The following is a 56,914-nucleotide window of genomic DNA, read 5'->3' as shown; positions in this document are numbered from 1 at the left end:
CCAATCCTGTTTTTTGAATATATTCAACAAGTATAACTGTAATAATACCTGTTAAAGCGGCTAAAAGAATAAGTAGTGGTGAGTTTAAGTCTTGAGTAATAAAAAAACCAATTACAATTCCTGGTAGTATAGCGTGGCTAATGGCATCACTAATCATAGCCATTTTTCTGAGCACTAAAAATGTTCCAGGAATAGCGCAAGCAACAGCAACTAAACTTGCAATAAGTTGTATTTCTATCTGTGCGTTACTCATCGTCTTCGTTTTGTTGACTGTATAGGTTTTCGGCTGTTTTAAAGCCTTTTGGTGTTAAACTCCACATAGTGCCTTCAATAGAAACATAACCCTTGTCTTCTAATTTTGAAAGCGTGCTTTTGGTATAACCTTGAAAGTTATTCAATATTTTTATAGTGTGTGGATGCGAAATATTTTCATGAGTTTCGGCAATATGGTACATAAAAGCTAGTGTTTTATGCAATTCTAAATCGCGTCTGTTTTTAATAAATCGAATTTTTTTAAATAGCAAGCCTCGACTTGGTGAAAACACAAATGAAACTACCACAAAAACACTAGCAACAAGGACTATAACAGGTCCTGTAGATAAGTTATTCTGACTGGCACTAATTGCTGTCCCAAATGCTCCTGAAAACGCTCCGAAAAGTGCAGCTAAAAATACCATCATAGATAAGCTGTTGGTCCATTGTCTTGCAGCAGCGGCAGGCGCTAATAGCATAGCACTCATTAACACAACTCCAACAGTTTGAAGTCCTAAAACAATAGCAAGAACAATAAAACTTGTAATTAAAATATCTATAGTTTTAGTATTAAATCCGAGTGTTTTGGTATAATCGGCATCAAATAATAGGATTTTGAATTCTTTCCAAAAAGTAAGCATTACCAACAAACAAATTCCTGTAACTATTGCCATCATCCACACATCACTTTCAACTAAAGTTGCAGCTTGACCAAAAAGATATTTATCCAATCCAGCTTGGTTGGCATTGGGTTGTTTTTGAATGAATGTGAGTAGTAACATACCAAATCCGAAAAACAAAGACAAAATGAGACCGAGAGCTGTATCTGATTTTAAATGGGTTTTGGTAACGATGCCTCGAATCCAAAATGTACCAATTAGTCCACTTACCAAAGCACCCAACAATAATGTATTGCTATCTTTTGCTCCAGTAATTAAAAACGCAATGGCAATGCCTGGAAGCGCTGCATGCGAAATAGCATCACCAAGTAAACTCTGTTTTCTGAGTACTGCAAAACTACCAAGCATACCACAAATTGCTCCTAAAATAGCAGTGCCTAAAGTGATAGTTCTTAGTGTATAGTCTGTAAAGACGAGTTCTATGTATTCTATTATATCCACAATTCCTGCGAAGGCAGGAATCTCATCCTGCTTTGCAATATTTAATATTTTTAGTTTTAGTTCAAAAGATTCCTGCTTTCGCAGGAATGACAGTTACTCCTGTATACTCACCTTATAATTTATACCATAAGTCTTCGTCAAATTATCATCATTAAAAATATCTTTGACAGGACCTGTGGCAATTTTTTTCACGTTTAAGAAGGTAACCCAATCAAAATATTCTGGTACGGTTTGTAAATCGTGATGCACAACTATAACTGTTTTACCAGCTTTTCTGAGTTCCTTTAATATATTAATGATGGCAATTTCAGTGGTGGCATCTACACCTTGAAACGGTTCGTCCATAAAATAGATGGATGCATTCTGAACCAACGCTCTTGCTAAAAAAATACGCTGTTGCTGGCCACCTGAAAGCTGACTGATTTGTCGGCTTTTAAAAGCTAACATGCCTACTTTTTCTAAGGCTTCTAATGCTGCTTTTTTTTCTTTTTGTCCTGGTCGTTTTATCCAACCGAGACTACCATAAGTTCCCATCATAACAACATCTAATGCCGTAGTAGGAAAATCCCAATCCACACTTCCTTTTTGAGGTACGTAAGCCACTAATTGGCGTTGCTTTTCGTAAGGTTTGTCATAGATAGTTACGCTTCCAGCAATAGGTTTTAAAATACCTAAAATAGCCTTTATAAGTGTTGATTTCCCTGCTCCGTTAGGTCCAACAATAGCCATTAGGACTCCTTCTGGAATTTCTAAATCAATATCCCAAAGTACTGGTTTGTAATTGTAAGCTACGGTTAAATCGTCAACCTTTACTGCTATCACTCCTGCGGAAGCAGGAGTCTCGCGAGGAGGAATACTATTCTCTATATTTTCCTTAGATACTTTTTCCATTTGTTTTGTCATCCAGAACTGTTTCAGAATCTTTTTGATTCTATTTCATTCATTTTGTCTATTCCTGTTCTTTTGGTTTTCGTTGTTTAATTTTTACTAATCACTTCAACGCATTAACTATCGTATTCACATTATATTCAAACATTCCAATATATGTGCCTTCAACAGTTCCTGCATTTCCAAGTGCGTCAGAATATAAAGTACCTCCAATTTCTACATTATGTCCTTTAGATTTTACGGCTGCCTGTAGTGCTTCTATCGTTCGTTTTGGAACGGAGCTTTCTACAAAAATAGCTTTGATTTCTTTTTCAATAATAAATGCCGCTAATTTCTGCACATCTTGTACACCTGCTTCGGTTGCTGTTGATAGACCTTGTAAACCAACCACTTCAAAATTATAGGCTTTTCCAAAATAATTAAAGGCATCGTGTGCTGTTACTAATATGCGTTTTTCTTTTGGAAGTGTTTCTATTACTGATTTTATAGTATTTTGAAGTTCATTTAACTGATTGATATATTTCGTTTTATTGGCTTGAAATATGTCAGCATTTTCTGGATTTTTTTCGGATAAAACTTGAGTTACTTTTTCTGCAAACTGCTTAAAATAATCAATATTAAACCAAACATGCGGATCATAGTTAGAAGCAAAATAATCTGAACCAATAAGAGTTGTTTTATCTAATTCATCGGCTAAAGCAATAGGTGTTTTGGTTTTGCTTCCCATTTTTTCAAAAACTTCAACAAGCTTACCCTCTAAGTGCAAGCCGTTATAAAATATCACATCTGCATTAACTAATTTAGACACATCGCCTTCGCTAGCTTTGTATAAGTGCGGATCAACTCCACTACCCATTAAACCTTGGACATTTATAGAATCTCCACCAATGTTTTTCACCAAATCGGTAATCATTGTTGTAGTTGTTACAACATTTAGTTTACCATTAGCTTTTGTATCGTTTTTGCAACCGTAAATAGATATTGCAATTAAAAATAGTAGTATTTTTTTCATTATTAGTTCTTTCTAATTCTATAACTCAATCCCATTCCTAGCAGTAAATCCTGCCCTTTTGTAATGCTTGTACCTCCATAAATATCAAACTGTAAATCGTTAGAAGCTAAATAAGTAAAGCCAGCATCCCAATAATGGTTAGCCGAATTGTCTTCTGGGAAATCGCCATATAATTCGGCATAGAACCCAAACTTATCGCAAATACTGTAACCATAAGCCATGGTGTATATCGCTGAAGCTTCTGGCGAATCATTTCCCCATTCAGCACCCAAGTTATAGCCTAAACTCGATTTTTCGCTTAAAGTATGGGAAAGAGACAATCTAAAATCTACTCCTGTATATTCTGGTTTATAATCGGTTGAAGCGCTAAACACAGGAAATACATGACCAATAAGCGCAATTTCTGGCATGCAACCGTTCTCTTCTGCGATGTCTATTTTCATTCCTAATAATAAAGGTGACAATCCACTGGTAACATTATCTAGTTTGTTGCCATTAACCTTGGTGACACCTTCTACAAAATCCCAGCCAAGTCGTAGTTCGAGATTGTCTAATACTCCATAACGAATAAGCATAGTGTTGTAGGTGTAATTTTCTGATTGAATGTTGTTTTCCTCAAAGGATTCATATAAACCACCTGTTTCAAATTGAAGAACACCTTTTCCAGCGGTCGAAGATGCTTCTGTAGCGTCTGGTCTGTCGGTTACTAAAGGCTCTGAAGTATCAGTTTCTTGCGAAAATGAAAACATTGATGAAGAGCATATTGCTATTAAAAGAGCGAATTGTTTATTGATTAATTTCATTGACATATATTAGGGTTGTAAAATCTTCGTTTAATAAAATAGTATGGTTGTCTACTGACAGTTCAGTCATTTTATTGTTTTTGAACTGTTTTGAAACTTTTACCTCATGACCAAATTTTAATTTGTGATGTGCACAAAACTCAAAAAATTCTTTGTCATCGCTCATTAATCGAGAAATGAAATAGGTTTTGCCTTCTATTGTATTAGAAAGTGGAATAGAAGTATCTATAGTTGTAATTTCTCCATCTGCATTTGGAATAGGATCTCCATGAGGATCGAATTTTGGATTACCAAGATATTCACTGATTTTGTTAGCCAATAAATCTGATGTTTGATGCTCTAAAAGCTCTGCTTCTCTGTGTATATCGTGCAAAGACATATCAAACATCTTAAATAGGAAAGCTTCCCAAAGACGATGTTTTCTAACAACATTCAAAGCCATTTTTTTACCCTTGTCGGTAAGCTGCAATTCTTGATACTTTTCGTAATGCAATAAATCTTTTACGGCTAACTTTTTAGCCATATCTGTAGCTGCTGCATTAGAGATACCTAATTTTTTTGCGATGTTGCCAGGTTTAGTGTCTTTAGCATCGTGAGAATTATTGTTGTAAATAGCTTTTACAAAGTTTTCAATTGCAATTGACATTTATTGTTACTTTAATTAAAATTTAAGTATGCTTAAAAATATTTTCAAATGTAATTAAAAAAATTAAAATGCCCTTAAGTAAACCATGATTTTGTAACATTGTTTAATATTTAGTGTCTTTAGATTAAAAAAATAAATAGCACAATGAAATCTTATCTCGTCGCAGCAATTTTCTGTTTAACATCAATTTATTGTACGTTAAATGCACAAAGTCAGGTAGTAAAAGATTCATTAAGTGTAGCTAAAATAATTGGGCTAAATCAAAAAGTGAGTTATGGAGATTACGATGTAAAATTTAAAAAGGTAATTACAGATTCTAGATGTCCTAAGAGTGTAATGTGTGTAAGAGCAGGAGAAGCTGACGTTTTGGTTTCAATTTATAAACGTGGCAAATTTATTGAAGACAGAAAAATTAGAATTGACGCTAGTGGTTTTGTTATGGAAACTACCAATTTAGCATTTAACGCAGAAGATTTTAAGATCTATGGGTTTGGTTTAACGCCTTATCCTGAAGGTGTGAATGAGATTATAATTGAAGATTATCGGTTAGAAGTAGTTTTTAAATTGAAAAGGTCAGAATAATTAGAATGAGATTCCTTTTTTCAAAGGAATCAATTAGTGGCATCCACAGCCATCATCACTTCCACAGGCTTTAGCTGATTTCTTCTTGGGAGACCATATAAATTTTCGTACTAAAAATAGTAGTGCTAAAGCTAATGCCGAAAAAACTAATATGTTTTGAATAACAGTATTCATATTATTTTAGGACTTGAAAAGCGATTAATGCTACAATATAAGCAAAACCACTCATTATAACTAGTTGGTATATTGGCCACTTCCAAGAATTGGTTTCACGTTTTACAATAGCCAGCGTACTCATACATTGCATAGCAAAAGCATAGAAAAGCAATAATGATATTCCTGATGCGAAATTAAATAATGGACCACCAAGAATTGGGTTAACTTCACCTGCCATTCGATTTTTAATGGTCTCTTCTTCATCGTTACCTACACTATAAATGGTTGCAAGCGTACCCACAAAAACTTCGCGAGCAGCGAAAGAACTCACTATGGCAATTCCAATTTTCCAATCATAGCCTAACGGTCTTATGGCAGGTTCAATAGCGTGGCCAGCAATACCAATAAAGGAATGCTCTAACTTGTGCGATGCTATTTTTTGTTGTAATTCTTCTTTAGATAAATTTTCTGAAGCATAGTGTTCTGTTACAATAGTTTCAGCATTATTAAAGTTATCGCCAGGACCATAAGATGCCAAAAACCAGAGTACAATTGATATTGCCAGAATTATTTTTCCTGCACCAAAAACAAAAGCTTTAGTTTTTTCTAAAACCGTTAATGCAACATTTTTAAGCAATGGTAGTTTGTAGTTGGGCATTTCAACCACAAAAAAAGTTTTGCTTCTTATTTTAAGCACTTTATTTAAAATCCAAGCCGATCCAACTGCGGCTCCAAACCCAATAAGATAGAGTAGCATTAAAGTTAATGCCTGATAACTTAACCCGAAAAACCGACCTTCTGGAATAACCAACGCAATTATAATAAGGTAAACAGGTAATCTTGCAGAACAAGTTGTAAAAGGAGTTACCAAAATGGTGATGAGACGCTCTTTCCAACTTTCAATATTACGTGTTGCCATTATTGCTGGTATAGCGCATGCTGTACCAGAAATTAAAGGCACAACGCTTTTACCGCTAAGTCCAAACCGACGCATAATCCTGTCCATTAAAAACACCACACGACTCATATAGCCACTTTCTTCCAATACCGAAATAAATAGAAACAAAAAGGCAATTTGAGGAATAAAAATAACAATACCACCAAGACCAGGAATAATCCCTTCCGATAATAAACTTGTAAATGCTCCCTCTGGTAACACACTTTTAGTCCATTCGCTTAATGAAGCAAATGTGCTATCTATAAAATCCATCGGAACGCTAGACCAGTCATAGATAGCTTGAAAGATTGTGAGCAGAATGATGCCAAATATTAAATAACCCCAAACTTTATGAGTTAATATTCTATCTAATTTTATTCTAAGATCTTTTGCAGATTTTAAATCAATGGTTTGACCAACTTTAAGCGTATCGTTAATAAACTGATAGCGTTTTATAGTTTCTTTTTGCTGAAGTCGTTTTAAATCTGCTTTTGATTTGGTTTTAAAATCCGAAACCGCATCAATAGTTTTTCTGTCCGTTTTTCCAAAGTTAACATCTTGTGTAATTACCAACCAGAGCTTGTATAACAATTGATTAGGAAATGCTTTTCTGAGATTGTTAAAGTAATCTTGGTCTATAGTTGAAGCATTTAAACAGGGTTTTGTTGAAAGCTCTTTGTAATTAGTGATGAGTTCTTTTAATTCGGCAATACCTTGGTTTTTCCTTGTGCTTATTAAAGCGATTTTAGTTTCAAGTTGCTGTTCTAAATATTCAATATCTAAAGAAATTCCTTTATAAGTCATTCTATCAGACATGTTAATGACCAAGACCGTAGGGATTTCTAAATCTTTTATTTGGGTAAAGAGTAGTAGATTACGTTTAAGATTTTCTACATCACTAACCACAACAGCTACATCTGGAAAATCCTTGTCATTTTTATTCAGTAATAATTCTATCACCACATTTTCATCAAGCGAAGATGCATTAAGGCTATACGTACCAGGAAGGTCAATAATATGCGCTTTTACACCACGTGGTAACTTACAGACTCCTTCTTTCTTTTCAACTGTGATACCAGGATAATTACCTACTTTTTGGTTAAGACCAGTTAAGGCATTAAAAACAGAAGTTTTTCCGGTGTTCGGGTTTCCTATTAAGGCTACATTAATCTGCTTACTCATTTGTAGTTTCAATTAAAATATGAATAGCAGTTTCTTTTCTAATAGCTAAATGAGATCCGTTAATATTAAGGTACATTGGATCTGCAAAAGGTGCTACTTGCACAAGTTCAACAGAATTACCAGGCAAACATCCCATTTCTAGGAGTTTTAAAGGAATATGAATAGAAGATACATCTTTAATGATGCCTCGTTGTCCTCGTTTTAATTCTGCTAATGTCAACCTTAAGCTTATTTAGATTAATTTTAAAGAAGCAAAAATAAGTGAAAAATTTTAGTGTAAAAAAGGAGAATCGATAAAACTATTGTTTGTATTCCTTTTTTAGAGTTTCTATATCTTTCAATAAAGAGTCTATTGCACTTTTTCTTATGCCACTATATACGCCTCTAATCTGTCTTTTCTTGTCAATTAAAGCAAAGTTTTCGGTGTGTACCATGCCATAATTTCCCATTCCATCATCCTCAACAACAAGGTAAGACTTCCTCGCCAAATCATATATTTCTTTACGATCTCCCGTAACCAAATTCCATTTACTATCAACAACTCCTTTTTTGTTCGCATATCTTTTTAACTGTGCAACACTATCAATTTCGGGTGTTACAGAATGAGATAAAAGCAATATGTCGTTGTCTTCTAATACATTATTCTGAATGTAAACCATGTGATCTGTCATAATCGGACAGATGGTTTTGCATGTAGTAAAAAAGAAATCAGCAATATAAATTTTGTCTTTGTAGGTGTCTTGCGTTATGGTATCACCATTTTGGTTGATTAAGCTAAAATCGGCAACAGTATGGTATTTCTCAATATGTTGAATGGTGCTGTCTACCAATTTTGGTTCAAAATTTACAGGTTGGTATATCGGTAAAGGTTTTTCAACATTTAGAATATTATAAATAATTGCTATGATTGCAACGCATAGCACCGAAAAGAAAATTCCAAATTTTTTATACCGTTTAAAAAACGAAAGAAAAGCCATACTTAAAGGTTCAAATTTTGAATTGCAAAGGTACAATACAAGCTAATTTTCAAATACCTTTTTAACAGAAATATGACGTTAAAATCTTAGTATTTATAAATCTGTGTTAAAAATAAATCGATAAAAAATACAATTATTTTCTAAGTTACTTGAAAACATTACTTTTGTCAATCGAAATTTGAAAATGACTACATGGAATTTGTAATTAAGATATCCCAATTTTTACTGAGTTTGTCCTTACTAATCGTGTTACACGAGTTAGGGCACTTTATACCTGCAAAACTGTTTAAAACCAAAGTAGAAAAGTTCTACCTCTTTTTTGATGTAAAGTATTCGCTTTTCAAAAAGAAAATAGGCGAAACCGTATATGGTATTGGTTGGTTGCCACTTGGTGGTTATGTAAAAATCGCGGGAATGATTGATGAGAGTATGGATAAGGAACAAATGGCACAGCCACCACAACCGTGGGAATTTCGTTCTAAACCAGCTTGGCAGCGTTTAATAATTATGCTTGGTGGTGTAACGGTGAATTTTATTCTGGCTTATGTCATTTTTGTATTTGTATCATTTATATATGGTGATACAGACATTAAAATAGATAGTCTTAAAGGTGGTTACCTTATTGAAAATCCTGTGCTTATAGATGCTGGATTTAAAACCGGAGATAAGGTCATAGCTATTAACGATCAACAAATTGAAAAGGATTCTGAAATAGGTCAATATATTATTGAAGCAGAACAAATGACTGTTGAAAGAGAAGGGGAGAAGAAAGTAGTTAACCTTCCTGAGAACTTTTTAGGTCAGCTGTCTGATGAAGGAAGTAGAAACTTATTCAAATACCGTTATCCTTTTATTGTGGAGTCAGTACCAGATTCTTCTGCCAATAATTCTGTTGATTTAAAGCAAGGTGATGTATTATTAGGTATTAATGGTAAAAAGCTACCTTATTTTGATCAGTATGAAGAAGAACTGAAAAATTATAAAGGACAAACAGTTACTGTTGAAATCCTAAGGGATGATAAAACCATTACAAGAGACCTTAAAGTTAATAATGATGCAAAGCTTAATATTTTTAGGTTAATTGATGCAAAGCGTTTTATAGACTTAGGCTATTACGATGTTACCAGACGAGAATATACTTTTGGTCAGAGTTTTGCGGCTGGTGCCACAAAGTTTAAATCTACAATAGTTAACTATTTTTCTCAGCTTAAAGCTATTTTTAACCCTAAAACAGAAGCATACAAAGGTCTAGGTGGTTTTAAGGCTATCTTTGATATTTTTCCAGACTTTTGGAGTTGGGAAGCCTTTTGGAAGCTAACTGCATTTCTTTCTATAATGTTAGCCGTATTAAATTTATTACCAATACCAGCTTTAGACGGTGGGCACGTTATGTTTTTATTATATGAAATGATTTCTGGACGCAAACCAAGCGAGAAATTTTTAGAACGTGCACAAATAGTTGGATTCTTTATTTTAATAGCGTTAGTGTTATTTGCCAATGGAAATGATATTTTCAAAGCCATAACCAGATAAATAAATTTTGTATTAGTGCTTAAAAAATTGAAGTTTGGCATTGTAGAGATTAAAAATAATTTTATATTTGCGCTCGCTAAAGCGAAAAAAATCTTCCTCTTTAGCTCAGTTGGTTAGAGCATCTGACTGTTAATCAGAGGGTCCTTGGTTCGAGCCCAAGAAGAGGAGCAAAAAAAGTCTAGTAGAAATACTAGACTTTTTTGTTTTTGTGTAGTCCTAAAATCAATGGAATTTCAGGACGAATCACTTTATATTCTTTTTAAGGGTTATATTTCTTTTTCAATTCTTTAAGCATTACGGTTGTCATAGCTTCTAAATTAAAGCTTTCTTTCCAATTCCAATCCTTTCGCGCAACACTGTCATCAATAGACGATGGCCAGCTGTCTGCAATGGCTTGTCTAAAATCAGGATTGTAGGTGATTTCAAAATCTGGAAGATGATTTTTTATACTTTCAAAAATATCTTTTGGCGTAAAACTAATTGCAGATAAGTTATAGGCCGATCTAATGGTCAGTTGCTCAGAAGGTGCTTCCATAAGATTTATAGTTGCCTTAATGGCATCTTCCATAAACATCATAGGTAAGCTTGTGTTTTCTGATAAAAAACACTCATAACTACCATTTTTTATAGCTTCATGGTAAATTTCTACAGCATAATCTGTAGTACCACCACCTGGCATAGCTTTGTGACTAATAATACCTGGATAACGAATACTGCGTACATCTACACCATATTTATTGTTGTAATATTCGCACCAACGTTCACCAACTTGTTTTGTAATACCATAAACCGTTGTTGGCTCACAGATAGTATGCTGAGGTGTATTTTCGCGTGGTGTTGTTGGCCCAAAAACAGCAATACTACTTGGCCAAAATATTTTTTTAATATTACCGCCTTTAGCTAAGTTAAGCACGTGAAAAAGCGAATTCATATTCAAATCCCATGCTTCCATTGGATACTTTTCGCCAGTAGCACTCAATAATGCAGCCATAAGATAAACCGTATCTATATTATGATTTTTACAACAATCTTTAATGGCATTAAAGTTTTTGGCATCAATAATTTCAAACGGACCAGAGTTGACTAAATCAAGTTTTCTAGTATTAATATCACTAGCTATAACATTATCTACGCCATGGATTTCCCTTAACTTTGCCGTAAGCTCAGTACCAATTTGCCCACAGGCACCAATAATCAATATTTTAGAAGACATGTATTTGTTTTAAAGAATTGTCAAAAGTACTAAGAATTTAGCCGTCCAAAAATTAAAATTTTTATAAAAAACGAGGTTTAATTAAGAACTTTATACTTTAAACACTAATTAATAGTTTAAGTATATTTACAATCAAAAATCAATTAAGTTTATGAAGATAGGATTAGCCCTTCTCAATATATGTTTTTTAGTGCTTATTAGTTGTGATAATAACAAAGCTAATGGTGAGGTTGTTGATAATGAAAATACCAATAAGAAAACATTAATTACGGCTAAGGCCATAGAGAATTTTAATTACTCAGATTATGTGCTTAGCACAGATGGTGAAACTGCTGTAGCTGATTGGGAAAAATATCAAGAGTTCGCCATTCAAATAAGTTACCTGAAAAAAGCAGATTTGTCCTTTTTTAATGGAGATAAGGAACTCCTTAAAAAGTTTATAGAAGAATTAAAAGCTGGGCTGCCTAAAAACTTAGAAACAAATCCTATTGTTTCTAGAGTAGCAATTATAGAGACTACCACTTTGCGTCTTAATGAAAATTTGCGCTTAGATAATATCTCAGACCAGGATAAACTAAAGAGCGTAAAGGAGGTTGTCGTTGCGTTCTCAAATCTTAATTATCAAATTAACAAGAAATTAGAACGCGATAAGTACGATAAGATTCAATCGGAGTATTGATGTCTTAAAGTTTTGTTAAGTTGTAACAAATGTATTTTTCGTAGGTCTTATTAGTAATAACAATTAATTCGAATTAATCAATCTAAACTATGAAAACCAATCTTAGCCGCGTACTAGCGCTATCAGGTTTGGCGTTCTTTACTATTGTAGGATGTAAAGAAGAAGCCAAGAAAGACTCTGCAATGGCAGAAGAAAAAATCCCAGGAATTATTTTGGAAAACATGGACAAAACCGTTAGTCCAAAAGAAGACTTTTACAATTTTGTTAATGGTAATTGGATGAAAACTAATGCTATTCCAGATGATGAGTCGCGTTGGGGCGGATTTGGTGTATTACGCAAATCTACAAGACAAGATGTATTAAATATTTTAAATACATCGAAAGAGTTAGGAACTTACACAGAAGGTTCTGACCAGCAAAAAGCCTTATTGATTTTTGAATCGGAATTAGATACTGTTGCTCGTAATGAAGCAGGTATAAAGCCCTTGCAACCCTTATTAGATAAGATTTCTGGCATTAATAATATTAAAGACATGCAAACGGTTTTTGCTTCTACACTTGGTGTATCGGCACCTTTTGCTGGTATTGGCTCAAATCCAGATTTGAATGATAGTAGTATGAATACAGCTTGGGTATTTCCTGCTGGATTAGGATTACAGCGTGATTATTACTTAGACCAAGACGATAAGACCAAAGAAATTAGAGCTAAGTATATTGACCACGTAACAAGAATGCTTCAGTATATTAATTACACTCAGGCAGATGCTCGTAAAGCAGCTGAAAAAATCCTAGCCATGGAGACGCAATTGGCAGAACCTCGTTTAGATAAAGTGGCAAGTAGAGATATTAGAAATTTTAACAACCCAACTTCTTTAGAGGATTTACAAACTATGGTCCCAGTTATAGATTGGAAGAAATTCTTAAATGATATGGGTGTTGAAAAACAAGTAGATACACTTTTAGTAATGCAGCCAAAATATATGAAAGCTATGAATGCATTCTTAAAAAGTACGTCTATAGAAGATATAAAAACCCTTATGGATTGGAGTACACTAAACAATGCTGCAGGATTTTTAACCACAGAAATAGAAAAAGCGAATTGGGAATTTTATGGCAAAACATTAAATGGATCCAAAAAAATGCGTCCAGCTGATGAGCGTGCTCTTGGTACTGTAGATGGAAGCGTAGGTGAAGCTGTAGGTCAATTGTATGTACAGGCTAAGTTTCCTCCAGAGGCTAAAGAAAAAGCTGAAAAAATGATTGCTAACGTTATTACGGCTTTTCAAAACCGTATTACAAAGTTAGACTGGATGAGTGATGAAACTAAAAAGAAAGCTATTGAAAAGCTAGATAAATTTACGGTTAAGATAGCCTATCCAGATGAATGGGAAGATTACTCAGATTTACAAGTTAAAGAAGGCAATTCTTATGCAGAAAATATGTTGGCTGTAGGTGCTTGGGCACAAAAGCAAAACATTGAAGATATCAATGAGCCAGTCGACAAATCTAGATGGGGAATGCCACCACAAATGGTAAATGCATACCATAATCCGTTAAACAATGAGATTGTTTTTCCTGCGGCTATTTTACAGCCACCATTCTATAATTACACAGCAGACGAAGCTGTAAATTATGGAGGTATAGGAGCTGTTATTGGTCATGAAATATCTCATGCTTTTGACGATTCTGGAGCGCGTTTTGATGGTGATGGTAATGTAAATAACTGGTGGACTCCAGAGGATTTAGCTGAATTTGAGAAGAGAGGTAAAGCCTTGGCAGACCAATACTCTGCAATAGAAGTTTTAGATAGCGTATATGTAAATGGACCTTTTACTTTAGGTGAAAATATTGGTGACCTTGGTGGAGTACTTGGTGCTTATGATGGACTTCAGTTACACTTTAAAGAAAATGGAAGACCAGGTAAAATAGATGGTTTTACACCAGAGCAACGTTTCTTTATGTCTTGGGCAACGGTTTGGAGAACATTAATCAGAGAGGAAGCCTTAAGAACACAAATTAATACAGATCCTCACTCACCTGGAAATATTAGAGCAACACAACCTTTAAAAAATATTGATGCATTTTATGAAGCATTTGATATAAAAGAAGGCGATGCCATGTATTTAGAACCAGAAAAGCGTGTAAGGATTTGGTAATAAACCAAAAAATAAAAACAAAAAATGCGGCTCATAAGCCGCATTTTTTGTTTTTATAAAGTCTTTTCTTTAGTTTTTATTTGTAGCAGCAGCTTGTTGTGCTTTTTGGTTTTCTAAAGCTTGACGAGTTACTTTTGCCATGTTAAAATTAGGATCAATGGCTAGTGCATCGTTCATTAATTTTATAGCTGTATCAACATTAGCCGTTTTATTTTCAGAAAAAAGCATTAAGCCTTTAAGATAGGTTAAAGCCGCTTTCATCGGAGTTTCATAAGGCTGTTGTTTTTCGTAAAAGGCACGTTTCATATCGTCTTTTACATTTGCCAAACCATATTCAATATTACTTTTTGCACCGGCAATATCATTAATCTGAAGTTTCATATCTGCCATTTCATAAGCTAAATACACATTAGGATCGCGCTTAAATAAAATCTCATAATGTTCTAAAGCCATTTTTGGCTGGTTTAGATTTTTTAGTGCTAAAGCTTTTACCTCTACATTCATATCAGAATCTGTAGCGTTTTTTTCAACACCAATAGTGTTTAAGGCTTCCATATATTTTCCTTCAGAAAGGTATAAATAAGCCAATGTATCTTGTCTAGCTGCTGAAGGTTCTAAAACATTAAGATGCGTTAAGGCGTTTATTATACCTTGCACATCTCCTTGCTTCTTCATTTGTTCATAATATGCCTTGTAGTGTTCTTTTAAACCTGCTTTGTCTTGAGCAAAAGCATTTGTTGAGCATAACACAACTCCAAGAATAATTGAAAAAAGTTTAATCTGTTTCATTTTGTTCTATTATTTGAGGGCTAAAACTATAAAAATTAAAGAGAATAGGTCTTAAAAAACTATTAATTTCTTTGTTTTTGTGTTGTATGCCTGCATTCTTCAAAAAAAATGTAGAATATAAAAGCGTTGCCTTTCTATTTTGCAATACAAGTAATTTTCACTAACTTTAAAATTAACTCTAAAATTTTAACGTTATGGGAATAAAAAGTTTTCAAGGTGCACGCAAACAGCAACAAAACGTTAGCCAACCTGTTGCTTTAAAGGTAAAAGATTATATGTCTACCAATCTTATAACGTTTAAACCAGACCAATCTGTACAAGAAGTTGTAGAGGCTTTAATTAAATTTAAAATATCTGGTGGCCCTGTTGTAAATGATAGGCATGAATTGGTTGGCATTATATCCGAAGGTGATTGTTTAAAACAGTTAAGCGAAAGTCGTTATTACAATATGCCTTTAGAGCATGATAAAGTAGAAAAACGTATGGTATCTGATGTTGAAACCATTGATGGAAATATGGATGTTTTTGATGCTGCCAATAAATTTTTACAGTCTAAAAGACGACGTTTTCCTATTGTAGAAAACGGAAAACTTGTTGGACAGATTAGTCAAAAAGACATTTTAAAAGCAGCATTACAGCTTAAAGGTGAAAACTGGAATAACACCACCAAAGGTTAATTAGTTAATCATCTCGTTTTACTAAAGCATAATACTCACCTTCTAGGGGTAAATAGCCTTGGTCGTACACAAAATAATAGGTCGTACCTGCTTTTGTGGTATAAATACTTGTGAAATAATTAAAATCGAAACCTTTTTCTATGAGCTTGGCTCTTGAGCATTTTGTCTTTTGATTTGGGTTTAAAGCTTCAAGAATGCGGTAGTTTTTACGCAATCTGTTATTTGTATTTCTAATTAGGTTTTTAGCGTCTTTGTTATTACGATTATTATGTGTGTTTCTACAACCATCACTACAGAATTTTTTGTCAATTCTGCCAATGATTCTATCTCCGCATTCGGGACACTCTCTTTTCATAATTAGTAATTTAAAATAGAAATAAATGCTACCCAAGCACCAAATTATAACTTATGTTGTTTTCGTATGATACTTTATAGTTAATACAAGGTACAAAATAATCGCTTACAAACGTTTACAATGATTTTAAAAGAACCAATGTGTTAGTCTTATTAACGTTATCAAAAACATCAACCTTATACACTTTTGTTTTTAAGAATGCAACGAGATTTTGAATGGTTTCATTTTTAGAATCACGTACTGACGCATTAAAAATCACATCTCCTTTTGATGATTTTGAGTTGAGGACATTCTCCCAAAATTTAGTTGAGAGAAATTTATGAGGTACTGTTAGGTCTATAAAAAGATCCACGATGATTAGGTCGAAAGTTTCTGTATTGTGCTTAACAAAATCTAAAGCATCTTCGCAATAAATAGTTAGGTTTTTGCCTTCTGAAATTCCAAACTCTGTAGCTGCCACATTAATAATAACTGGGTCAATCTCTACAGCAGTAATAGGTTTTGTGTAATTAAAATGCTCTCTAAGTGTTGCAATTACACTTCCACCTCCCATACCTAAAACCAGTACAGAATTAACTTTTGAAAGCGCTATTTTTTCTAATCCATATTTTAGGATTTGCTGTAACGAACCATAACTGTAATTGGCATTTTGAGAATTAAGATACTTTTTACCATTGTGCCAGGTAATTTCTAGAGTCCCACTGAATTTAGATTCAACTGTTTTAGTAACAGGTAAAATATAGCTGAGAAGTTGTCTCATTATTCGGTTTTTAACCAAGTATCAAAATCGGCAAGTTTTTCTTCATTGTCGGTTAACCATTGCTGAGCATTTTCATTAACGTTTTGAGTTATGTATTTGCAATAAGTTTCTAAATGCTCACTTTTTGCCAAGTCATAGAAAAAAGCCGTGTAAAAGGTCCACCAGATTTCTTTATTCTTTTTCTCCTTTAACTCTCCAAGTACTTTAAAGAAAGATTCGGTGTTTTCAACAAACATTTCATCATCAGATTTACCTTCGTTTTTTTCTAAAGTCTTAGATGCTTCAAGCATTGAAACCATTAACTCTGCCGCACCGAATTGGCTATCGTCATTAGGAGAAAACATAATGTTTATTGTATTTGGTTTGTTTTCATCTTTAGAAACATTACCACCAAAATTTTCCTTTAACATGGCATAAGCACCTTCAGATCTAGGTGAATTGGGTTCTAAAAAAAGAAAGTAATGTGTTGCTAATAGCGTTTGGACCGTATTTCCTTTTTGATGGTGAATTGTAGCCAACATTAAGTGACTGCTAGGATGATTAGGATTGTTTTCTATACCCAAAATTACATTTTCTTCTGCATCATCTAGGGCGTTTAGTTTATAGTAATTTAAAGCCAAATTATAATAGAGTAGGTAATGACCTTCTGTTTTTTTAATGGCTTTTTTAAATAGTTTTATAGACTCTTTAGTTTTGCCTTGCATATCTAAGGCAGAACCTTTGGTCATATACGCTTGGAGCACATGTTCCTTATTTTGCTTAAGCACAATATCTGAATGTTTTATGGCTAGCTCATAGTCTTTATTATTAAAATAGCTGAGTGCAATTTCGTAGTTAACCAATGTAGATAAAGGATCTAGTTTTAATGCTTTTTTATAAGCCTTAATAGCTTTGTCATAGTCACCATTATCGTGATGCTCTATACCTTCTTGAACAAATTCTTCCACACCTGATTGTGCAAAATTTTGCAGTGAAAAAAAGAGTAATAAAGTAAATAACACAGTTGGTTTTAGTTTCATAGTAGAGGGTAAAAAGGTTAAGTTTCTAATTTAGCAAAAGAAACCGATATAGATAAAATTTTTAGAAGTTTTGTTTGCAGGGTAGAGTTGGAAATTTACGCATACAATTGTATTTAGCTTATGTTTAGTTTTTATTTAATTACGTTAATTCTCCATTGAGCAATAAATGGGAATTTTAATTCAACTTTACACCAATTTTCTACAATCATTTTTTCAATTTAGCTACTTCTATCGGAATAAATTTTGGAAGATAGCTTGGCACGCAATTTTTCGCCACCATTTCATCTTTGTAAAGACCTGTTTCCTCTCCAATAGAGATGCATCTATTGCGATATTTTTCTTGCCATTTTCCTATTTGACCAGCGGTATAATTCATAGCCCATTGAACCTCTGGTTCTTCTTTCATTAGGTTCTTTTCAATTAAATCTAGCAGCTCTTCTGTATTAGATTGGTTTGTGTTTCCCATCCATCTTAACCTTGCTTGATAATACCAAAATACTCGTCTTTGTAATTTAGAAGAACTATCTTTCCAAGATTCCATTAGCGAAATTATCTTTTTGTCTTTAGATAATTGATTGGCCATTAACCAGTCTATCAAAGTATTTCGCTCATCAAAATCGTGTTTCTGGATATCATTGTCTAATTGGTCAATAACTTCTTGATTTAAAAGTTTTTTATCCATTATTAGAATCGCTAGCTGACGAGGCAAAAACTCTCTAGTTGACCAAAGTTCCATAGCCAAAGCATGGTCTTTCTTTATTTCTTTTGCGATTTTTCTTAAATCGCCCAACTTTGTCGTTTCCTTGTCTATTTTACTATAGATTTTTTGAGCTTTTGACGATAATTTCATTTAGTTCTTGATTTTTTTAATTTTAAACCATGGCTTTATGCATGGCTAGTTTTTGCCAAAGTAATTAATTATATATTGTTTGGTACAGGTTTTATTTTTGTTTTTAGGAATTCAGCGATTTCATTAAATTCAGATTCTCCAACTTCAGATTTTCCAATAATATAGCTGTGATTAACATCTTTAGTTTTAATAAATATATTATTGTTAATTATTTCAAATCCACTGAATAGTGACCAATCTAATTTTAAATCACACTTACAGCATTTGTATCTAAAATATTCATCTTTAAATTCCCATATACTTACATCTTGGACTTCTTTCTGCTCTAATGAAAATATTTCAGATTCAGAGAAGTATCTTTTTTTATTCTTTTGATAATATTGATAGTATTCATAGTATTTATAAAAAAAGATTAGACTTAAAATTATGAATAAATAGCCAACATTTCCATTACCATATACAGCTAATATTCCTAGGATGAAAAATGGAACGCCTATGTATAATTTTGATCTATTCTTTTTAAAACCTTCAGACCAAACATTGTCAAATTGAAGTTTCATTTGTTCATTATAAATATTCTCGTCAAAAGGAATTTTAAATTTCATTACGATGCGGTTAGTCAACTTGGTTCCAACGGTTTGGTGTATGATTTCGTTGAGGAAAAGGAAGCAAGTCATTTTTCGACGTAACCGAAAGATAGCAAATTGCAATGAATTTTGATTAAGAAATTCAGGCGCAATGATTTATATGCATATTGTTAAGTGTTATTTTTTATTCAATTATTAAGACAACTTCTTATTTTATCAGCTCTTCCATTACCGTCTTTTTTTTATAATGTATGTGTCTTAATTCTATAATTAGGCCTCCATACATCTTACTTAATGGCTTCTGGTGCGTCTGAAAATTTTTTGAACTTGCCTGTCAACTTACCAATAAGCAGTAGAATTGGAAATACTATTTGTTTAACAGGTTTTGGTATTACAAGCATATCCATTTCCGATTTATATTTTGTCAGCAGGAATGCTACATCAAAAGGACTTGGTTTATCGTCATTGGCTTCGTTAGACGATTGGTAAATGTGCTTTATAAAATATTCGTAATTGTTTGATGGTTTTACGTGTCCTGTGTAATGCATAGTTTGGTCTCCTTCATTCCAAAACCGATGTGCTTCTCCGGCTGCAAAAGTATATTCCTGTCCTTCTGTTAGGGAAAACTCTTTTGCTAAGGTTTTAATACGCATTTTGCCTTTAACAACTTTCACTTTTTCTTCCTGTTTAAAGTGAACGTGCATAGGTGGACCTATTCCAGGTTCTTCCATACCTTCAAACTCGGTGATTTGTCCATTGGTCTCTGCTGCGGATTTTGTAATAATCAATGTTTCACCGTTTTTATTAATCTTTAGGATTTCTTTATGCATAACTCACTTTTTTATGAAAGTTATCTTTTATTACACCTGTTTTTAGTGCTGTCTTATTGTAGGTTTTGTGAGTCCCAAGTAAAGTATTATAGCCAATACAGTGATAATTACAGTTCGGATTAAGCTTAAATTAATCCACAGTCTGCCTCGTTTTACAAGCGCTTCATCCACAGTGTCAGATATTTCGGTTCCAATTAGTTCTAGTAATTCGGGAACGAAATAGAAATTAGTAATCACTAAAATAATGAAATAGGAAATGAAAACAATCAGAATATGTTTTCTGCGTGCTGACTTCCATAAGAGTATAAGATTGATGACAAATAGTAACAAGGTTACTGGGTGTATTTTGCCCCAAAAATTTCCAGCGTTTAGAGCATATTCACCTTGAAACATAGTTAAGGATTTTGGCATGGCTTCATAGGCTTGTGGCCATACGGAAAGATGTTCAAATACTGCAGCTCCTACTATAATGCTAAAAGAAAGGCAGACCAAGGCGTAAGTAAAGTCTTTGTACGTATTCATTATTCTAAGATTTTTAGGTTGCAGACATTAAGCAAAGCTACAAAGCCAGAATTACTGAAAATTGTAAAAAACAGACATTCAGAAATTTAGAGGATGGCCAAAAAAGGTATTTTTTGTATTCTTTTGGCAGGCTAAAGGCGTTGTTTGTGTAAAGTTTTTAAACTCACGGATAAAGTGTGACTGATCAAAATATCCAGCGTTTAATGCAATTTGGGTTAAGGAATCATACTCCGTTTTCATTCGTTTAATGGTGAAATAAAAACGCTCTAGCCTAGAATACAGTTTTGGTGAGATACCCATTGTTTCAATAAAATTTCTGTTGAATTGTTTTTCGCTCAAATCCACGCTCTTGGCAATGTCATAGATTTTTTCCATTCCAACCGAATTTTTAATAATGTTGCACGCGTATTGCATTCTTTGGTCTATTGGTACATTTTTGAGTATGGAAATTAGGAAGGATTCTATGGCAATAAGTCTTTCTGCATCATTGTTTGCGTAAAGTAGTTTGTCTTCCAATGGCTCTATTTTAGCAGAATATAGGTCCTTTAATAAAATGCGTTGACCAGCTTCTTCTTTGATATGCAAAGGAATAAAATTATGTATTCCCCAAGGCTTAAAGCATACCACAATGATTCCAAAATCATTATTACCAATAAATTTGCGTTTTTTTAAAACATAAGTGTCAAGTGCAAAGTCCGAACTTGGTTTTTGTTTTTGCCCTTTATCGAAACATTCCCAAATGTCCTTATTTCCGTAAGTAAAAACCATTGAGGGATTTGAAGATGGAAAAACGTCCACAACACCCAATGGGTTGTTGGTGCTATTTTCAAAAATAAAATAATAGTCTATATAACTTTTTAAAGGATCTGATGGTAGTGCAAAAACGTGTCTCATAACGTTATATGTGTTTCTTTATAATCCTTTGGTAATTAGTCTCTTTATTCTAAAAAAAAAGTATTACCTGTTTTAATTTGCCTATTTCTTTTATTTTATAGTATGATACTTCAAGTTTTGGATAACGGACTAGGCCATAATTTCGTTGTGGAACCACACGCAGGATTAATCCGCCTGACTGAAAGATAGTAAATTGCAATGAATTCCGATTAGGAATTTCAGCCGTAATGAACTATAGTCGTTGTGTAAAACGTTTTTTTTAATTCAAATATTCGACGTCAGAACGAACTTTTTTTCGCCATTTCATTCCGTATTTTTTGTCCATCAGTTCAAATATTCGCTCGTTATATTCTTTTATGCATTCAGAAATTGGTGGTTCGCAACCAAAATCTAAATATTTAATTCCAAATTTTTTCTCAAATCGATTGTCGGCTGGCGAGTTTGCTATTGGTGCAATTGAGCCAAATAAAAGTAAGTTCGCATTTCCGTTATTCCAATCAGTTTCTGCACGTTCAGCATTATATTCGCAATCAGCTTTTAATTCAAACGTCAAGTTATTTATTCCACTTTTTGTTTTTACATTAAACGTCTGTTTTCCATATCCGATTGCATTAATTTCTATAATATAATTTTTATTCGGTTCAAGATATTCAATTCGGAAGTTGCCCAAACTGTCCGCCATAGTTAGTGGTTGTTTAGTAACCAATTCTTGAACATAAATTTCTGAAATTGGCATTTTTCCAGAAATTTCGCTAATCACTTTTCCTTTGATTTCTGTTTGTCCAAATGAGATTCCGCAAACAAGAATTAAATTCAGTTTGATAATTGTTTTTAATATGTTCGGGATTTTTTTCAAAATGTATTACATCGTTTATGTATATGAAATGTTGCGTGGTTTAGCACTTAACTTTACAAGTACACGCCAAACTGAAAATCCGCGAGAATTTTAGAATTAGGCGAGAACAAGCAATTACTTATAGCCATTGTTGTATGCAGTTATTTTATCAGTCTGAACGAATTTAGATATTTATCAATTAATTCTTGTTCTTCTCCGAGATAAGTCAGTTGATAAGACCTATTTCCAACAAAGAAAATTTTGCCTTTAATTCCGCCTTTAACTCCTCTTGGAACATTTGCATCTGGATTTAAGGAGAATTCATAATAAATTCCTTTCAGATTATGTTGTTCAGTTGGCTCTTGTTTAGTCAATTTGAAAACTCCACCGTATTTTGCTTCAGTTGTTTTTAAAATTTGTTGATAGGCTTGGTCTTTATCCCAAGATTCCATTACATATTCAGGAAAGTCAATGTATTCAGCCATATATATCATTTGTTGTCCAGCAACTGCTTGATAATTAAAGATTTTGTATTTGTCTGTTCCGATTTGATTATCGATTACTTGTAATCTTGGTTTCATCGGAAAGTCAATTATGAAATTTCCGCTTTCAGAAGCGTATTGGCCACTTTCGGTCTTGTACATTTCAGTTTTGTCTTTCGACTGTGATTGACAAGAATTTAAAGTGAAAATTGTCAAAAGGATAATTAGCAAGTTTTTTTTCATATAGTCTGGTTTTAATTGCATACAACGTGTTTGTATATGGTTTGTTGCGTGGTTTAGCACGTAATTTAGCTAATAAAAACCGAATAGAAAATCCGCGAGGATTTTCGTAAGTAGGCTAGAACTAGCAATAAATTATATACGTTGTTAGCCATAGTTATTTATTCGATTCAAGAAATTTAGTCATTATTATGTCATTCATTTCTTTTGCCTTTTCAAGAGATTCAATTCCGTTTAGGTCTAAATAATATCCACCATAAACAAGGTGATTATTTATAAGAATCAAATTGTATACATAAACCACTATGATTTCGTGGTCGTCATAATAAGGCTTTATTAATTTTAAAGCAGATAATATGTTTTCATTCGGTTTATATTCTTCAATAACAATTGGCTTTTCGGAATGTAAAAAAGTTGTGTCAGAATACACTTTTTTTAAAGCTTCCAATCTGTCAACATTAATAGTTCCAGTTTTCTTTTTTTGAACTCGAAATATTCTTTCTAAATCGTTCCCAGTCAATTTCCATTTTTGCTCATTTTTGTTAATCATAAAAACAGCATAATCTTCAAAATCGAGAACATCTAGACTGTCTTTTTTTGAAAATGTATAATTGTTTAAATAAACTCCTAGAGTTTTAAACTTATCAGAAATTGATAATTCGTCAAAGTATAATTTTACTGATTTATCTGCGTAACATTCCGTCCATTTTCCAAAAGTCGGAAGATTAAAATCGATATGTTCAATTTCATTTTTTTCTTCAGAATAGTAGTCTTCTTTTTTTTCAGATTTACATCCGATTAATAGAAGTAAAAATATGATGTAAGTTCTGGTCATTCTTAATTATGGCTAACTAGCATATATCTACACTTTCATAAAATTAGCTTAAATTATTATAAAATCCAATAACAGTAAATGTTTAGTTGTTTACAAACGACAACAAACATTTACAAACGAATTTAAATAGGTAACTACCGACTAATATTTGCAAGCTGTACAATCTTTGCAGTGTCGAAACATAAGAACTCGATAGTATTAACTGTTTAACATTAAAAATTTAGAACACATGAACACATTAAGAAACAAAGTACAGTTGATTGGTAACTTAGGTAATGACCCAGAAATTATCAATTTAGAATCAGGTAAAACCTTGGCAAAATTTACATTGGCAACAAACGAAAGCTATAAAAATTCACAAGGCGAAAAAGTAACAGATACCCAATGGCACAATATTGTAGCTTGGGGAAAAACAGCACAAATTGTAGAAAAATATGTAGCTAAAGGCAAAGAAGTGGCTATAGAAGGTAAACTTACAACACGCTCTTGGGAAGATAAAGACGGCATGAAACGTTACATCACCGAAGTAGTTTGTAGCGAGCTATTAATGCTTGGCAAATAACATCAAATATTAATAATGCATTAAAAAAAGAGCAACCCACTGGGTTGCTCTTTTTTTATAATTAATTTTAAGCTACTTTTTTAAGAAGATCAAAGCAAGGACATTTTTTACAACGCTTGTTTTCTGCCTTTTTATACTTTTTACAACACTTGGATTTTACTTTGCCCAAAGCATCATAACCAGAAGTTTCAAGAACTTTAATTCGTTCCTTTTTAAGCTTTTTGTTTTTCTTTTTTTTGCCCATTTGCAGTTCCCTATGGATTGGGATCTTTAAATTCGGCAACAAAAATAGTTATTTTTATTAATTCTAAATAAACTTTAACACTTAAATTCCAGCTCCAGGTGTCTGAGCAGCAGAGCTTACCGTAAGTTGTTGTATATCTCTATCAAACAAATACAGTCCACCTTTGTCGTCTCCAATCATGTTTATTTTATCAAGGATGGTTCTTGCCATGGCTTCCTCTTCAATTTGCTCGGCAACATACCATTGCAAGAAGTTGTGAGTAGCATAGTCTCTTTCCTCAAGTGAAATATGAACAAGCTCGTTGATGCTTTCGGAAACAAAAACCTCGTGTTCTAATAGTTTTTCAAACATTTCTTTAAAAGACGTAAACGTAACATTTGGTGCATTAAGCTCGGATATTTGCGCATGGCCTCCACGCTCGTTAATAAACTTCACCAATTTTAGCATATGTTCGCGTTCTTCATCAGATTGGTCGTACATAAAGTTTGAAATACCTTCTAAGCCTTTAACTTCTGCCCAAACAGCCATGGCAAGATATACCTGAGACGATTCGGCTTCTATACGTATCTGCTTGTTTAATGCAGCTTCTATTGATTTTGATAACATAATTCCTTTTTTACCAAAGATACAGACAATCAGCTTTATTCTAAAACTATTCAAAGCGCGATGTTGCCTATAGATCGTAATTCAGATTTAATCTAATTTGAGTCAGAATTTTGATTTTACCCATATTTTATAGCATATTTGCAACACTAATGAGAAAAACAATAGTACATAGAGCACCAAAATCACTGATGTGTCAGTGGGATTATCGTGGAAATAGTTTTGAATTATTTCAACGACAAGGACGTTATGTATCTATTTTTAATCATTAATTGTATATGATTTAAACACAAAAACTATACATAGATACAAGCGTCCAAGAAATTGGACGCTTTTTTTGTGAAACTCGGTTTTGAAAAGTCTTTATAGACGACTTCAAAATGCAAGTTGAACAAATCCCGCTGAAAAGCGGGATCTAAACAACATAATTTGAAAGAAAACAAAAATGAATTAAAAAAATTTTCATAATAATTGAAACTAGACTTTAAAAACTAAAATAACACGTATTGAAGACTAAGCAATTGGGAGACAGACGCTTGCCAAAAACCTTCAAACATCTGCATAAAGCGGACAGGAATTTCCTTGCTTAAAAACAATGTAATTAATTGAAAATCAATAAATTAAATTGATTTTTTATTTGGAAGTTTCAAAAATTACATTTTATATTTGCACCGCAGAATTAAACAATTCGCAAAAACATTATTAATAAAAACAAGAAGCCATGCTAAAGCATATAGTAGCATTTCAAAATTTAAGTTATGACCTCGAGTCATTTACAAGGCTTCGGTATTTTCTGTAGATAATTTATTTCCCAGAGAAGAATCCGAAGCAAACAAACTGTTTCGGATTTTTTATTTCAAAAAATTTAAGAATACATCAATCTGAACAGTTTTAAGAGCATCACCAAATGGTGTTGCATTTTAAAACAGTAATAATCTATTGAATTAATATATCATGGAAAATAATTTACATAACATCCATTTGTTTAGAGCCATTGAAGCCTATCCATGGGAATTAGAAAGAGCAGTTGAGGCGTTGAATTATGCTTTATCCTACGACCCAGAAAATGTAAAAGCCTTGCATTTAATGGCAAAAGTGCACTACGAGCAATTAGGTGATAATGAAACGGCAAAAAAGTACTTTGAAACAGCTTTAGCGAGTCGATTGGACATACCAGATGTGTATCCGGATTACATACGGTTATTAATTAATAATCACGATTTTAAAGAAGCACAAAAACTAATTGATTTTGCCAAAACCGTAAAAGGAATTGATAGAGCAGGTATCGCTTTAACTCAAGGACAGTTATATGAAAGTATCGCTAAATACGAAGATGCTGAAAAAGTCCTTAAAGACGCAAAGCAACTAGCCCTAAATGATGATTTTATAAGTTTTGTTGATACTATTTTATCTCGAGTTAAAAAGAAGAGAAAGATTCAAACCAATGAAAATAGAATCATAGAAAATCAGGCTAAAAAAGAAGCCGAAACAGAAGCTAAAAACAGTTGGTTTCAGAATCGGTTAAATAATTTATTGTAATTAAAAAAGAAAGGAGAATTAACAAATCGGCAAGCTTCGGTTTGCCGATTTAATGGGAATTCGTCAGCGGTGGAGAGCTGAGACAGGCTGTAAATCTGTTACCTCTGGTTGAGTAAGTTCGAATCTTTCAATTCCCACAAATAGTATCGTAGCTCAATGGCTAGAGTGCTCGGTTGTCTCCCGAGAAACTTGTCCCGCAGTTGCGGGATCGGTACTGCGAAAACGGAGAGTAGGCAAATATTGGTTTGTTGCGCTTACCTGCTAAGTAAGTTTACCAATTTTGGTAATGAAGGTTCAATTCCTTTGCTCTCCGCTAATGCTCCGTTGGTCAAATGGTTTAAGACGCCTGACTTTCTATCAGGAATTAAGGGTTCAATTCCCTTACGGAGTACAAAATGAGGTATAGCTCAGTGGAAGAGCGTCACGCTTACATCGTGAAAGTCATCCCGCTGAATTGCGGGATTACCTTAACAATTTGCAGGAATGGTGGAATTGGCATACGCTCTTGTCTTAGAAACAAGGTTTTGAGAGTTCGAATCTCTCTTCCTGTACAATGCTCCACTAGCCCAATTGGGAGAGGTAACGGTCTTAAACGCCGAAAAGTCCAAGTTCGAATCTTGGGTGGAGTACAATAAACACAAAGTGTCTATAGTGTAATGGCTCGCACAAGAGGTATATCCTCTAAGATCAAGTTCGACTCTTGATAGACACTTAAACCGGAACAGTAGCAAAGTTGGTCAATGCACCAGATTGAAGATCTGGCGATATAGGTTCGAATCCTATCTGTTCCACAAATGAAATAGTTCGTTGAAAATATTCCTGCCTACGCAGGAAATGATATCAAGCTGGTCTTGTTGGGTGTTTCGGTATAGCACTATTGTATAATTCGTTGCAGAGATGCATTATGGTTTTATATACAACTAGACTTGAAGGATTGACTGTTATCCAAAAAATAGTCTCGACTCTATAGGTCGTGGGTTCGATTCCCACTCCCAGTGCATCTGGGATAGTTCAGTAGGTTAGAACAATAGATTGTTTTGTTGTCGGTTCGAGTCCGATCAAGATGTTCAGAATCTTGTAACTCAATTGGTAGAGTAGACACTGCACTTAAAATGCAGCTTTAGGGCAAAGGATGTCCACCAAAGCTTATCATCTTGTAAAACTGATAACCAAGCAGTCCGTCACACTGCTCAACAAAAATGACTAAAATAGTGGATTGTGAATTGGCTTTAGATTCCTGTTGAAGCCTGTCTTGAGCTAAGACGAAAGGCAGGAATGACAGTAAAGGAGCAATCTTAGATGTACCAGAACTACTGATTTGTAATTTCAAAAGTAGTTACTGCTTTGATAGAAAGTTTGAAAGACAAATCGATAAGATACCTTTTTCAGCAAAATGTCATTGCACTAATTGTGGATGGTTTTACTATGAGTATTTCCGTACGGAAGAGATGATTTGCAATCTGCTATTTTTTAAAAAGAAAATAGAATAAAAATATACTTTAAAAATTATTGAGCTCGTCAGTGATTTTTGAAGCTGGTAATCCGTCCGTTACAAGAATTACCAATCCGCCTTAATTGGCAAACACTAATGTTTAATTTTAAAAACAAAAACAATGTTACGAGTAAGAATTAATGCAGGAAAAGTAGGTTTAGTATTCAAAAGAGGAGATTACGTGAAGGTAATTACTCAAGGAGTACACTGGTTAGGACTCAATAAGCGTGTTTTAACGTATGATTTGAGTGCGATTTTCATAGCACCAGTAGCATTAGAAATCTTATTGAAAGATGAGGTTTTAGCTAATATGCTAGATGTTGTTGAGGTAAAGGACGGAGAAATCGTTTTTCTATACGAAAAGGGAAATTTTAAATCTGTTCTAACCGCTGGTCGTTATGTGTACTGGAAAGGACTAATTGAACGTGATTATGTACGTGTAGATTTAAGTAAAATTTACATTACAGAAAAATTAGACAAATCGCTATTTAGCAAATTAGAAGTGAATAAATACATCAGAACATTTGAAGTCGCAACTTACGAAAAAGCGGTGCTTTTAGTAGATGATGTATATACCAAAACTTTAGAAGGTGGTACATACCGTTTCTGGAGAAATGACACTACCATTAAAATTGCAAAAGCAGATTTACGTCAGTTGCAATTAGAAATTGCAGGACAAGAATTGTTAACTAAAGATAAGGCAGCAATCCGTATCAACTTTTACACACAGTACAAAGTTACAGACGTAGAAAAAGCGCTTTTAGATAACAAGGATTACGAAAAGCAATTATACATTACTATGCAATTGGTATTGCGTGCATATGTTGGTGCTTACACTTTAGATGAATTGTTAGAACGTAAAGAAAATATTGCTGAGGCTGTATTTGAAGACGTAAAAGCAAGTGCAACTAAATTAGGTGTAACCGTACTAAACTGCGGTATTAGAGATGTGATTTTAACTGGTGAAATGAAAGATATCATGAACCAGGTATTAGTCGCTCAAAAGAAAGCACAAGCTAATGTTATTATGAGACGTGAGGAAACAGCTTCTACACGTAGCTTGCTAAATACGGCAAAGTTGATGGAAGAGAATGACATGCTGTACAAGCTAAAGGAGATGGAATATGTTGAAAAAATCGCTGAGAAAATTGGCGAAATCACAGTCTCAGGTAATGGAAATATGGTAACACAATTAAAGGAGATTTTCTCTGGAAAATAAGTGGGTGAAAAAAAAGCGCAAGTCATTGACTTGCGCTTTTGATTTTAGACTAAAATTCTATTTTTTAACCAATTCAAAATTAAAACTTATTGAAACTTCGTTTGATAATTTATTGGCAACAATCTTGGGTATTTCAATATCAAAATCTGATACCAATACTTTAAAACTTCCAGTTATAATAATGTTGTTGTCTTCAACTTTAATAGTTAGCGGAATATCATCAATTTGTTTCGTAACTCCATGAAATGTTAATGAGCCATCAATAGAAGTAGAGCTATTACTTTCACCTAAAGCATCTAAACTAAAGCCTTCTATACTCCCTTTAAAAGTCGCTTTTGGGTACTTATGGGACTCAGCATAATTTTCATTAAAATGCTCTTCCATTAAAGCATTTTTAAACCTAAAGGCTTTCACTAAAGCCAATGCTGCAAAGTCTCCATTTTCAGTATTTAAGATTGCTGTAACCGATTCATTTTTTGCTGCAACTTCTTCAAATGAAGGCACTGAAGCTTCGAATGAAAGTGTTCCGGTTTTAGTTAGATATTTGGTTTGTCCTATGGCACTTATACTAAGTGATATAAGCAATAAAAATGTGATCTTTTTCATAATAGTTTAATTTTCTAATAAGCCTTCGGTTTCCCATTGAATTACGAGATCTATTAAATTTTGTGGTAATCTTGGTCCACCAAAAGGCATACCAAATCCAGGATCGGTTGATGATATTCTGTTAATTAAGCCTCTGTTTTCAACAGCGTTTTTTACATCTTCATAAGTTGTTAGAGACATTGGTGCTCCGTTTACAGGTGGATTGCTGTGGCAACCAATACAATTGTTGTCTATAATCGATTTTATGTTGTCATCATAAGTCACAAAATCTTCGATTATAGCGTCTTCAGTCAGGTCGTCTTCGCTATTATAAGAACAGCTAAATAGCAATGAGATGACCAAAATAGATATCAAATATTTATATTTCATAATCATAAACTTTTAAAATACACGACTTAAGTTAAACCCAAAATAGATGTTACCATCACTCCAATCTCCTGTGGCTTGTCCCAAAAATCCGTTGGTATTCATAGCCTGTGCATTAGAGAAGTGCATTTGGAATACGTGACCACCAGTCTCTAAATCAAAACCAATGGATAGCGGATTTTTAAATGGCGAGTTATCCGCTCTATTTAAATGCCAACCATAATCTAAGTTTATAGACCAACGTTTTCCTAGTTTTTGCCTGCCTCCAAGTCCAATGGCATATTGTGAGTTGTGCTGTTCATCGTAAGGCACAAAGTTGTCGTGAAAAAAAGTAGGAGCTATTTCTAACGACAAATTTGTATTCACTTTTTTAGATATCAGCAATTGAATTGTATAACCAAGCCGATCACTAAATTCTAATTTTGGTAAATTTTCTTTTTCTAAAGCTGTATTTATTAAAATAGAATTATAACCAACAATGGTAAATGGAAAGCCATTTTCTTGCTGTCTTGCTAGTCTGTATTTTGCAGAAGCTTCATATATTTTTTGAAACGAACTACGAGATACACCAATATTTATAGCATCTGTTAAACCGTAAACAAAGTTGAGTCGTGTTACGGCATCATCGAGTCCAAAAAAACTATCAAAACCATTTTCTATGCTTCCAAAACGGTGCGAAACGATAAGGGTTAATTCTTTTTTTGCAACGAGTTTTGTAGATTCAAAATTCACGATTTTCAAACCTTTAAAAGCTGCTGTAGCATAGTAGTCACCAACCGAATCCGTATCAATTTCGCTCAACAAATCATCTTCTTGAGCAGTTGAAATTAGGCATGACAGTAACAGTATGATTATATATGTATATCTCATTTCTTTAAAAATTTAAGATGTATTACGGTTTTTCTCGTATGGTTAGAGCAAGTGCTTATTGTTTTATAAACCGTTTGGTTTGATCTCCATATTCCGAAGATATTTTAACCAAATACAAACCACTATCCCAATTGGTAACATCTATTTGCGATAGATTATTAGACGCTATAGATTGAACAAAAACTTGTTTTCCTAATAAGTTGAATACTTCTAAAGTGCCATCTGTAATTACAGATTTAAATTCTATGTTTAAGGTTGCATTTGACGGATTAGGATACAATCTTAAATTACTGCCTTGTTCAAAATCATCAATGCCAAGTGTACTCCAAAATGCTACACCGTATTGTGTGCCGTCTCCAGTATATTCAAAAGGTGGAGCAACACTTACAAACGTACCAGCATCCCACACACCAGCTCCAACAGCTATAGATTCTCTTTGGTGGCCTGAATTTCCCCATTGTAAATAATCTATCATATCACTAGAAGCTCCAAAATTACTTGAGGTATAAAGCCCAAATTCTCCATCGGCTACACCAAAATTGATAGAACTTCCTATGTTTACTTCTTCTCCTGGTCCTAAATTAGCAACACCAGTCATTGAGCTCACCTGAGCATAAGCCGGAAAATTACAAAACCAATAACCAGAAATCGTTGCGTTTGCATCTCCAAAGTTTTTGAGTGTAACAGAATTCGTCGATGGATCTAATTTTAATATTCTAACATTTTCTTGAGCACCTATATTCGATGTGCAGAAAATGGCAAAGATGGCTATTAGCAACACCTTTAATGTGTATTGTTTTTTCATAGTAATTGGTTTTTAGTTAATTAATAATTGTGCATTGGTCCAGTTTTACTTGTTCTAGTAAATCATCGTAACCAATAACACGTCCTTTTATTTTTAATTTTGAATTATCCTTTATGGAAGGCTCTACAGCTTCAGAAAACTGACAAAACACTTTATCATCTAAAGTAATGTTGTTGGTGTTTATTTCTGAAATCAATCCGGAGACTTCAATCGTTTTATTTAAATAGGTTTGTTCTGAGGCTAATAGGTTTTCAGAAAACTGAACCGCTATTTCATTTGAGGTTAATACAAATTCTGCTTTTTCATTTTCAATAGATCTATGATCTTGATAGATATAGTTATAGCCAACAATAGCAGCGACTATGATAATACCGAAAATGACTATTCTTTTAAGCATTTTTAAAAATTTAAGTTAAAATGGCCTCAAGGCTTCGAGGCAAAGAAGCCATTTTTTGCTATTAACTAATGCGTATTCTGAGTGTGTGAAAACACATCTATTAAAGAGGGAAATTTTTCTTTTTCATTTAATTCTTAGTAAACACTAAGGTGTCGGTTCCTCCGTTTCCGCCACTTATGTCAATGAGATTTATTGTAGTATCACTATGGGTAACAATATCCCAGTCGTCATTTAAATCTTCAAAATCATCTGTATCTGGAACAGGGAAGAAGATATTGAAATCAATATCGCTATCACTACTGCTACCATCGTCGTCACTACTGTTACTATTACTGCCTGTTACAGACCAAGTGCCTGTGTAAGTGGTAGTACCATTTGTAGCTGTTAAAGTTCCGTCTGGTGAAAATGTAAAGTTATAACCGTTAAAGTCATTGGTTTCATCATCTCCAGAATCCACATAACTTGTAACGCGCCAAGTGCCGGATTCTACTGCGCTTTCAATTTGGGCAATTTCTTGTGCGTTGTTATTTGAACCACTTCCGTCATCGTCTGATGAACACATGGAAGAGAGTAGTGAAAAACTCAGTGTGAGTATTAAGCCATAAATCAATTTATTTTTCATAATTAAAGTGTTTTTTGAGTTTTATATTAATTACAGTCATTTTCGTATCGTAGTCTATCATCGTCTCCTACTCTTAAATCTATTTTGGTTTCGTCAGAACAGTTTTCGATTTCATGCAAAATCCAATTATTATTACATAGCGGTAGGGAAGGCACATCAATAATAACTTCTAAATTATTACCTGTACCACTAGTACTCCAAGTGCCATAAACTGTTGTAGTATTCCAATAGACGGATAAGGTGCCATTGGCAAAAAAGTTAAATTCATAGTCCTCGTAAACATCATCATAATTGTTGTCGTTTCGTCTTAACTTATCCACTTCCCAATTTGTACAACTGGTTAGTATAGCTTCTAATTGGGCAGGAGTGCAATTATCACAATCATCATCATTATAATCGTAATCATCATCTTCGTCACAGCTATCTATAGCATTTTCAATTGCAGTTTCCAGTTCGTTAAAATTATTAATGCTTATTTCGGAGCCATCATACAATATGATAGTGATGGGAAATTGAAAACTTGTAATATAATCCTCGTCGATATCATCAATAAACTGATAGAGTTGGCTATCGTTTTCTAATGTAATTGTATCTAATTGTTCGGTATTTGGGTTAAAAATTGAGACTTCAATTGGGTATTGAAAATCTATACATTCTATGTCGTCATCACTTACATTTTCACCATTGCAGTTATTACTGTAAGTATTAAATTCTGTAATATTATTTATGATAACTTCAGTGAAATCTGCCAAAATAATGGTAATAGGAAAGTTGATTTCAATGTTATATGTATCGGAATCAGATTGGTCCAAAATGCACTCAATTACGGCATAATCTTGTTGAGAATTCACAGTGATTTGTTCTCCATTTACAGTTATGGTATAAGGAAAAGCAATTCCAAAGCAGTTAGCGTTATCTACTATATTATCTAGAGAACCATCATTTGAGCTTGTTCTTTGCATTAAAATTGCAATGTTAGAATTTGCTTCAAGAACCTCTTCTTCTGGAGCTTGCTCAAATTCGGTTTCCTCCTTTCTACAAGATGTAAAAGCGAGTACAAAAATTAATAGTATTAAAGTGATGTTAGTCTTCATCATGGCTATGATTTGATTAGTGCCATTTAATATATAACAACTGAAGTTTAAAAACTACTGAACTTTTCTAAAAAAATATTTCAATACCTTTACATAAACTAGTAGAACTTTGCCAAAACATCTTACTGAAAATATCTGTGAAGAAGCAGCTTTTGAGCGTGTTTATAATAAATACTCGGAAGATGTACACAACTTTTTATATTATAAATATGGCTCTAAATATAATCCTAGAGACAAAGTGCAAGAAGCCTTTATAAAGTTATGGGACAATTGCAAACAGGTAACTTTTACTAAAGCAAAATCTTATTTATTCACTGTTGCCAATAATATGATGTTAAATGAGATTAAGCATGAAAAAGTGGTGCTTAAACACCAAAAGACAAAACCAAAACATTATACCAACGAAACACCAGAGTTTGTTTTAGAACAGGAAGAATATTTAGAAAAATACAATAAAGTACTTTCAAGTTTAAAAGAAGAACAACGTGTTGCATTTCTACTCAGTAAAGTTGAAGGAAAAAAGCACAGTGAAATAGCAGAGTTGTTAGGTGTTACTCAAAAAACAGTAGAGTATAGGATATATACTGCTTTTACAATTTTGAAAAATGAGTTGGAAGGATTTAAGATAAAGTAGCATACGAATAGAAATCGTTTGTCTTTAGCATCTTTTTAAATATTAATAAGGAGAAAAGAAATTTAAGTTGTTATATAATTAAGGTGAATAATTTATGACTGAGGACGATTTACTAAAAAAATGGCTTAACAATGACCTTACAGATGCTGAAAAAGAAGCATTTAGTAAGCGAAACGACTATGCTTTAAATCAAGATATCATTGATAAAGCACAATACTTTAAAGCTTCAAATTTTTCTAAAGCAGATGATTTTGAAACTTTTAAAGCCAAGTATAACGTAAGGTCATCCGTAAATCGCCTTAACTGGCTAAAACCTGTATTGCGCATTGCTGGTATTTTAGTGATAGGCTTAGCGGTTTACTTTACGATGTTTATAAACAACAGTCTAGTAGAAGAACGCACACTATTGGCTGAAAAGACAACCATTCATCTTCCAGATGTATCAAAAGTAACTTTAAATGCAGATTCTGAAATCACCTATGACAAGGACACTTGGTTTGATGCACGACAATTAAATCTTAAAGGAGAAGCCTATTTTAAAGTTGCCAAGGGTAAAACCTTTGATGTTATTACAAAAAACGGAACCGTCACTGTAGTTGGTACAGAATTTAATGTAAAGTCAAGAACCAATTATTTTGAAGTACAATGCTATGAAGGTATTGTAAAAGTGACTTCAGATACTATTGTAAGACAATTATTGGCAGGTGATACGTTTCGCGTTTTAAATAATAGTTTTACTGAAAATAAAACGGACGATACTGCTCCACAATGGACAAATAATAGAAGCAGTTTTAAATCTGTTCCACTGCGTATAGTTGTTGAGGAACTAGAGCGTCAATATAATGTAAAAGTAATATTAAAGGACGTTGATGACACAAGACAATTTTCGGGTGGATTTGCCCATAATAATCTAGAAAATGCCCTTTTTGCTATAACACAACCAATGAATTTAACGTTTGAAATTAGTTCATCCAAGCAAGTACTAATTCATGGCAATAAAAACTAAGCAGTATATAACAATACTACTTTTGTGCTTTATCTTTTCTCTTGATGCCTATGCGCAGGAGACAAAAAAAGAATTGCCTTTATCCAAAATTCTTTTAACACTCCAAGACCGTTTTAAGCTTCAGTTCAACTATGCAGAAGATGCTATTTCTGAAATAAAAATTATAGCTCCTACAACAGACCTTTCGCTTAATGAAACCTTAATTTATTTAGAAGCAAAAACCAATTTTTCATTTACATTGACCGATGATAATATCGTTTTGGTTATTTCAAAGGCACCAGATTATGCGCTTCAACACCTGGCAAAAGTTGTAGTCTCTGGTTATATTGTAAAAGGAATTAACAAGTTAAATAATGGTACGTTTGAAATCGATATTTCGGATTTTGATATTCTTCCAGGCTTAATTGATACGGATGTTTTACAAGCAGTTCAGGCTTTTCCTGGTATAAAAAGCATTAACGAAACGGTTTCTAATATAAATATACGAGGTGGTTCCCACGATCAGAATTTAATCCTTTGGGATAATATTAAAATGTACCAATCTGGTCACTTTTTTGGACTTATTTCTATGTTCAATCCGCAAATTACACAACGTGTGGCGCTAACAAAAAATGGTTCGGGTACTGAGTTTACAGATGGAGTTTCAGGGACAATTGCCATGGAAACCGATAACGCTATCAACTCAACATTTAAAGGAAATATTGGTGTCAATTTTATCGATGCTAATGGCTTTGCAGATATTCCTTTGAGTGAAAAATCATCATTGCAAATTGCAGCTAGGACATCTATTAGTGATTTCACGGAAACACCTACCTATAATAACTTTTTTGAACGTATTTCTCAAGATACTGAAGTAGAAAACAATACTATGGATATTGTAAATAGTGATAAGGAATTTAATTTTTATGATGCATCGCTACGTTGGATTTACCAAATCAATCCCAAGGAAAAGCTTCAGGTTAACTTCATTAATGTCGCCAACAAATTGGTTTTCAATGAAAATGTGATGAGCAATTTGGTTAATGATTCAAGGGAAAGTAGTCTTACACAGAATAGTATTGCAGGAGCTATTAAATACTCAAGAATTTGGAACAGCAAATGGCAAACAATTTTTGAAGGTTACGAAACGGATTATAAGCTAAAATCCGTTAATGCCAATATCCTCGAATCGCAACGTTTTCTACAGGAAAATATAGTATCAGAAACCAGTTTAAAGCTAAAAGCAAATTATAAGATAAATGATAGATTGCAGTTATTGAATGGCTACCATTTTGTGGAAACTGAAGTCACCAATTTAGACGATGTGGACAATCCATTGTTTCGATTATTGGTGTCTGAAGTTGTAAGAACACATGGTGTTTTTTCAGAATTAAATTATAAATCTAAAGATCGAAACACAAACCTAACAACTGGATTACGGTTTAACTACATTGGTAAATTTGATAAGCACATTTTAGAACCAAGATTGAGTTTTTCACATAAATTTCTCAACTACCTTACAGTTGAGGTTTTGGGAGAATTAAAACATCAAAACACCTCTCAGGTTATTAATTTTCAGAATGATTTTTTGGGCATTGAAAAGCGCAGATGGCAATTGTCTAACGCTAATGATATTCCTGTAATAAGAAGTCAGCAGGCTTCCGTTGGACTAACTTATAATAAAAGTGGTTGGTTGATTAGTGCAGAAGCATACTATAAAAAAGTAAAAGGAATTACGACACAAAGTCAAGGGTTTCAAAATCAATATGAATTTGAAAAAGCCAGCGGATCTAACGAGGTTAAAGGTGTCGATTTTATAATGAGAAAACAACTCAATAACTTTAATTCTTGGTTAAGCTACTCGTTTATGAATAGCAACTATAGTTTTAAGGACTTGCCGAATAAAACCTTTCCAAGTAATTTTGATATTAGACATGCTTTTACACTTGGTACTAATTATACTTCCAAAAGGTTAAAACTTTCAGCAGGTTTAAACTGGAATTCTGGCAGACCAACAACATCTCCAGTAACTGGCAATGAAATAGTTAATGATGAAATTAACTACGCAGCGACCAATTCTGACAACTTACAAGACTACTTTAGAGTAGATGTTTCTGCCTTGTACGATTTTAATTTAACAAACAAAACTAAAGCCAACTTGGGAGTTTCCGTTTGGAATCTTTTAGACAGAAATAACGTTGTTAATAGTTTCTATCGTATTAATAACGGAGAAGTTATTGAGGTAAAACAGTACTCTTTAGGGATTACTCCAAACGTGGTTTTTAGGGTTAGTTTTTAAAGTCTAGTTTAGTGAGACATTTTTCTCTTCAATTATAAAAGAGCCGTCATTTGCTATACCTTCAATATAAAGCTTAACTGCAGTTTTTGGTTTGGCTATTTTTAGAGTTACATTACCGTTAGTATTTGTAATAAGTTTAGGCTCCCATGCTATGGTACCATAGCTTTTATAAAAATTATCATGGTAATATTTGTATTTAGGCGTATAGAATTTTTTATCAGCACTAAAAGTTAATGGGAGTTTGTATGTTTGGGTTGTTTTGTTGTCGTAACGATTAACGTCTACTTCATCTTTAGTATAAATTTTCACCATTCCATTAGGGCTTCTAAACCCATCATCTACACCAAATCTATTAAACTCTATAGACTCAATGTCGGATAAATACATTCCTTGTAAAAGTCCAACATCAGTTAATAATACGTCATTCAAAAAATAATTAATGCTAAAACGTTCAATTTTAAGCGAGGAATCATTAGTACTTTTATATCTCACATTCTCGTTATATATTCTGTCGTTGATATACTCTAACAAATTAACGTATTGTTTGTTGTCTTGTTGATCTATAACCGTAATTTTTCCAAATTTGCCAACATTCAATTCGTTTTGTTTATACCTTTTCTCTAACATAGAGTTGGCTAAAACTGTTACCTCTTCCAGTTCTTCGGCATCGTCTGGGATATTAATTTTATTAGAGCTTCGTTTTGCTACTGCAATTTTTTGTTTTTCATAAGCTGGCATTTCTTTTTTTAAACTCTTAAATTGAGGAATGTCATTTGGAAAAAACTGGAGATATAATGACGCAGGTTTTATACCTTCATCTGTAGTTATTTTAGAGAGATAGATTGAAGGTGTTCCTTCGGGAAATAAATTTTCAATTACAAAACTATTTCCTCCTTTTTCAACTGTAAAAACTCTTGGGTCTTCGTTTTTTATAGCATGCATTATAAAATTTGTACTCAATTCTTCATCTATATCTTTAGAGGTTAAATTGGCTTTTATGGTAATACCTTGTTCAAAAGGGTATTTTATGTTTTGCGTATTTTGAAAAATATCCTCCCAACTATAACTACTCCATCCTTGCGTTATTAATAAATTATCGAGTTCATATTGTTTTTTGCTATCTACATCGGTAAAGTAATATTTAGCTTGTTCAATCATGCCGTTAACATATGGCTCTAAATAGGTATAAGAAATAATGTTATGATGACTGTTATACGACTTAGTATCTTCGGGTAAAACAGAAATGCTAATAGCATTATTAAAATTAGGATTTACAGCCTTAAAATTGAGGTTGATGACTGTGGAATCCTTTTGTTTTTCTGTAGTGATTGTGCTAGGTTCTAAGTGGTTAATTCCTTCGTAATTAAAAAATAGACGTTCTGCTATTGGCTTATCATTTTCATTAAACAAGGTGAGAATGTTAATACCAGTAGCCGTATTACCATTGTCAATTACCTTTGTTATTTCTGTATTGTCTGTGAAGTAAACATCCATAATTTCGTATTGGGATCCATTATGAATCATTAAAGTGTGTCTTTTGTTTTTAATAGACTCTAAAGTTTCCGCATTAGTTTTTATAGATATATAGACTTTTGATTTCAGTTTTGTTACTGATAGAACAATACCTTTGGTTTCAATATTTTGGTTGAGCTCAAAACTCAAATTTTCATCATTATGACTGATTTTTACAGTATAAGTGTTCTCTGTTTTTGGTAGTAACTGAAATTTCCCAATACCAAACTGATTGGTTTCAAAAGAAGAAATTGTGTTATTGTTATTATCTACCACTTCGCCTTTTGCATAAGGAATACCATAACCAAGATGATCTTTTATGGTTACACCAACGACATTAATAATACCGTTGAGTAGATGTCCACTTTCGGGAAGAAATTGCGCATCAATGTTAGTGTCATTGGGTTCGGTTTTAATTTTCTTCACGTCTTTTAAATCAATAATTCGTATAGATTCTGAAAAATAGTTTTTCTCATTAAAATTTCGCATCCAATTGGTATAGGCTTTTATGGTGTAAAATCCTGAATTAAAGGTGGTATCTATTTCAAAAGTGTTAGTAGCGACACCATCAAAGACTTTTATTAATTTTTGCTTTATTACCTTTTGGTTTTTATCCTCTATACTCACATAAAGGTTTGTTGTCAGTAGAGATGGTTTTTTGTCCTTTTTGTCTAAAACATAGGCAGTAAAACCAATGTCTTCTCCACCAATATAAGTAGACTTATTAAGATGCATATAAACGACTTCTCTAGCTGCATGCATATAGGTTTGGTATGCGTCTATAAGCTTGGAGTCTTCTTGTGCATTAGAGGGAATAACGCAGAATAAAAAAAGAATAATAAACTTTGAATATAGAGAGTGGAACATTTTCATAGGTGCCAGTTTTTGAAATATAAATTTATCAAAAATTGCGCTATAATACTGTTAATTTAGCTGTGGGTTTAGTAAAGAATACTAAAATTTAACTTGAAAATTCTGATTTAGCTATGAAAAGTATAAATAACTAATCCATTTTAATGTACTTGTAAAGTCCAGTTTCTTTTTCAAAATAACCTAAGATGTACTTTTCTTTTATTTTAAAAACTGACTTATGTTTAAATTTTATGTCTGTATTATTATCTACATAGGCTTTGATTTTATCAAAACCATTTTCTGGTATGGTACCGTCAATACTATTAAAATCTTCATCAAACAGACATTCTATTCTAGTAGATTTAGTGTGTGTATATGAATAGTAAGAGGGCGTTAAGATTGCAGTTGTAATTCCAAATGCCAAACCTCCAAAAAAGCCACTTACAAAAGCAAATTGGTTAGACATTTCTACGGTTTTGCTACAACCAATAGTTATTATATAACTGTCGTTTTGTTTGTAGGCAAATAAGCCAGCGTTAGAGTTAGATACTTTTCTGAGAAATTGCTTTGTCCTCTCTAACTCCCTGTAATTATCAAACTCACCACCTTCAAGAATTATTGGCGAATTTTTAAATGCTATAGAGTCGTTTTCAGTAATTGTAATAGATTTAATTAACGATTTAGAATGGATATCATATATCGAAAAATCTAATTTTTCTTTTGATGCATACAAATTGAAAAAATAATCATCCAACACAAAAGAATTGGACTTGCTACCTCTATCTTTTTTATCGAATGCGGCTTTAGAAAACTCAGTATAATCTGAAGTTTTATTGTCGAGATCTATAGACAATAAAATTGTAGAAATATCATAAGTATCATTGGTTAATATGAGTTTGTTTCCGTCCAAAAACAATTTATTTTTTTTAGAAGAAGACTCTAATGATCCTGGCTCGTTGTTTTCAATTAATGAAGCTTTAGACTCATCGTAACCACCATCTAAAAGCTGATTTAAAGTAATATCAAAACCTCTTGGTGAGGTAAATTTAATATGAGAAAAATCAAATACATCTTCAGTAACCTCATTATGATTGATAAGCTTGTAAAGCTTTAATTTTGAGGATCTTTTAAGAGAGGTTAAAATATAGATATGTGATTTGTACTCTAGAGAACCAATCAATGATTCTGTGTTAGGAATAGCATTTATTTTATCCGTAAACTCAAAACCGGAAGTACTAAAATTAATAGTTAGTGCACTAAACTTTGTGCCGTAGTCATTCTGAAAAAATAGCGTGTAGTCATTACCGTTTATTGATGCTCCTAGATAATTGTTTTTATATTTAGGAAGTGCATTTGCACTAAAGGTATTTAATAATTCACCTTCTTTGCTATGAAGATATGCTGCAAAGTGCTTAAAGTATTTAAAAAATGTAACAAACTCACCAGACTCTTCATTAACAACTTGAAAAACTTGCTGAAAATTTTTATCTCCAGAACGATCTTTGGTATCAATAGAAATCCACTCGGATTGCGCATCTACACGATTAATAGAATAACAAATAATAATTAGTGCTATTGCTATAAACCTCATTCTAGCTGATCCTTAAACCATTTTGTACTTCATCCTTATCAGGATTTACAAATACCAAGTTACCACCTTCGTCTTCTGTCATTAAAATCATGCCTTGACTCTCAACTCCACGCAAAGCTCTTGGAGATAGATTAACTAAAACCGTAATACGTTTACCAATAACATCTTCAGGAGAAAAGCTCTCTGCTATACCAGATACAATAGTTCGTGTGTCAATTCCAGTATCTACTTTTAAGACTAAAAGCTTTTTTGTTTTTGGCATTTTTTCAGCTTCGAGAATAGTACCAACACGTATATCTAATTTAGAAAAATCATCAAAAGTGATTTCTTCTTTTTGTGGTTCTACAGTTTTCTTAGCTGCTTCGTTTGCTTTTTTGCTCGCTTCCAGTTTTTCTAATTGTTTCTGAATTTCAGAATCTTCAATTTTTGAAAACAATAACTCTGCTTTTCCTATTTTATGTTCAGCAGGAAGTAAAATGTCTTTTGTTGAAACATCTTCCCAAGTAGATTGAGCTTCAAGATTAGAATGACAAAGAATAGATTTTAACTTGGTTGACGTAAACGGTAAAAAAGGTTCAGCTAAAACCGCTAAAGCAGATGCAATTTGTAATGCGACAAACATTACTGTTTTTGTTCGTGCTTCATCTGTTTTGATGGTTTTCCAAGGTTCTTCGTCAGCCAAATACTTATTACCGAGTCTGGCTAAATTCATTAATTCTTGGCTGGCTTCTCTAAATCGATAACGTTCAATAGAGCTAGAAATTACAGCAGGATATGCTTTTAAAGCAGCTAGTGTTTCTTCGTCTATTGCTGCGTATTCTGATGGATTTGGTACAATACCATCATAATATTTGTTGGTTAAAACCACCACACGATTGATGAAGTTACCAAAAATAGCAACCAATTCGTTATTGTTTCTAGCTTGGAAATCTTTCCAGGTAAAATCATTATCCTTAGTTTCTGGCGCATTGGCCGTTAAAGCATAACGCAACACATCTTGCTGATTTGGAAAATCTTCTAAATACTCTGGTAACCAAACAGCCCAGTTTTTTGACGTTGATAATTTTTGACCTTCTAGATTCAAAAATTCATTTGCTGGTACATTCTCTGGTAAAATATAAGATCCTTCTGCTTTTAACATCGATGGGAAAATAATACAGTGAAATACAATGTTGTCCTTACCTATAAAGTGAACCAACTTGGTGTTTTCATCTTTCCAATAGTCTTCCCAGTTTTTTCCTTCACGTGCAGCCCATTCTTTGGTAGCAGAAATGTAGCCAATTGGCGCATCAAACCAAACATAAAGTACTTTGCCTTCTCCTCCTTCAACAGGTACGGGAATTCCCCAATCTAAATCTCTAGTTACTGCTCGAGGACGTAAACCATCGTCTATCCAAGATTTTACTTGACCATAAACATTTGGCTTCCAATCTTTTTTATGACCTTTTAAAATCCACTCTTTTAAGAACGCTTCATGCTTATTTAAAGGTAAAAACCAGTGTTTGGTTTCCTTTAGAGTTGGTGCATTTCCTGTTATTGCCGATTTAGGATTTATTAAATCCGTAGCATTATGGCTTGTTCCACAGTTTTCGCACTGGTCTCCATAAGCTTCTTCATAGCCACATTTAGGGCAGGTGCCAACAACAAAGCGATCGGCCAAAAACTGATTAGCTTCTTCGTCATATAATTGTTCAGAAACTTCTTCTACAAATTCGTTTTTATTATACAATTCTAAAAAGAATTCTGAAGCTGTATCGTGATGAATTTTAGCTGAGGTACGCGAATAATTGTCTAAAGAAATACCAAAGTCTTCAAACGATTTTTTAATGATAGCATGATACTTATCTACAATATCTTGAGGTGTAACACCTTCTTTTTTTGCCTTAATCGTAATAGGTACTCCATGCTCATCACTACCACAAATAAATGCAACGTCGTTACCTAATAATCTTAAATATCTCGAATATATATCTGCAGGTACATAAACACCAGCCAAATGCCCAATATGAATTGGCCCATTTGTGTATGGTAATGCTGCTGTAATAGTATATCTTTTTGACATGCTTTCTTATTTTTTCAAGGGACAAAAGTACACAATATAAAGGCTAATTAGAAAAATAATGTAAATTTACAGAAAGCACTTTTTATGATTTTGAGATACCATTTATTATATACATTATTTAGCCTTGTTTTAAGTGTGAATATTGCCCTAAATGCTCAAAATAAAATAGATAATTCTACTAAAATGACATCAGAACTAATTCAACCACCATATCTTAAAGCAGGTGATACTGTAGCCATTGTTGCTCCTTCAGGGATTCTAAAAAACAGAGAGCGCGAAGTGCAACAGGCAGTAGATTTGCTAAAAAGTTGGGGTTTACATGCTGTTGTTGGGAAACATGTATTTAGTAAAGCAGATCATTTTGCTGGTACAGATGATGAACGTTGTGAAGATTTGCAAAAAGCAATGGATGACCCAAAGATTAGTGCCATTTGGTGTGCAAGAGGTGGTTATGGAACAGTGCGAATATTAGATAGATTAGATTATACTAAGTTTAGAGAAAAACCAAAATGGATTATTGGCTATAGTGACATTACAGCTTTGCATAACCAAGTCCATAATGAAGGTTTTGAGTCCTTGCATGCGCTGATGTGTGTGAGTTTAACAAAGGATTTAAGTGAAATTCAAAGTACAGTAGATACGTTTAAATCGGCTCTATTTGGAAGTCCTGAAAACTATGATTTAGAAGGCTCAAGTTATAATAGGGAAGGTGAGGCTAAAGGTCAGCTTATTGGTGGTAATTTAACTATGCTTCATACGATGTTGGGTTCTAAGGAAAGTATTGATACTTCTGGGAAAATTCTGTTTATAGAAGAAATTGGAGAATACAAATATCATATTGATAGAATGCTGCAAAGCATGAAACGCGCAGGTTATTTCGATAATTGTAGTGGATTGGTTGTTGGTGATATGTCTAAGCTGAGAAAAAACACAACACTTTGGGGAACTTCGGTTGAACAGCTAATTCTAGATGCTTTAGAGGATTATGATTTCCCAATTGCTTTTAATATGCCTGCAGGACATGAAATGGATAATCGTGCTTTGGTTTTGGGAAGGACTGTTGATTTGAAGGTAGAAAAGGGGAAGACTTCATTAGTTTTTGAGAAATAAAAAGGCTTTCTACGATCTCACAAAAGAGGAACCCAACCAGCTTGTTGAAAAAATCAATCAAGAGATTGAAAATGACTTAAATCAAAATAAAGCTAAAAATATTACTAGGTACTTTTCAGGTAAAGACTCAATACGTGTAACAATAAGGTATTGGTAGAAAAAGCTCTTGATGCGATTGTAGATGTACACAACTGCTATAAAAAGTTTGCAGTTTTAACGTAGCAAGAAGCAATTGCTTATATTGATGCTAATTATAAAGCTTAACTAAAATAAATATGTTATGCAGGATAAATGAGATTCCTGCTTTAGCAGAAACAATATGGCACAACACAATGAACTTGGTAAAAAAGGAGAGCAGCTTGCTGTAGATTTTCTATTAAAAAACGACTACGATATAGTTGAGCGCAACTATAGATTTGATAAAGCTGAGGTAGATATTATTGCTCAAAAGAAAGATGTTCTGGCAGTAATTGAGGTAAAAACGCGTTCAACACTAGATTTCGGGAATCCACAAGATTTTGTAAAGCCTAAGCAAATAAAAAATTTGGTGAAAGCAGTAGATGAATATGTTACCGAAAACGACTTAGATGTTGAAGTTCGTTTTGATATTATTGCAATTGTAAAATTAAAACAAGGATTTGAAATAGAGCATTTAGAAAATGCCTTTTATCATTTTTAGAGGTAAATGTTAGTAACAACAATTAAAAGGCTGTAAAACATAACATTCACAATTTTATCCTTAGCATTTAAAGATAAAAATCTTTTAAACTCAACTTTAAGAACTTTATAAGATAAAATGGCACCTGTAAAAAGCACACCCAATCCAATAAACCAATATAGAGACTGAGGGTAAGGTAATGTAGCATTTGTAATTAAAAAAATCACCAATAAAACACCAGTAATTAACACACGTTTTTCGTTTTTGGCGTCTAAGTTGTTTCTAAGCACAATAGTTTTGGTTTTTGATACAATGAGGGCAATAATTAGCGTCAAAAAAACTATGGTAAATGTCATTTTTTCTTAAAGTTTTAAGTCAGTATAAATGTAAATATTCTATTTGCAAAAATAAAAGCATAGGGGAAATAACTTCAAAAATGTTTATAAAAATTCATTTCGTCTATATAATTCCACACATTATCGGATAGCATAGGTCTTACGTTTCTTCCGTCTTTAATTTCTTGTCTTATAAACGTAGAAGACAGCTCCATTATTGGCGCAGAAATGTTAAAAATTTTAGGGTGATTGTTAAATTTTGTTTCCACCTTACCTTCAGACAATCTTGGGTAAACGTAAATGTTATGATTTTCTAGAATAATCTCATAATTTTTCCATTTGTGAAAAGTCTTTAAGTTGTCTTCTCCCATGATTAAAGAAAATTCGTGCTCGGGAAACTTTTCGCCTAAATAAGTTAAAGTGTCTATGGTATAATTGGGTTGCTTTAGACCAAACTCAATATCAGATGGTCTTAATTTTGTATAGTCTTTAGTTGCTCTATATACCATCTCTAAACGCTGATGGTTATCAAGCAAACTACTTTTTTTCTTAAATGGGCTTAAAGGAGTAACAACAAACCAAACTTGGTCAAGGTCACTATGTTCTGCTAAGTGGTTGGCAATGGTTAAGTGTCCTACATGGATTGGGTTAAAGGTGCCAAAGTATAAACCTATTTTCATTTTATGCTGAATTTACATGTGCTGAATTTATTTCAGTATTTCAGTATCTATTCTTTTACAAACTCAGAAACCAAATTATACGCATTCTCTAGTGCTTCATCTAAGTTAGAGTTAACCACAATAACATCAAAGAGTGGTGCTGTAGCCAATTCAGCTGGTGCTTTTGCTACACGCATGCTAATTTTCTCTTCACTTTCTTCGCCTCTCTCTTTTAATCGCCTTACGAGTTCGTTTAAATCGGGTGGCTTAACAAAAACAGCAAGGGTTTGTTCTGGGAATTTTCGTTTTATACGTAAACCTCCAGAGACATCAATATCAAAAATGACATGTTTCCCTTTTGCCCAAATACGCTCAACTTCGGTTTTTAAAGTACCGTAAAAATTATCTCTATAGACTTCTTCCCATTCTAAAAACGCATCTTTTTTAATCTTGTCTTTAAATTCTTTTAGTGAGAGATAATAATAATCTTTACCGTGTACCTCATTGCCACGCTTTTCTCTAGAAGTTGCAGATATTGAAAACTCTAAGTTGAGTTCTTCTTGTTTTAGTAAGTGACGAACAATGGTTGTTTTGCCAGAACCTGATGGCGCTGAAAATACAATGAGTTTGCCTTGTTTTTTGTTTTTTAAGTCTGACACGTCTATGATTTACAGGTTAATAATTAAAGCACATTCAATAACTGTTCCTTAATTTTTTCGAGTTCATCTTTCATCTGTACCACCAATTTTTGCATAGGAGCATAATTGGATTTTGAACCAATAGTATTTATCTCTCTACCAATTTCTTGAGAAATAAAGCCTAACTTTTTACCGTTGGAATCATCAGAATTTAAAGCTTTTATGAAATAATCTAAGTGATTGTCTAGTCTTACCTTTTCTTCAGTTATATCAAACTTTTCAATATAATAGACCAACTCTTGTTCAAATCGGTTTTCATCTACTTTTTCTTTAATATCGGCAATGCCTTTTTCCAATCGAGCTCTTACACCATCAATACGATCAGGATCCATAGTAATGACCTCATTCAACAACCTTCTTAGGGTTGTAATTCTGTCTGAAAAATCTTGCTTTAGTATAGCTCCTTCATCTTGTCTGTAAGCAACAATTTTAGAAATGGCTTCATTAATTTCAGCGGCTATAAGACTCCATTCTTCTTCATCGATGTCATCACGTTCTGTAGTAACGGCATCAGGTAAACGGATGGCCATTTTTAATAACTCTGTAGTATCACCATCTACAACATCTTTCAGTTGTTTTATATATTCCTTAACTACAGTTTTATTAATTTTAGAACTGGTATCTTCTCCAGTAATTTCTACATATAAAGAAAAATCTACTTTTCCTCTTCCAAGATGTTTTGCAATGAGCTTTCTAATTTCTAATTCTTTTGCACGATACATGGATGGCATGCGAGCATTGAGGTCTAAACTCTTGCTATTGAGGGATTTTAATTCGATGGAAATTTTTTTGGTTGGGAGCTGTAATACAGATTTCCCATAACCCGTCATAGATTGTATCATTAATTTGATGCGATTAAAGTTGCGCAAAGGTACAAAAATGAATGTTTAACGCTCCATTTAAATAATTTGAAAAGTGTTGAACTTGGATATGATACTTTTATAACTTTGCACCTCTTATTTTAGATAAAATATATGTACAAAAAACAATTTGAAATCCGCTGGAGCGATGTGGATGCTAATGGTCATTTAGCTAATTCTGCCTATACTAATTTTATGAGCCACACACGTATGGCCTTTTTTGCTGAATATGGATTTTCTATGCCTGAAATTAAAAAGCATAATGTTGGTCCTGTGGTATTTTACGAGCATATGTATTATTTTAAAGAATCTTTTATAGGTACTCCAATTACAGTAACTGTTGAGATTTCTGGACTTAGTGAAGATGGTATGTTTTTTATGTTTGAACACAATTTCTATAATCATAAAGGCGAAAATTTAGCCTATTGCGAAATGCAAGGTGCTTGGATTGATTTAAGAACTAGAAAGTTATCAGGCTTACCAGCATCTTTATTGACTCTTGCTAACAAGTTTCCAAAGTCTGAAAGTTTTAAAGTATTGACTAAAGAAGATACGAGAAAACATGGAGTACGACCAAAGGCATTAGAAATGTAGTACTACTTAAATGGCTGATGTTGTTTAAAAGATTTTATCTGCACATTCTTTATAAATGGTTTTAAAACCTGATTAGGCAAATTCCGTTTGTGCTTACAGTAGCAGGTTAAAGTTTTTGGTTCAGCACCAAGAGTACTTTTAATTTCAGAAGCTGTTCTACCTAGATTAATTTGTTCAGATTGGTTTGCAATGCCAAGCCTTACGTAATCATTCAGAATTCTGGGATAAATAGCATATTCCTTATTATTAGAATAATCGATACCTATAAAATGTGCGTCTAAATGTGTTCCGTTTTGCATGGCAGAAAGGAAACCAACAAGTTTATCATTAAGAAAATATCCTTTTACGATAAACTTATCTTGATATGTTTTTTTAAGATGAACGTAAGTTTCTAGATTTAAGATTTGCGCATTAAAATCCGCATTATCAATGGTGTTTTGATACAGCTCTTGAAGTTCATTTTTATAGACTTTAATCGCGTCCTCGGTAAAGAATTTTGCTTCTAAAGCTTCACTTTTGGCATCTGCTCTATTGGCCTTTACTCTATATTTAGATTTTAAGGAGTTAATGTAATCATCAAAAGATTGCCATTGTGGTTTCAAGTAAATTATCATATTTGGCTCCACATGCATAGATGCATAATCAAATGATTTTAAATGATCAGTAATGTAAAGGGATTCATCTTCAAAATCCTTAACAAATATGGCGTGTAACTTTGTAGATTTATAGAGTTGTTTTACTGCGGTTGCAATAGCTCTAAAGGTTTCAACTTTATCCTCTCCATCTTTTAAAAAAGTACCGTATTCACCACTTAAAAACACATTGCCACAAAACAAAACTTTAATATGGTTGTTACAAAACATATTGTTAACCACATGTTTAATTTTGGACGACATTTTAATATTCTTGGTAATTGTTTTTACTCCAATGGTTACAATTTGAGTATAGGCAAAGGCTACCGCTTTATCATTTTTAAGAATAAAAATATAGCGAAATACGATGTCTTTATTGGCTAGTTCAAAAGCTTCTAAAAATTCAGGAGAATAGTAAATATTGGTACAGCAACCCACATTATCCCAATAGTTTTTAGGAATAGTGTTTACAGTTTTGAATATTTTAGAGGTTAATTGCAAATCAGGTTGCTTTTTTATGTTTTTTAGAAACTAGGTAAACACCTAAAAATATAATAAGCATAGCTGTTATTTTTATGGCATCTATAAAATCTACTCCCATAGCAAGTGCAAAAAGTCCGGCTATAACAGGTTGAAGATAAATAAATATACCAACAGTGGACGCTTTGAGCCTGTTTAATGCCAGGGGATTAAATAAATAAGTGCCAAATGTTGCGCCAATTACAACAAACAAAACTGAAAATGTTGTGTATGGCGTAAAGGTGTTCCATTCTACAGCTTTCAATTCTTCATACCCAAAAGGAATTAACATTAGCAAGCCAAATAAAAACAACCATTTTATAAAAGTAAAGGGATGGTACTTAGCTGTTAATTTTTTAATTAGGATAACATAAATACTATAGGAAATTGCATTTAAAAAAATGAGCAAATTTCCTAAAGGCACATTATCTCCTGCCCTAGCAGATTTACCGTAAATAGTTAATATTAAAGCCCCAATTAGCCCTAAAACAACACCGACAATTTTAAGAGATGTTACTTTTTCTTTTAAAATTAGAGATGATAATATTAAGATAATTATGGGAACAATTATCATTATAGAGGATGCATGGATTGGTGAGGTATATTCTAAACCTTTAAAGAAGAAAAGCATATTTATAGTCACACCAAATATGGCGGCCACAAAAAATTTAATAAAGTCTTTTTTGTCTATTTTTTGTTTAGGTAAAAAGAGACTCATTATCCAAAATAATAATGTAGCTCCAGCAACACGTAGCAATACAAAGCCAAAGGGTTTAATGTAATTTTCGTTCATTACGGCTTTGGCAATGGTATAGTTAAGTCCGTATAAAAGTTGCACCATAAAAAGTGCAAAAATGGCAAAGCTTCTACTGTTCATGTATGGCTTGTTTTACGGCTTCTACAGTTTTTTTAGAATTACCTATAAAGATTTGATTATTAAATAGTATTACCGGACGCTTTAAAAAAGTGTAATGTTCTAAAATGTAATTTTTATAATCATTATCAGAAAGTGATTTATCTTTTAAATTTAATTCTTTATACAATCTAGCACGTTTACTAAATAAGCTCTCGTAACTCTCCGAGAGCGCTCTCATAGTTTCAATTTGTTGTTCTGTAATTGGCTCAGTTCTTATATCTTGAAGTTTAAAATCATCAGGTAAATTAAGGTCGTTAATAATACGTTTGCAAGTATCACAAGTACTTAAATAGTATATTTTTTTCATATTATAAGTTTTCAAAGTACAAAGAAACCTATTTCGTTTTAAAAAGAATTACATTTAATAAATAATCGCATTATTATATTTTTGCAGCACAGAAACGCCTTACTATGGAATATTACTCAATTGCAACAATCCTAATTGTTTTATCTGCAGCCTTTGGCTATATAAACGTGAAATTTTTAAAACTACCAATAACCATAGGTTTAATGGTAATTACAATTGTGTTTACGGTAGTTTTGGTAGGTATTGGGCAGTTTGATGATACATTATTGTTAAAAGAAAAAGCATTTATTACAAGTATCGATTTTAAAACAGTTCTTCTGGATATCATGCTAAGTTTTTTGCTGTTTGCAGGTGCGCTTCATACTAATTTCAACCAGCTAAAAGTGCAACGTTGGCCAATATTGGCATTTGCCACATTTGGTGTATTGGTTTCAACCTTTTTAGTAGGAGGCATTATGTTCTATTTGTTACAGTTGATGGATTTAAATGTAGAATTTATCTACTGTTTATTGTTTGGTGCTTTAATCTCACCAACAGACCCAATTGCGGTACTTGGTATTTTGAAAAAGGCTGGTGCTCCAAAAAAATTGGAGACAAAAATTGTTGGCGAATCCCTATTCAATGATGGAGTAGGAGTAGTCGTGTTCTTAACCATATTTGCTATTGCAGCCAAACCAGGAGTAGCTGTTGAGTTTTCAGATATAGCAACGCTCTTTGGGCAAGAAGTTATAGGAGGTATTGTTTTAGGTTTATTGCTAGGTTGGATTACCTATAAGCTCATGAAATCTATAGACAACTATGAAGTAGAAGTGATATTAACATTAGCAACCGTTATGGGTGGTACCATGCTAGCACACGAATTTCATTTGTCTGCACCACTGGCTATGGTTACAGCCGGACTAATAGTTGGTAACGATACCGTAAGAAACACAGCTATGTCTGAAACTACAGAAACTTACGTAGATAAGTTTTGGGAACTTATAGATGTACTGTTAAACACTATTTTGTTTGTAATGATTGGTATGGAAATGTTGGTCTTAACTTTAGAAGGAAAGTATATTTATGCAGGTCTTTTGGCAATTCCAATAATTTTAATGTGTCGCTACATTTCTCTTTGGATACCTATAAAGTTCTTTGCAAAACGACTGGATTTTGTTCCAAAAACAAACCTTATAATGACTTGGGGAGGTTTGCGAGGAGGTATTTCAATTGCATTGGCTCTAAGTCTAACAAAAGATATGCATAGAGAATTGTTTTTAGTCATAACCTACATTGTCGTTGTGGTATCTATTGTAGGGCAAGGCTTAACCGTAGAACCTATAATTAAAAGGTTAACCAGAAAAATAGATTAGTGTACTAAAAGATGAGATTCGGCTTCGCTAAACGGAATCACAAATTCTGTATAACCTTGGTCATAAGAAGCGATTTCGTAAACATTGTAAAGCAATACTAAGCCATCATCACTAAAACCGATATTTTCAGGTAACTGAAACGGTTTTCCAAAGAAAAGTGCTTCAGTATTTAAAGCATCATCTTTATTGTTTAATGACTTTAAGAAATGGGATTTTGCTAGTTTTTTAAAAGCATCAATGTTTTTAATTATATCACTTCTTCCCAAGACGTTTCCGGTTTTTGCATCTAAGTTTAAGAATTTAATTTTATCATTGCCATGTGCACCACCTTTAAACTCATATGTGTTTATGGCTATGGTGATAATAGCTTCAGATTGATAAATTTTTTCGGTTTCAATATGAAGTTCCCAAACCGAATCAGCTTCATCAGGAAATTCACTTTTAAATTTCACATATTCCGAATTAAAATCACTTAAAACAGAATCTAGATTTGTTTTTTTTGCCGCATCACTAAGTGTTGTAATTATGCCTTTTTCAATATTAAAGTTAATCGTTTCGCTCAATTCGTCATTGCCAACAGCATTGTCATAAGTAGCAGAAATTTCAGCTTCATATGCAGTATCTACAGAAGTAGTTTTAAAGCTAGCAGGCTTAAATTCTGAATTACAAGAATTCAATAAGCATAAAAAAACGAAAAAGATAAGTGACTGCTTCAAGGGTTAAGGGGTTTTAGTTAAACATAATATAAAGGTATTGCATAGATTTGAATAGAACGAATTATAAATTAAATTTGTTGTACTTAAATAGCCTATTTGCGTTAAATTAAAATGCACATTTCATTAAAGGCAGTTTAGTAAAATTAAAGTATGAAAGTCCAAAATGGGCATTTGGCAGGCCATGGCCAATACCACCAAAATAATTAAATTACTAACTAACAGATTGTTGCAAAAAATTAAATAGATGAAATTTAATACAAAAACAATACATGGAGGCCAAAAGCATGATCCTGCTTATGGCTCTGTAATGCCACCAATTTACCAAACATCAACTTATGCGCAATCCACACCGGGAGGTCATAAAGGCTATGAATATTCTAGAACACATAATCCAACACGCCATGCCTTAGAGAACGCTTTTGCAAGTATAGAAAATGGCACTTACGGTTTGGCATTTGGTTCTGGTTTGGCGGCTATAGATGCGGTTTTAAAATTACTGCAACCTGGTGACGAAGTGGTGTCAACCAACGATTTATATGGTGGCTCTTACCGCTTGTTTACAAAGATTTACGAAAATTTTGGTATTAAATTTCATTTTATTGGCATGGGAAATGCTAAAAATATTGAAGAATATATAACGCCAGACACAAAATTGATTTGGGTAGAAACTCCAACAAACCCAATGATGAATATTATAGATATAGTTGCGGTTTCAAAGATTGCTAAAAAGAACGATGTTCTATTGGCGGTCGATAATACTTTTGCCACCCCTTATTTACAAAGACCATTAGATTTGGGTGCAGATATTGTAATGCATTCAGCTACAAAATACCTTGGCGGCCATAGTGATGTGGTTATGGGAGCACTTGCGGTTAAAGATGAAAAATTAGCAGAAAAACTTTATTTTATTCAAAATGCTAGTGGTGCCGTTTGTGGTCCACAAGATTCATTTTTAGTGTTAAGAGGTATCAAAACTTTGCATATACGTATGCAGCGCCATTGCGAAAATGGTAGAGCTGTTGCAGAGTATCTAAATACTCATACTAAAATTGAAAATGTTTATTGGCCTGGTTTTAAAAGTCATCCTAACCATGAAATAGCAAAATCTCAAATGCACGATTTTGGAGGTATGGTGTCTTTTACTACAAAAGGAAATAATTACCAAGAAGCGATAAGGATTGTAGAAAATTTAAAGGTTTTTACACTAGCCGAATCTCTTGGAGGTGTAGAGTCGCTAGCAGGACATCCAGCAAGTATGACGCATGCAAGTATTCCAAAAGAAGAACGTGAAAAAACAGGTGTTGTAGACTCCTTAATAAGGCTTAGCGTAGGTATTGAAGATGAGGAGGATTTAATTGCAGATTTAAAGCAAGCTATAGGTTAATTAAAACAAAAAAGACCAAATCACGTGATTTGGTCTTTTTTGTATGTATTAGTTATTTTAATCTAAATAATAAATGTAGCCAAAGTTGAGCCATAGATTCCAATCATTATTTTTATTGGAAGGTAGTTTGTGGTTTAGTCCATCAACAAAATCATCAAAATAATATTGCCATCTTAATTCTACAAACAGGTCAGAAAGTATGGTTAATTTATAACGCGTACCTATACTTGCCACAACAGACCAAGTAGAGCCAGATTCATCACTTACAAAAGGGTCTCCCTCAGAGGCAGCATCCCAAAAACTATAAAAATTATCATTATCTAAGATATTACCATTTCCATAAGAAGTGGCAACTGAAGGGTTATAGGAAACATAATGTGCTCCAAGGGCAGCAAATGGCGCAAATGAGTACGCACCAGCAGAAAAAGCTCTAATACTTTTAGGGAAATACTCTAATTGCATACCAATATCCCAATTTTGAGCTTCACCTGTGTGTGCTCTTAGACGATCTGCATTATTACTGGTTCTAGAATCATCTACCCATTTACCAAAATGTTCTAGTTTTGTTTTATTCCATGCTATTTCAGATCGTATTTTAAAATGGTCATTAAAATAAGTATCTGTTGTATAACAGTTACAATCTGCACGATATGCAAAATTTATATAATGAACAATGCCTAGTGCAACACCTGTATTCCCAGCATTTGTTTCAAAATCTCTTCTTACACCAAAATCGGATTGAAAAGCAACAGCACCAACAAAAGCGCCAATTTCATGAGAGAAGCCCAATTGAGCTTGCGATGTTTGCATTGTAAGTATAAATACAAGCAAAAGGAACAGTTTTTTCATGTGTATTGCCATATAACTTTCATGGTATTGTTATAGTTATCAAGCAAATATATAAAAACTCGATAAACTACCAAATAAAACGGATAAAATGCATAAATCTTATTAGGGAGAAGAAATTGATTACAATTCTTAAAGATTGAAAAAATAATTGAGAATATAAAAAAAATAAGGTGTTATTTTTAAAGATACCGTATCTTTGCGCCTATTAAATCACAATTTCTTAACAATTTTTTATATGAAAGATAAAATTGAAGCTTTTTTGGAACTTGTAGAAAAGCGTAATGGACACGAGCCAGAATTTTTACAAGCAGTTCGTGAAGTTGCTGAAACCGTAATTCCTTATATCGTTGAGCATGATATTTATCATGGAAAGAACTTACTCTTAAGAATGGTTGAACCAGAAAGATTAATCTCTTTTAGAGTATGCTGGGTAGATGATTCTGGAGAAATACAGGTTAACAGAGGGTACAGAATACAAATGAATTCTGCCATTGGCCCATACAAAGGAGGTATACGTTTTCATCCTACAGTAAACGCAAGTATTCTTAAATTTTTAGCTTTTGAACAAGTGTTTAAGAACAGTCTAACTACACTTCCTATGGGTGGAGGTAAAGGCGGATCTGATTTTGATCCAAAAGGTAAATCTGATAATGAAATTATGCGCTTTTGCCATGCTTTTATGACAGAATTATACAGACATATTGGGCATAATACAGATGTACCTGCTGGTGATATTGGTGTGGGAGCAAGAGAAATAGGATTTATGTTTGGGATGTATAAGAAGTTAAACAATACATTTACGGGTGTTTTAACAGGAAAAGGGCAATCTTGGGGAGGATCTTTAATTAGACCTGAAGCTACAGGATACGGTAACGTGTACTTTGCCGAAAACATGTTAAAAACTAAGAATGATTCTTTTAAAGGTAAAAGAGTTGTTATTTCTGGTTCTGGTAATGTAGCTCAATATGCTGCAGAAAAAGCAATAGAATTAGGTGCAACTGTATTAACCTTATCAGATTCTGGTGGCTATATTTTAGATGAGGATGGAATAGATACCGAAAAGCTAAAATTTGTAATGGATCTTAAAAATATTAAGAGAGGTCGCATAAGCGAATATGTAGATAAATATCCTAATGCTAAATATGTTGCTGGTGAAAGA

The 56,914-nt window shown here is 33.1% G+C and carries 60 protein-coding genes and 7 tRNA genes (2 of these 67 running past the window's edge); 24 read left to right on the top strand and 43 right to left on the bottom strand.

Annotation, left to right across the window (positions count from 1 at the left end; all coding sequences use genetic code 11):
* The 6 genes from ACFFGA_RS02060 to ACFFGA_RS02035 all read right to left on the bottom strand — a co-directional run.
* Positions 1-253, bottom strand: partial view of a metal ABC transporter permease gene (locus ACFFGA_RS02060; RefSeq protein ID WP_386058930.1) — the 5' end (the start) only. 908 nt of this gene lie to the left of the window's left edge; 253 of the gene's 1,161 nt are visible here — the first part of the coding sequence; its start codon is at positions 251-253; its stop codon lies beyond the left edge, outside the window.
* The gene (locus tag ACFFGA_RS02055) at positions 246-1,373 is read right to left on the bottom strand and encodes a metal ABC transporter permease (protein WP_386058927.1); all 1,128 of its coding nucleotides are present in this window, start codon (positions 1,371-1,373) and stop codon (positions 246-248) included. Before ACFFGA_RS02055 ends, ACFFGA_RS02060 begins: the two co-directional genes overlap by 8 nt.
* 93 nt (positions 1,374-1,466) lie before the next feature.
* Positions 1,467-2,276 (bottom strand): metal ABC transporter ATP-binding protein, encoded by an 810-nt coding sequence (locus tag ACFFGA_RS02050; RefSeq protein WP_386058924.1) that lies wholly within the window; start codon positions 2,274-2,276, stop codon positions 1,467-1,469.
* Between the two features lie 88 nt (positions 2,277-2,364).
* The gene (locus ACFFGA_RS02045) at positions 2,365-3,273 is read right to left on the bottom strand and encodes a metal ABC transporter solute-binding protein, Zn/Mn family (protein ID WP_386058921.1); all 909 of its coding nucleotides are present in this window, start codon (positions 3,271-3,273) and stop codon (positions 2,365-2,367) included.
* 2 nt (positions 3,274-3,275) lie between these two features.
* Complete coding sequence (locus ACFFGA_RS02040; RefSeq protein ID WP_386058918.1) at positions 3,276-4,076, bottom strand: transporter; 801 nt, start codon at positions 4,074-4,076, stop codon at positions 3,276-3,278.
* Entirely contained in the window at positions 4,060-4,722 is a 663-nt protein-coding gene (locus tag ACFFGA_RS02035) for a metal-dependent transcriptional regulator (RefSeq protein WP_386058915.1), read from the bottom strand. The genes ACFFGA_RS02040 and ACFFGA_RS02035 overlap by 17 nt, the downstream gene beginning before the upstream one ends.
* Positions 4,723-4,866: 144 nt before the next feature.
* On the opposite strand from ACFFGA_RS02035, the gene ACFFGA_RS02030 reads away from it, so the two are divergent.
* A complete protein-coding gene (locus ACFFGA_RS02030; protein ID WP_386058912.1) occupies positions 4,867-5,304 on the top strand; it encodes a hypothetical protein in 438 nt (145 codons plus the stop codon).
* A gap of 33 nt (positions 5,305-5,337) precedes the next feature.
* On the opposite strand, the gene ACFFGA_RS02025 is transcribed toward ACFFGA_RS02030, so the two are convergent.
* From ACFFGA_RS02025 to ACFFGA_RS02010, 4 genes are all read right to left on the bottom strand, one after another.
* Positions 5,338-5,478 (bottom strand): FeoB-associated Cys-rich membrane protein, encoded by a 141-nt coding sequence (locus ACFFGA_RS02025; RefSeq protein ID WP_386058909.1) that lies wholly within the window; start codon positions 5,476-5,478, stop codon positions 5,338-5,340.
* A gap of 1 nt (position 5,479) precedes the next feature.
* Positions 5,480-7,579: a ferrous iron transport protein B gene (gene feoB / locus ACFFGA_RS02020; protein ID WP_386058906.1), complete on the bottom strand. Its 2,100-nt coding sequence runs from the start codon at positions 7,577-7,579 to the stop codon at positions 5,480-5,482.
* Positions 7,572-7,799, bottom strand: coding sequence for a FeoA family protein (locus ACFFGA_RS02015; RefSeq protein WP_386058903.1), 228 nt, complete (start codon positions 7,797-7,799; stop codon positions 7,572-7,574). The genes feoB and ACFFGA_RS02015 overlap by 8 nt, the downstream gene beginning before the upstream one ends.
* Before the next feature lie 79 nt (positions 7,800-7,878).
* Positions 7,879-8,556: an SCO family protein gene (locus ACFFGA_RS02010; RefSeq protein ID WP_386058900.1), complete on the bottom strand. Its 678-nt coding sequence runs from the start codon at positions 8,554-8,556 to the stop codon at positions 7,879-7,881.
* 192 nt (positions 8,557-8,748) lie between these two features.
* On the opposite strand from ACFFGA_RS02010, the gene rseP reads away from it, so the two are divergent.
* Complete coding sequence (gene rseP, locus ACFFGA_RS02005) at positions 8,749-10,089, top strand: RIP metalloprotease RseP (RefSeq protein ID WP_386058897.1); 1,341 nt, start codon at positions 8,749-8,751, stop codon at positions 10,087-10,089.
* A gap of 94 nt (positions 10,090-10,183) precedes the next feature.
* Positions 10,184-10,257, top strand: a tRNA-Asn gene (locus ACFFGA_RS02000).
* A gap of 91 nt (positions 10,258-10,348) precedes the next feature.
* On the opposite strand, the gene ACFFGA_RS01995 is transcribed toward ACFFGA_RS02000, so the two are convergent.
* A complete protein-coding gene (locus ACFFGA_RS01995) occupies positions 10,349-11,302 on the bottom strand; it encodes an NAD-dependent epimerase/dehydratase family protein (RefSeq protein WP_386058894.1) in 954 nt (317 codons plus the stop codon).
* A gap of 151 nt (positions 11,303-11,453) precedes the next feature.
* Here ACFFGA_RS01995 and ACFFGA_RS01990 point away from each other — a divergent pair, with 151 nt between their 5' ends.
* Both ACFFGA_RS01990 and ACFFGA_RS01985 read left to right on the top strand, forming a co-directional pair.
* On the top strand, positions 11,454-11,981 hold the full coding sequence (locus tag ACFFGA_RS01990; protein WP_386058891.1) for a hypothetical protein: 528 nt from the start codon (positions 11,454-11,456) through the stop codon (positions 11,979-11,981).
* Positions 11,982-12,070: 89 nt separating this feature from the next.
* Positions 12,071-14,137: a M13 family metallopeptidase gene (locus tag ACFFGA_RS01985; protein ID WP_386058888.1), complete on the top strand. Its 2,067-nt coding sequence runs from the start codon at positions 12,071-12,073 to the stop codon at positions 14,135-14,137.
* Positions 14,138-14,206: 69 nt separating this feature from the next.
* Here the strand turns inward: ACFFGA_RS01985 and ACFFGA_RS01980 are convergent, their stop codons facing one another.
* Positions 14,207-14,926: a tetratricopeptide repeat protein gene (locus ACFFGA_RS01980; RefSeq protein ID WP_386058886.1), complete on the bottom strand. Its 720-nt coding sequence runs from the start codon at positions 14,924-14,926 to the stop codon at positions 14,207-14,209.
* Positions 14,927-15,120: 194 nt separating this feature from the next.
* Here ACFFGA_RS01980 and ACFFGA_RS01975 point away from each other — a divergent pair, with 194 nt between their 5' ends.
* On the top strand, positions 15,121-15,603 hold the full coding sequence (locus ACFFGA_RS01975) for a CBS domain-containing protein (protein ID WP_386058883.1): 483 nt from the start codon (positions 15,121-15,123) through the stop codon (positions 15,601-15,603).
* Positions 15,604-15,607: 4 nt separating this feature from the next.
* Here the strand turns inward: ACFFGA_RS01975 and ACFFGA_RS01970 are convergent, their stop codons facing one another.
* The 11 genes from ACFFGA_RS01970 to ACFFGA_RS01920 all read right to left on the bottom strand — a co-directional run bounded on the left by ACFFGA_RS01970 (position 15,608) and on the right by ACFFGA_RS01920 (position 23,812).
* Positions 15,608-15,958, bottom strand: coding sequence for a hypothetical protein (locus tag ACFFGA_RS01970; protein WP_386058881.1), 351 nt, complete (start codon positions 15,956-15,958; stop codon positions 15,608-15,610).
* Positions 15,959-16,073: 115 nt separating this feature from the next.
* Positions 16,074-16,718 carry a spermidine synthase gene (locus ACFFGA_RS01965; protein ID WP_386058878.1) on the bottom strand — a complete coding sequence of 215 codons (645 nt, stop codon included), beginning with the start codon at positions 16,716-16,718 and terminating at the stop codon, positions 16,074-16,076.
* Positions 16,718-17,737 (bottom strand): tetratricopeptide repeat protein, encoded by a 1,020-nt coding sequence (locus tag ACFFGA_RS01960; RefSeq protein ID WP_386058876.1) that lies wholly within the window; start codon positions 17,735-17,737, stop codon positions 16,718-16,720. Before ACFFGA_RS01960 ends, ACFFGA_RS01965 begins: the two co-directional genes overlap by 1 nt.
* A gap of 205 nt (positions 17,738-17,942) precedes the next feature.
* On the bottom strand, positions 17,943-18,587 hold the full coding sequence (locus ACFFGA_RS01955) for a DNA alkylation repair protein (RefSeq protein ID WP_386058873.1): 645 nt from the start codon (positions 18,585-18,587) through the stop codon (positions 17,943-17,945).
* 68 nt (positions 18,588-18,655) lie between these two features.
* Positions 18,656-19,264 (bottom strand): hypothetical protein, encoded by a 609-nt coding sequence (locus ACFFGA_RS01950; protein WP_386058871.1) that lies wholly within the window; start codon positions 19,262-19,264, stop codon positions 18,656-18,658.
* A 197-nt stretch (positions 19,265-19,461) separates the two neighbouring features.
* Positions 19,462-20,004, bottom strand: coding sequence for a cupin domain-containing protein (locus ACFFGA_RS01945; RefSeq protein ID WP_386058868.1), 543 nt, complete (start codon positions 20,002-20,004; stop codon positions 19,462-19,464).
* 42 nt (positions 20,005-20,046) lie between these two features.
* Complete coding sequence (locus ACFFGA_RS01940; protein WP_386058865.1) at positions 20,047-20,526, bottom strand: hypothetical protein; 480 nt, start codon at positions 20,524-20,526, stop codon at positions 20,047-20,049.
* Between the two features lie 78 nt (positions 20,527-20,604).
* A complete protein-coding gene (locus ACFFGA_RS01935; RefSeq protein ID WP_386058862.1) occupies positions 20,605-21,420 on the bottom strand; it encodes a helix-turn-helix domain-containing protein in 816 nt (271 codons plus the stop codon).
* 259 nt (positions 21,421-21,679) lie between these two features.
* Entirely contained in the window at positions 21,680-22,276 is a 597-nt protein-coding gene (locus ACFFGA_RS01930) for an FEKKY domain-containing protein (protein ID WP_386058859.1), read from the bottom strand.
* A 140-nt stretch (positions 22,277-22,416) separates the two neighbouring features.
* Positions 22,417-22,899 carry a hypothetical protein gene (locus ACFFGA_RS01925; RefSeq protein ID WP_386058856.1) on the bottom strand — a complete coding sequence of 161 codons (483 nt, stop codon included), beginning with the start codon at positions 22,897-22,899 and terminating at the stop codon, positions 22,417-22,419.
* Positions 22,900-23,134: 235 nt separating this feature from the next.
* Entirely contained in the window at positions 23,135-23,812 is a 678-nt protein-coding gene (locus ACFFGA_RS01920; protein ID WP_386058854.1) for a hypothetical protein, read from the bottom strand.
* A 229-nt stretch (positions 23,813-24,041) separates the two neighbouring features.
* Here ACFFGA_RS01920 and ACFFGA_RS01915 point away from each other — a divergent pair, with 229 nt between their 5' ends.
* A complete protein-coding gene (locus ACFFGA_RS01915) occupies positions 24,042-24,374 on the top strand; it encodes a single-stranded DNA-binding protein (protein WP_386058851.1) in 333 nt (110 codons plus the stop codon).
* 325 nt (positions 24,375-24,699) lie between these two features.
* Here the strand turns inward: ACFFGA_RS01915 and ACFFGA_RS01910 are convergent, their stop codons facing one another.
* On the bottom strand, positions 24,700-25,224 hold the full coding sequence (locus ACFFGA_RS01910) for a ferritin (protein ID WP_386058848.1): 525 nt from the start codon (positions 25,222-25,224) through the stop codon (positions 24,700-24,702).
* Between the two features lie 951 nt (positions 25,225-26,175).
* Between ACFFGA_RS01910 and ACFFGA_RS01905 the strand changes: the two genes are divergently transcribed.
* From ACFFGA_RS01905 to ACFFGA_RS01870, 8 genes are all read left to right on the top strand, one after another.
* A complete protein-coding gene (locus ACFFGA_RS01905; protein ID WP_386058845.1) occupies positions 26,176-26,760 on the top strand; it encodes a tetratricopeptide repeat protein in 585 nt (194 codons plus the stop codon).
* Between the two features lie 54 nt (positions 26,761-26,814).
* Positions 26,815-26,897, top strand: a tRNA-Tyr gene (locus ACFFGA_RS01900).
* 181 nt (positions 26,898-27,078) lie between these two features.
* Positions 27,079-27,151, top strand: a tRNA-Glu gene (locus ACFFGA_RS01895).
* An 86-nt stretch (positions 27,152-27,237) separates the two neighbouring features.
* Positions 27,238-27,311: transfer RNA gene (locus ACFFGA_RS01890), tRNA-Leu, on the top strand.
* A 4-nt stretch (positions 27,312-27,315) separates the two neighbouring features.
* Positions 27,316-27,389 (top strand) — tRNA-Leu (locus ACFFGA_RS01885).
* Between the two features lie 89 nt (positions 27,390-27,478).
* A tRNA-Phe gene (locus tag ACFFGA_RS01880) sits at positions 27,479-27,551 on the top strand.
* Between the two features lie 206 nt (positions 27,552-27,757).
* A tRNA-OTHER gene (locus ACFFGA_RS01875) sits at positions 27,758-27,828 on the top strand.
* Between the two features lie 545 nt (positions 27,829-28,373).
* Positions 28,374-29,471 (top strand): slipin family protein, encoded by a 1,098-nt coding sequence (locus tag ACFFGA_RS01870; RefSeq protein ID WP_386058842.1) that lies wholly within the window; start codon positions 28,374-28,376, stop codon positions 29,469-29,471.
* Between the two features lie 57 nt (positions 29,472-29,528).
* On the opposite strand, the gene ACFFGA_RS01865 is transcribed toward ACFFGA_RS01870, so the two are convergent.
* The 7 genes from ACFFGA_RS01865 to ACFFGA_RS01835 form a co-directional block, all read right to left on the bottom strand.
* Entirely contained in the window at positions 29,529-30,077 is a 549-nt protein-coding gene (locus ACFFGA_RS01865; RefSeq protein ID WP_386058839.1) for a YceI family protein, read from the bottom strand.
* Between the two features lie 6 nt (positions 30,078-30,083).
* Entirely contained in the window at positions 30,084-30,446 is a 363-nt protein-coding gene (locus ACFFGA_RS01860) for a hypothetical protein (protein WP_386058837.1), read from the bottom strand.
* Positions 30,447-30,458: 12 nt separating this feature from the next.
* Positions 30,459-31,313: a DUF5777 family beta-barrel protein gene (locus ACFFGA_RS01855; RefSeq protein ID WP_386058834.1), complete on the bottom strand. Its 855-nt coding sequence runs from the start codon at positions 31,311-31,313 to the stop codon at positions 30,459-30,461.
* Between the two features lie 55 nt (positions 31,314-31,368).
* On the bottom strand, positions 31,369-32,118 hold the full coding sequence (locus tag ACFFGA_RS01850; RefSeq protein ID WP_386058831.1) for a T9SS type A sorting domain-containing protein: 750 nt from the start codon (positions 32,116-32,118) through the stop codon (positions 31,369-31,371).
* Between the two features lie 16 nt (positions 32,119-32,134).
* Positions 32,135-32,515 carry an OB-fold protein gene (locus tag ACFFGA_RS01845; protein ID WP_386058829.1) on the bottom strand — a complete coding sequence of 127 codons (381 nt, stop codon included), beginning with the start codon at positions 32,513-32,515 and terminating at the stop codon, positions 32,135-32,137.
* 127 nt (positions 32,516-32,642) lie between these two features.
* A complete protein-coding gene (locus ACFFGA_RS01840; RefSeq protein WP_386058826.1) occupies positions 32,643-33,137 on the bottom strand; it encodes a lipocalin family protein in 495 nt (164 codons plus the stop codon).
* A 26-nt stretch (positions 33,138-33,163) separates the two neighbouring features.
* The gene (locus ACFFGA_RS01835) at positions 33,164-34,234 is read right to left on the bottom strand and encodes a hypothetical protein (RefSeq protein WP_386058823.1); all 1,071 of its coding nucleotides are present in this window, start codon (positions 34,232-34,234) and stop codon (positions 33,164-33,166) included.
* 106 nt (positions 34,235-34,340) lie between these two features.
* Here ACFFGA_RS01835 and ACFFGA_RS01830 point away from each other — a divergent pair, with 106 nt between their 5' ends.
* The 3 genes from ACFFGA_RS01830 (at position 34,341) to ACFFGA_RS01820 (ending at position 38,149) form a co-directional block, all read left to right on the top strand.
* Positions 34,341-34,865 carry an RNA polymerase sigma factor gene (locus tag ACFFGA_RS01830; RefSeq protein ID WP_386058820.1) on the top strand — a complete coding sequence of 175 codons (525 nt, stop codon included), beginning with the start codon at positions 34,341-34,343 and terminating at the stop codon, positions 34,863-34,865.
* A 94-nt stretch (positions 34,866-34,959) separates the two neighbouring features.
* Positions 34,960-35,871, top strand: a complete 912-nt coding sequence (locus ACFFGA_RS01825; protein ID WP_386058817.1) for a FecR family protein — start codon at positions 34,960-34,962, stop codon at positions 35,869-35,871.
* Positions 35,855-38,149, top strand: coding sequence for a TonB-dependent receptor plug domain-containing protein (locus ACFFGA_RS01820; RefSeq protein WP_386058814.1), 2,295 nt, complete (start codon positions 35,855-35,857; stop codon positions 38,147-38,149). The genes ACFFGA_RS01825 and ACFFGA_RS01820 overlap by 17 nt, the downstream gene beginning before the upstream one ends.
* A gap of 3 nt (positions 38,150-38,152) precedes the next feature.
* Here the strand turns inward: ACFFGA_RS01820 and ACFFGA_RS01815 are convergent, their stop codons facing one another.
* From ACFFGA_RS01815 to metG, 3 genes are all read right to left on the bottom strand, one after another.
* On the bottom strand, positions 38,153-40,534 hold the full coding sequence (locus tag ACFFGA_RS01815) for a hypothetical protein (RefSeq protein WP_386058812.1): 2,382 nt from the start codon (positions 40,532-40,534) through the stop codon (positions 38,153-38,155).
* Between the two features lie 130 nt (positions 40,535-40,664).
* Positions 40,665-42,104 carry a hypothetical protein gene (locus ACFFGA_RS01810; protein ID WP_386058809.1) on the bottom strand — a complete coding sequence of 480 codons (1,440 nt, stop codon included), beginning with the start codon at positions 42,102-42,104 and terminating at the stop codon, positions 40,665-40,667.
* Position 42,105: 1 nt separating this feature from the next.
* Positions 42,106-44,166 (bottom strand): methionine--tRNA ligase, encoded by a 2,061-nt coding sequence (gene metG, locus ACFFGA_RS01805; protein ID WP_386058806.1) that lies wholly within the window; start codon positions 44,164-44,166, stop codon positions 42,106-42,108.
* Between the two features lie 84 nt (positions 44,167-44,250).
* Here metG and ACFFGA_RS01800 point away from each other — a divergent pair, with 84 nt between their 5' ends.
* Together ACFFGA_RS01800 and ACFFGA_RS01795 are read left to right on the top strand one after the other, a co-directional pair.
* The gene (locus ACFFGA_RS01800) at positions 44,251-45,276 is read left to right on the top strand and encodes a S66 peptidase family protein (protein WP_386058803.1); all 1,026 of its coding nucleotides are present in this window, start codon (positions 44,251-44,253) and stop codon (positions 45,274-45,276) included.
* Between the two features lie 319 nt (positions 45,277-45,595).
* Positions 45,596-45,955, top strand: a complete 360-nt coding sequence (locus ACFFGA_RS01795; RefSeq protein ID WP_386058801.1) for a YraN family protein — start codon at positions 45,596-45,598, stop codon at positions 45,953-45,955.
* Here ACFFGA_RS01795 and ACFFGA_RS01790 read toward each other — a convergent pair.
* The 4 genes from ACFFGA_RS01790 to ACFFGA_RS01775 all read right to left on the bottom strand — a co-directional run bounded on the left by ACFFGA_RS01790 (position 45,952) and on the right by ACFFGA_RS01775 (position 48,468).
* Entirely contained in the window at positions 45,952-46,290 is a 339-nt protein-coding gene (locus ACFFGA_RS01790) for a hypothetical protein (RefSeq protein ID WP_386058799.1), read from the bottom strand. The two genes, ACFFGA_RS01795 and ACFFGA_RS01790, sit on opposite strands and share 4 nt — an antisense overlap.
* A 74-nt stretch (positions 46,291-46,364) precedes the next feature.
* Positions 46,365-46,949, bottom strand: coding sequence for a nicotinate (nicotinamide) nucleotide adenylyltransferase (gene nadD, locus ACFFGA_RS01785; RefSeq protein WP_386058796.1), 585 nt, complete (start codon positions 46,947-46,949; stop codon positions 46,365-46,367).
* 47 nt (positions 46,950-46,996) lie between these two features.
* A complete protein-coding gene (gene gmk / locus ACFFGA_RS01780; RefSeq protein ID WP_386058793.1) occupies positions 46,997-47,587 on the bottom strand; it encodes a guanylate kinase in 591 nt (196 codons plus the stop codon).
* Between the two features lie 23 nt (positions 47,588-47,610).
* Positions 47,611-48,468: a YicC/YloC family endoribonuclease gene (locus tag ACFFGA_RS01775; RefSeq protein WP_386058790.1), complete on the bottom strand. Its 858-nt coding sequence runs from the start codon at positions 48,466-48,468 to the stop codon at positions 47,611-47,613.
* A gap of 132 nt (positions 48,469-48,600) precedes the next feature.
* On the opposite strand from ACFFGA_RS01775, the gene ACFFGA_RS01770 reads away from it, so the two are divergent.
* Entirely contained in the window at positions 48,601-49,080 is a 480-nt protein-coding gene (locus tag ACFFGA_RS01770; protein ID WP_386058787.1) for an acyl-CoA thioesterase, read from the top strand.
* 2 nt (positions 49,081-49,082) lie between these two features.
* On the opposite strand, the gene ACFFGA_RS01765 is transcribed toward ACFFGA_RS01770, so the two are convergent.
* Genes ACFFGA_RS01765 through ACFFGA_RS01755 form a run of 3 tightly spaced genes read right to left on the bottom strand, consistent with a single transcriptional unit; the run spans position 49,083 to position 51,454 of the window.
* On the bottom strand, positions 49,083-50,213 hold the full coding sequence (locus ACFFGA_RS01765) for a hypothetical protein (RefSeq protein WP_386058784.1): 1,131 nt from the start codon (positions 50,211-50,213) through the stop codon (positions 49,083-49,085).
* A gap of 1 nt (position 50,214) precedes the next feature.
* On the bottom strand, positions 50,215-51,108 hold the full coding sequence (locus ACFFGA_RS01760; protein ID WP_386058782.1) for a DMT family transporter: 894 nt from the start codon (positions 51,106-51,108) through the stop codon (positions 50,215-50,217).
* Complete coding sequence (locus tag ACFFGA_RS01755; RefSeq protein WP_386058779.1) at positions 51,098-51,454, bottom strand: arsenate reductase family protein; 357 nt, start codon at positions 51,452-51,454, stop codon at positions 51,098-51,100. The genes ACFFGA_RS01760 and ACFFGA_RS01755 overlap by 11 nt, the downstream gene beginning before the upstream one ends.
* A 104-nt stretch (positions 51,455-51,558) precedes the next feature.
* Here ACFFGA_RS01755 and ACFFGA_RS01750 point away from each other — a divergent pair, with 104 nt between their 5' ends.
* Positions 51,559-52,806, top strand: coding sequence for a cation:proton antiporter (locus ACFFGA_RS01750; RefSeq protein WP_386058776.1), 1,248 nt, complete (start codon positions 51,559-51,561; stop codon positions 52,804-52,806).
* Here ACFFGA_RS01750 and ACFFGA_RS01745 read toward each other — a convergent pair.
* Positions 52,803-53,522, bottom strand: coding sequence for a PdaC/RsiV family protein (locus tag ACFFGA_RS01745; RefSeq protein WP_386058773.1), 720 nt, complete (start codon positions 53,520-53,522; stop codon positions 52,803-52,805). The two genes, ACFFGA_RS01750 and ACFFGA_RS01745, sit on opposite strands and share 4 nt — an antisense overlap.
* Before the next feature lie 244 nt (positions 53,523-53,766).
* Between ACFFGA_RS01745 and ACFFGA_RS01740 the strand changes: the two genes are divergently transcribed.
* A complete protein-coding gene (locus ACFFGA_RS01740) occupies positions 53,767-54,906 on the top strand; it encodes a cystathionine gamma-synthase (protein WP_386058769.1) in 1,140 nt (379 codons plus the stop codon).
* Positions 54,907-54,963: 57 nt separating this feature from the next.
* On the opposite strand, the gene ACFFGA_RS01735 is transcribed toward ACFFGA_RS01740, so the two are convergent.
* Complete coding sequence (locus tag ACFFGA_RS01735; RefSeq protein WP_386058767.1) at positions 54,964-55,755, bottom strand: THC0290_0291 family protein; 792 nt, start codon at positions 55,753-55,755, stop codon at positions 54,964-54,966.
* A 235-nt stretch (positions 55,756-55,990) separates the two neighbouring features.
* On the opposite strand from ACFFGA_RS01735, the gene gdhA reads away from it, so the two are divergent.
* Positions 55,991-56,914, top strand: partial view of an NADP-specific glutamate dehydrogenase gene (gene gdhA / locus ACFFGA_RS01730; protein ID WP_386058764.1) — the 5' portion only. It continues 420 nt past the right edge of the window; 924 of the gene's 1,344 nt are visible here — the first part of the coding sequence; the start codon lies at positions 55,991-55,993; its stop codon lies off the right edge, out of view.

This window comes from Winogradskyella pulchriflava (genome assembly GCF_042434315.1).
In the GTDB taxonomy this organism is placed as follows: domain Bacteria; phylum Bacteroidota; class Bacteroidia; order Flavobacteriales; family Flavobacteriaceae; genus Winogradskyella; species Winogradskyella pulchriflava.
The sequence above is the reverse complement of the archived record's forward strand: the minus strand, read 5'-3'. Positions and strand labels throughout refer to the sequence as shown.

What these genes read in the sequence shown, in the direction of transcription:
- ACFFGA_RS01775 (WP_386058790.1), bottom strand. Translation starts at nt 48,468, where the DNA reads ATGATACAATCTATGACGGGTTATGGGAAATCTGTATTACAGCTCCCA.
- ACFFGA_RS01855 (WP_386058834.1), bottom strand. Translation starts at nt 31,313, where the DNA reads ATGAGATATACATATATAATCATACTGTTACTGTCATGCCTAATTTCA.
- ACFFGA_RS01840 (WP_386058826.1), bottom strand. Translation starts at nt 33,137, where the DNA reads ATGAAAAATAAATTGATTTATGGCTTAATACTCACACTGAGTTTTTCA.
- ACFFGA_RS01980 (WP_386058886.1), bottom strand. Translation starts at nt 14,926, where the DNA reads ATGAAACAGATTAAACTTTTTTCAATTATTCTTGGAGTTGTGTTATGC.
- ACFFGA_RS01920 (WP_386058854.1), bottom strand. Translation starts at nt 23,812, where the DNA reads ATGACCAGAACTTACATCATATTTTTACTTCTATTAATCGGATGTAAA.
- ACFFGA_RS02045 (WP_386058921.1), bottom strand. Translation starts at nt 3,273, where the DNA reads ATGAAAAAAATACTACTATTTTTAATTGCAATATCTATTTACGGTTGC.
- ACFFGA_RS01835 (WP_386058823.1), bottom strand. Translation starts at nt 34,234, where the DNA reads ATGATGAAGACTAACATCACTTTAATACTATTAATTTTTGTACTCGCT.
- ACFFGA_RS01990 (WP_386058891.1), top strand. Translation starts at nt 11,454, where the DNA reads ATGAAGATAGGATTAGCCCTTCTCAATATATGTTTTTTAGTGCTTATT.
- ACFFGA_RS01995 (WP_386058894.1), bottom strand. Translation starts at nt 11,302, where the DNA reads ATGTCTTCTAAAATATTGATTATTGGTGCCTGTGGGCAAATTGGTACT.
- metG (WP_386058806.1), bottom strand. Translation starts at nt 44,166, where the DNA reads ATGTCAAAAAGATATACTATTACAGCAGCATTACCATACACAAATGGG.
- ACFFGA_RS01970 (WP_386058881.1), bottom strand. Translation starts at nt 15,958, where the DNA reads ATGAAAAGAGAGTGTCCCGAATGCGGAGATAGAATCATTGGCAGAATT.
- rseP (WP_386058897.1), top strand. Translation starts at nt 8,749, where the DNA reads ATGGAATTTGTAATTAAGATATCCCAATTTTTACTGAGTTTGTCCTTA.
- ACFFGA_RS01790 (WP_386058799.1), bottom strand. Translation starts at nt 46,290, where the DNA reads ATGACATTTACCATAGTTTTTTTGACGCTAATTATTGCCCTCATTGTA.
- ACFFGA_RS01965 (WP_386058878.1), bottom strand. Translation starts at nt 16,718, where the DNA reads ATGAGACAACTTCTCAGCTATATTTTACCTGTTACTAAAACAGTTGAA.
- ACFFGA_RS02050 (WP_386058924.1), bottom strand. Translation starts at nt 2,276, where the DNA reads ATGACAAAACAAATGGAAAAAGTATCTAAGGAAAATATAGAGAATAGT.
- feoB (WP_386058906.1), bottom strand. Translation starts at nt 7,579, where the DNA reads ATGAGTAAGCAGATTAATGTAGCCTTAATAGGAAACCCGAACACCGGA.
- ACFFGA_RS01800 (WP_386058803.1), top strand. Translation starts at nt 44,251, where the DNA reads ATGATTTTGAGATACCATTTATTATATACATTATTTAGCCTTGTTTTA.
- ACFFGA_RS01950 (WP_386058871.1), bottom strand. Translation starts at nt 19,264, where the DNA reads ATGACTTGCTTCCTTTTCCTCAACGAAATCATACACCAAACCGTTGGA.
- ACFFGA_RS01945 (WP_386058868.1), bottom strand. Translation starts at nt 20,004, where the DNA reads ATGCATAAAGAAATCCTAAAGATTAATAAAAACGGTGAAACATTGATT.
- ACFFGA_RS01910 (WP_386058848.1), bottom strand. Translation starts at nt 25,224, where the DNA reads ATGTTATCAAAATCAATAGAAGCTGCATTAAACAAGCAGATACGTATA.
- ACFFGA_RS01935 (WP_386058862.1), bottom strand. Translation starts at nt 21,420, where the DNA reads ATGAGACACGTTTTTGCACTACCATCAGATCCTTTAAAAAGTTATATA.
- ACFFGA_RS01825 (WP_386058817.1), top strand. Translation starts at nt 34,960, where the DNA reads ATGACTGAGGACGATTTACTAAAAAAATGGCTTAACAATGACCTTACA.
- ACFFGA_RS01960 (WP_386058876.1), bottom strand. Translation starts at nt 17,737, where the DNA reads ATGAAACTAAAACCAACTGTGTTATTTACTTTATTACTCTTTTTTTCA.
- ACFFGA_RS01770 (WP_386058787.1), top strand. Translation starts at nt 48,601, where the DNA reads ATGTACAAAAAACAATTTGAAATCCGCTGGAGCGATGTGGATGCTAAT.
- ACFFGA_RS02030 (WP_386058912.1), top strand. Translation starts at nt 4,867, where the DNA reads ATGAAATCTTATCTCGTCGCAGCAATTTTCTGTTTAACATCAATTTAT.
- ACFFGA_RS01865 (WP_386058839.1), bottom strand. Translation starts at nt 30,077, where the DNA reads ATGAAAAAGATCACATTTTTATTGCTTATATCACTTAGTATAAGTGCC.
- ACFFGA_RS01810 (WP_386058809.1), bottom strand. Translation starts at nt 42,104, where the DNA reads ATGAGGTTTATAGCAATAGCACTAATTATTATTTGTTATTCTATTAAT.
- ACFFGA_RS01760 (WP_386058782.1), bottom strand. Translation starts at nt 51,108, where the DNA reads ATGAACAGTAGAAGCTTTGCCATTTTTGCACTTTTTATGGTGCAACTT.
- ACFFGA_RS01925 (WP_386058856.1), bottom strand. Translation starts at nt 22,899, where the DNA reads ATGTACAAGACCGAAAGTGGCCAATACGCTTCTGAAAGCGGAAATTTC.
- ACFFGA_RS02025 (WP_386058909.1), bottom strand. Translation starts at nt 5,478, where the DNA reads ATGAATACTGTTATTCAAAACATATTAGTTTTTTCGGCATTAGCTTTA.
- ACFFGA_RS01975 (WP_386058883.1), top strand. Translation starts at nt 15,121, where the DNA reads ATGGGAATAAAAAGTTTTCAAGGTGCACGCAAACAGCAACAAAACGTT.
- ACFFGA_RS01795 (WP_386058801.1), top strand. Translation starts at nt 45,596, where the DNA reads ATGGCACAACACAATGAACTTGGTAAAAAAGGAGAGCAGCTTGCTGTA.
- ACFFGA_RS01740 (WP_386058769.1), top strand. Translation starts at nt 53,767, where the DNA reads ATGAAATTTAATACAAAAACAATACATGGAGGCCAAAAGCATGATCCT.
- ACFFGA_RS01750 (WP_386058776.1), top strand. Translation starts at nt 51,559, where the DNA reads ATGGAATATTACTCAATTGCAACAATCCTAATTGTTTTATCTGCAGCC.
- ACFFGA_RS02040 (WP_386058918.1), bottom strand. Translation starts at nt 4,076, where the DNA reads ATGAAATTAATCAATAAACAATTCGCTCTTTTAATAGCAATATGCTCT.
- ACFFGA_RS01905 (WP_386058845.1), top strand. Translation starts at nt 26,176, where the DNA reads ATGGAAAATAATTTACATAACATCCATTTGTTTAGAGCCATTGAAGCC.
- ACFFGA_RS01870 (WP_386058842.1), top strand. Translation starts at nt 28,374, where the DNA reads ATGTTACGAGTAAGAATTAATGCAGGAAAAGTAGGTTTAGTATTCAAA.
- nadD (WP_386058796.1), bottom strand. Translation starts at nt 46,949, where the DNA reads ATGAAAATAGGTTTATACTTTGGCACCTTTAACCCAATCCATGTAGGA.
- ACFFGA_RS01735 (WP_386058767.1), bottom strand. Translation starts at nt 55,755, where the DNA reads ATGAAAAAACTGTTCCTTTTGCTTGTATTTATACTTACAATGCAAACA.
- ACFFGA_RS01820 (WP_386058814.1), top strand. Translation starts at nt 35,855, where the DNA reads ATGGCAATAAAAACTAAGCAGTATATAACAATACTACTTTTGTGCTTT.
- ACFFGA_RS01915 (WP_386058851.1), top strand. Translation starts at nt 24,042, where the DNA reads ATGAACACATTAAGAAACAAAGTACAGTTGATTGGTAACTTAGGTAAT.
- ACFFGA_RS01845 (WP_386058829.1), bottom strand. Translation starts at nt 32,515, where the DNA reads ATGCTTAAAAGAATAGTCATTTTCGGTATTATCATAGTCGCTGCTATT.
- ACFFGA_RS01815 (WP_386058812.1), bottom strand. Translation starts at nt 40,534, where the DNA reads ATGAAAATGTTCCACTCTCTATATTCAAAGTTTATTATTCTTTTTTTA.
- ACFFGA_RS01755 (WP_386058779.1), bottom strand. Translation starts at nt 51,454, where the DNA reads ATGAAAAAAATATACTATTTAAGTACTTGTGATACTTGCAAACGTATT.
- ACFFGA_RS01850 (WP_386058831.1), bottom strand. Translation starts at nt 32,118, where the DNA reads ATGAAAAAACAATACACATTAAAGGTGTTGCTAATAGCCATCTTTGCC.
- ACFFGA_RS01860 (WP_386058837.1), bottom strand. Translation starts at nt 30,446, where the DNA reads ATGAAATATAAATATTTGATATCTATTTTGGTCATCTCATTGCTATTT.
- ACFFGA_RS02010 (WP_386058900.1), bottom strand. Translation starts at nt 8,556, where the DNA reads ATGGCTTTTCTTTCGTTTTTTAAACGGTATAAAAAATTTGGAATTTTC.
- ACFFGA_RS01985 (WP_386058888.1), top strand. Translation starts at nt 12,071, where the DNA reads ATGAAAACCAATCTTAGCCGCGTACTAGCGCTATCAGGTTTGGCGTTC.
- ACFFGA_RS01940 (WP_386058865.1), bottom strand. Translation starts at nt 20,526, where the DNA reads ATGAATACGTACAAAGACTTTACTTACGCCTTGGTCTGCCTTTCTTTT.
- ACFFGA_RS02035 (WP_386058915.1), bottom strand. Translation starts at nt 4,722, where the DNA reads ATGTCAATTGCAATTGAAAACTTTGTAAAAGCTATTTACAACAATAAT.
- ACFFGA_RS01955 (WP_386058873.1), bottom strand. Translation starts at nt 18,587, where the DNA reads ATGAAATTATCGTCAAAAGCTCAAAAAATCTATAGTAAAATAGACAAG.